The sequence below is a fragment of the Aliikangiella coralliicola genome, from assembly GCF_007004725.1.
GTDB lineage: Bacteria > Pseudomonadota > Gammaproteobacteria > Enterobacterales > Kangiellaceae > Aliikangiella > Aliikangiella coralliicola.
Genome location: NZ_ML660166.1, coordinates 403700 through 461370, shown reverse-complemented (window position 1 = coordinate 461370; position 57671 = coordinate 403700). Strand labels below are relative to the sequence as shown.

General features: G+C 42.0%; 40 protein-coding genes (2 of these 40 running past the window's edge). 37 read left to right on the top strand and 3 right to left on the bottom strand.

The features are described from left to right. The 13 genes from recO to FLL46_RS17360 all read left to right on the top strand — a co-directional run. On the top strand, positions 1 to 783 hold the 3' portion of the coding sequence (gene recO / locus FLL46_RS17420) for a DNA repair protein RecO (protein WP_142932598.1). 213 nt of this gene lie to the left of the window's left edge; 783 of the gene's 996 nt are visible here — the last part of the coding sequence; its start codon lies beyond the left edge, outside the window; the stop codon is at positions 781 to 783. Continuing rightward, complete coding sequence (gene pdxJ / locus FLL46_RS17415) at positions 783 to 1523, top strand: pyridoxine 5'-phosphate synthase (RefSeq protein WP_142932597.1); 741 nt, start codon at positions 783 to 785, stop codon at positions 1521 to 1523. The genes recO and pdxJ overlap by 1 nt, the downstream gene beginning before the upstream one ends. 15 nt (positions 1524 to 1538) lie before the next feature. Continuing rightward, positions 1539 to 1922 (top strand): holo-ACP synthase, encoded by a 384-nt coding sequence (gene acpS / locus FLL46_RS17410; RefSeq protein WP_142932596.1) that lies wholly within the window; start codon positions 1539 to 1541, stop codon positions 1920 to 1922. A gap of 303 nt (positions 1923 to 2225) precedes the next feature. Beyond that, entirely contained in the window at positions 2226 to 3062 is an 837-nt protein-coding gene (gene mreC, locus FLL46_RS17405; protein ID WP_142932595.1) for a rod shape-determining protein MreC, read from the top strand. After that, positions 3062 to 3547 carry a rod shape-determining protein MreD gene (mreD, locus tag FLL46_RS17400; RefSeq protein WP_142932594.1) on the top strand — a complete coding sequence of 162 codons (486 nt, stop codon included), beginning with the start codon at positions 3062 to 3064 and terminating at the stop codon, positions 3545 to 3547. Before mreC ends, mreD begins: the two co-directional genes overlap by 1 nt. Before the next feature lie 182 nt (positions 3548 to 3729). Further along, positions 3730 to 4335, top strand: a complete 606-nt coding sequence (locus tag FLL46_RS17395) for a Maf family protein (RefSeq protein WP_142932593.1) — start codon at positions 3730 to 3732, stop codon at positions 4333 to 4335. A 10-nt stretch (positions 4336 to 4345) separates the two neighbouring features. Beyond that, entirely contained in the window at positions 4346 to 5944 is a 1599-nt protein-coding gene (locus FLL46_RS17390; protein ID WP_142932592.1) for an Rne/Rng family ribonuclease, read from the top strand. A gap of 17 nt (positions 5945 to 5961) precedes the next feature. After that, positions 5962 to 10284, top strand: a complete 4323-nt coding sequence (locus FLL46_RS17385; protein WP_142932591.1) for a YhdP family phospholipid transporter — start codon at positions 5962 to 5964, stop codon at positions 10282 to 10284. A 106-nt stretch (positions 10285 to 10390) separates the two neighbouring features. Beyond that, complete coding sequence (locus FLL46_RS17380) at positions 10391 to 11209, top strand: carbon-nitrogen hydrolase family protein (RefSeq protein WP_142932590.1); 819 nt, start codon at positions 10391 to 10393, stop codon at positions 11207 to 11209. Between the two features lie 184 nt (positions 11210 to 11393). Beyond that, on the top strand, positions 11394 to 12830 hold the full coding sequence (gene tldD, locus FLL46_RS17375; protein ID WP_142932589.1) for a metalloprotease TldD: 1437 nt from the start codon (positions 11394 to 11396) through the stop codon (positions 12828 to 12830). A 50-nt stretch (positions 12831 to 12880) separates the two neighbouring features. Beyond that, the gene (yjgA, locus tag FLL46_RS17370) at positions 12881 to 13411 is read left to right on the top strand and encodes a ribosome biogenesis factor YjgA (RefSeq protein WP_142932588.1); all 531 of its coding nucleotides are present in this window, start codon (positions 12881 to 12883) and stop codon (positions 13409 to 13411) included. A gap of 172 nt (positions 13412 to 13583) precedes the next feature. After that, complete coding sequence (gene pmbA / locus FLL46_RS17365; protein ID WP_142932587.1) at positions 13584 to 14975, top strand: metalloprotease PmbA; 1392 nt, start codon at positions 13584 to 13586, stop codon at positions 14973 to 14975. A gap of 742 nt (positions 14976 to 15717) precedes the next feature. Further along, the gene (locus tag FLL46_RS17360) at positions 15718 to 18588 is read left to right on the top strand and encodes a TonB-dependent receptor plug domain-containing protein (protein WP_142932586.1); all 2871 of its coding nucleotides are present in this window, start codon (positions 15718 to 15720) and stop codon (positions 18586 to 18588) included. A 304-nt stretch (positions 18589 to 18892) separates the two neighbouring features. On the opposite strand, the gene FLL46_RS17355 is transcribed toward FLL46_RS17360, so the two are convergent. Continuing rightward, complete coding sequence (locus FLL46_RS17355; protein WP_142932585.1) at positions 18893 to 20962, bottom strand: bifunctional diguanylate cyclase/phosphodiesterase; 2070 nt, start codon at positions 20960 to 20962, stop codon at positions 18893 to 18895. Between the two features lie 262 nt (positions 20963 to 21224). Beyond that, the gene (locus tag FLL46_RS17350) at positions 21225 to 23405 is read right to left on the bottom strand and encodes a winged helix-turn-helix domain-containing protein (protein ID WP_142932584.1); all 2181 of its coding nucleotides are present in this window, start codon (positions 23403 to 23405) and stop codon (positions 21225 to 21227) included. A gap of 258 nt (positions 23406 to 23663) precedes the next feature. On the opposite strand from FLL46_RS17350, the gene FLL46_RS17345 reads away from it, so the two are divergent. From FLL46_RS17345 to FLL46_RS17305, 9 genes are all read left to right on the top strand, one after another. Continuing rightward, positions 23664 to 25211, top strand: coding sequence for a peptide MFS transporter (locus FLL46_RS17345; protein ID WP_142932583.1), 1548 nt, complete (start codon positions 23664 to 23666; stop codon positions 25209 to 25211). Between the two features lie 222 nt (positions 25212 to 25433). Then, a complete protein-coding gene (locus FLL46_RS17340) occupies positions 25434 to 25901 on the top strand; it encodes a GNAT family N-acetyltransferase (RefSeq protein WP_142932582.1) in 468 nt (155 codons plus the stop codon). A 109-nt stretch (positions 25902 to 26010) separates the two neighbouring features. Beyond that, positions 26011 to 27090, top strand: coding sequence for a DNA alkylation repair protein (locus FLL46_RS17335; RefSeq protein ID WP_142932581.1), 1080 nt, complete (start codon positions 26011 to 26013; stop codon positions 27088 to 27090). A gap of 45 nt (positions 27091 to 27135) precedes the next feature. Further along, the gene (gene speB / locus FLL46_RS17330) at positions 27136 to 27975 is read left to right on the top strand and encodes an agmatinase (protein WP_142932580.1); all 840 of its coding nucleotides are present in this window, start codon (positions 27136 to 27138) and stop codon (positions 27973 to 27975) included. A 472-nt stretch (positions 27976 to 28447) separates the two neighbouring features. Further along, complete coding sequence (locus FLL46_RS17325) at positions 28448 to 36172, top strand: FG-GAP-like repeat-containing protein (RefSeq protein WP_142932579.1); 7725 nt, start codon at positions 28448 to 28450, stop codon at positions 36170 to 36172. A 1-nt stretch (position 36173) separates the two neighbouring features. Beyond that, positions 36174 to 36530, top strand: coding sequence for a hypothetical protein (locus FLL46_RS17320; protein ID WP_142932578.1), 357 nt, complete (start codon positions 36174 to 36176; stop codon positions 36528 to 36530). A 315-nt stretch (positions 36531 to 36845) separates the two neighbouring features. Beyond that, positions 36846 to 37547 (top strand): transposase, encoded by a 702-nt coding sequence (locus FLL46_RS17315; protein ID WP_142932577.1) that lies wholly within the window; start codon positions 36846 to 36848, stop codon positions 37545 to 37547. Between the two features lie 836 nt (positions 37548 to 38383). Then, a complete protein-coding gene (locus FLL46_RS17310) occupies positions 38384 to 38725 on the top strand; it encodes a response regulator receiver protein (RefSeq protein WP_142932576.1) in 342 nt (113 codons plus the stop codon). 70 nt (positions 38726 to 38795) lie between these two features. Then, entirely contained in the window at positions 38796 to 39116 is a 321-nt protein-coding gene (locus FLL46_RS17305; RefSeq protein ID WP_142932575.1) for a hypothetical protein, read from the top strand. 1127 nt (positions 39117 to 40243) lie between these two features. Here FLL46_RS17305 and FLL46_RS17295 read toward each other — a convergent pair. Continuing rightward, entirely contained in the window at positions 40244 to 41002 is a 759-nt protein-coding gene (locus FLL46_RS17295) for a class I SAM-dependent methyltransferase (RefSeq protein WP_142932573.1), read from the bottom strand. 327 nt (positions 41003 to 41329) lie between these two features. Here FLL46_RS17295 and FLL46_RS17290 point away from each other — a divergent pair, with 327 nt between their 5' ends. The 15 genes from FLL46_RS17290 to fabZ form a co-directional block, all read left to right on the top strand. Then, a complete protein-coding gene (locus FLL46_RS17290) occupies positions 41330 to 42346 on the top strand; it encodes a Fe(3+) ABC transporter substrate-binding protein (protein ID WP_210418735.1) in 1017 nt (338 codons plus the stop codon). 74 nt (positions 42347 to 42420) lie between these two features. Beyond that, positions 42421 to 44112, top strand: a complete 1692-nt coding sequence (locus FLL46_RS17285; protein WP_142932571.1) for an ABC transporter permease — start codon at positions 42421 to 42423, stop codon at positions 44110 to 44112. Next, entirely contained in the window at positions 44099 to 45142 is a 1044-nt protein-coding gene (locus FLL46_RS17280) for an ABC transporter ATP-binding protein (protein ID WP_142932570.1), read from the top strand. Before FLL46_RS17285 ends, FLL46_RS17280 begins: the two co-directional genes overlap by 14 nt. 328 nt (positions 45143 to 45470) lie before the next feature. After that, positions 45471 to 46223, top strand: coding sequence for a 30S ribosomal protein S2 (rpsB, locus tag FLL46_RS17275; RefSeq protein WP_142932569.1), 753 nt, complete (start codon positions 45471 to 45473; stop codon positions 46221 to 46223). Between the two features lie 145 nt (positions 46224 to 46368). Further along, positions 46369 to 47250 carry a translation elongation factor Ts gene (tsf, locus tag FLL46_RS17270; protein ID WP_142932568.1) on the top strand — a complete coding sequence of 294 codons (882 nt, stop codon included), beginning with the start codon at positions 46369 to 46371 and terminating at the stop codon, positions 47248 to 47250. A gap of 5 nt (positions 47251 to 47255) precedes the next feature. Further along, positions 47256 to 47984, top strand: coding sequence for a UMP kinase (gene pyrH, locus FLL46_RS17265; RefSeq protein WP_142932567.1), 729 nt, complete (start codon positions 47256 to 47258; stop codon positions 47982 to 47984). 32 nt (positions 47985 to 48016) lie between these two features. After that, positions 48017 to 48574, top strand: a complete 558-nt coding sequence (gene frr, locus FLL46_RS17260) for a ribosome recycling factor (RefSeq protein WP_142932566.1) — start codon at positions 48017 to 48019, stop codon at positions 48572 to 48574. A 349-nt stretch (positions 48575 to 48923) separates the two neighbouring features. Continuing rightward, a complete protein-coding gene (uppS, locus tag FLL46_RS17255) occupies positions 48924 to 49706 on the top strand; it encodes a polyprenyl diphosphate synthase (RefSeq protein ID WP_142932565.1) in 783 nt (260 codons plus the stop codon). Positions 49707 to 49749: 43 nt separating this feature from the next. Continuing rightward, a complete protein-coding gene (locus FLL46_RS17250; protein WP_142932564.1) occupies positions 49750 to 50628 on the top strand; it encodes a phosphatidate cytidylyltransferase in 879 nt (292 codons plus the stop codon). After that, positions 50628 to 51818, top strand: a complete 1191-nt coding sequence (gene ispC / locus FLL46_RS17245) for a 1-deoxy-D-xylulose-5-phosphate reductoisomerase (RefSeq protein WP_142932563.1) — start codon at positions 50628 to 50630, stop codon at positions 51816 to 51818. The genes FLL46_RS17250 and ispC overlap by 1 nt, the downstream gene beginning before the upstream one ends. Then, complete coding sequence (gene rseP / locus FLL46_RS17240; RefSeq protein WP_142932562.1) at positions 51818 to 53170, top strand: RIP metalloprotease RseP; 1353 nt, start codon at positions 51818 to 51820, stop codon at positions 53168 to 53170. The genes ispC and rseP overlap by 1 nt, the downstream gene beginning before the upstream one ends. 28 nt (positions 53171 to 53198) lie before the next feature. Beyond that, positions 53199 to 55712 (top strand): outer membrane protein assembly factor BamA, encoded by a 2514-nt coding sequence (bamA, locus tag FLL46_RS17235; protein ID WP_142932561.1) that lies wholly within the window; start codon positions 53199 to 53201, stop codon positions 55710 to 55712. A gap of 36 nt (positions 55713 to 55748) precedes the next feature. After that, positions 55749 to 56255 carry an OmpH/Skp family outer membrane protein gene (locus FLL46_RS17230; protein ID WP_142932560.1) on the top strand — a complete coding sequence of 169 codons (507 nt, stop codon included), beginning with the start codon at positions 55749 to 55751 and terminating at the stop codon, positions 56253 to 56255. Between the two features lie 5 nt (positions 56256 to 56260). Continuing rightward, the gene (lpxD, locus tag FLL46_RS17225; RefSeq protein ID WP_142932559.1) at positions 56261 to 57301 is read left to right on the top strand and encodes a UDP-3-O-(3-hydroxymyristoyl)glucosamine N-acyltransferase; all 1041 of its coding nucleotides are present in this window, start codon (positions 56261 to 56263) and stop codon (positions 57299 to 57301) included. A gap of 2 nt (positions 57302 to 57303) precedes the next feature. Then, positions 57304 to 57671, top strand: partial view of a 3-hydroxyacyl-ACP dehydratase FabZ gene (fabZ, locus tag FLL46_RS17220; RefSeq protein WP_142932558.1) — the 5' portion only. Its footprint extends 97 nt past the window's final position; only the first 368 of its 465 coding nucleotides appear in the window; the start codon lies at positions 57304 to 57306; its stop codon lies off the right edge, out of view.

Genomic DNA, 57671 nt, shown 5'->3' with positions numbered 1-57671 from the left:
ATTACCCATTGTGAACTCGCAGATGATATTTCAGGCGGTTTTCCCGATGCTTTTCGGGCTGCAGGTGTTCAACTCCAAGGACAACAGTTGGCCTGTGGCTTTTACGCCAACGAACTTATCATTCGCGTTTTGCCGGAGGATCAGGATGTTCCTGAGCTTTATCAATCCTATGCAGCGTTTCTCAATCAATTAAAAAAAACGACACAGGCCTATGATGCCGCGTCAGACTCCGGCTTTGCGCCATTGCTCAGAAATTTTGAAGTCGGCTTGTTGACTGTGATGGGGATCGCTCCTGATTGGTCCTGTGATATTAACCACAATCCCATCGACAAAAATAGGTATTATTCCTATCAGACTCAGTCGGGTTTCTACCCTGTTGAGTTACGAGAAGAAACTAATTCCACCGCGACTTCTGGTTATCAGACAAATCGCGCCGATGTATTTGATAAACGACTTAGCGGAATATTTAGCGGACAGTCAATTTTATCTTTGGCCGCTGGCAAATATTGCTCATCTCACCTCAAGGCTTGTCAGCAAATTACGCGTTTGTTGCTACGAGAAGTTATCGGTGACAAACCTTTACAGAGTCGAAAATTGTGGCAACATAGAGGTCTTCAGAATACTGCAGTTTCAGGCGATGGTAATTGTTCTGATGAAACGAAAATTTCGGGGCAACCAACGTCGGCCAAATCGACTATCGCAAGTGATGAAAAGAGCGATGAGGAAATGACATTCAATAAATCTGATGAGAATTCAGAAGAGAAACATAAAGGTACTGATTGATGAACGAAGCGCAATCCATATTGCTCGGGGTTAATGTTGACCATGTGGCCACCATACGTCAGGCTCGGGGAGTGAATTACCCACAGGTCGTCCAAGCCGCGTTAGTGGCTGAACAAGCCGGTGCGGATGGTATCACTATTCATTTACGTGAAGATAGAAGACACATTCAAGATAGAGATGTAGAGTTGGTTCGGGAGTGTATTAACTCGCGCCTGAATCTGGAAATGGCGGTAACTGATGAAATGGTGGCTATCGCCAAAAAAACACAACCTGAATATGTTTGTCTGGTACCGGAAAAACGTGAGGAAGTCACTACAGAGGGCGGTCTCGATGTTTGTGGAAATTTTGAAAAGGTGAAACAGGCTTGCCAAGAGTTAGGTGAACAGGGAATCAAAGTTTCTTTGTTTATCGATGCTGAAGAGCGTCAGATCGAAGCGGCACAGAAAGTTGGGGCGCCTTTTATAGAAATTCACACCGGGCATTATGCTGATGCGCTTAATGAAAGCACTCGAAAAGAACAATATCGATTAATTTGTGATGGCGTTAAATTCGCGAAAAATTGTGGTTTAATGGTCAATGCCGGTCACGGATTACATTACCATAATGTGGCGCCAATTGCGGCGATCCCTGATATTTATGAACTGAATATCGGTCACGCTATTATCGCTCAGTCGGTATTTAGTGGGTTGGCTACGGCAGTTGCTGACATGAAAAAAATCATGTTAGAAGCCAGACGGTAGGTTGGGCTTTTCTGAATGAGTATCTGGGGCAACGGTATCGACCTCTGCGAAATCAGCAGAGTAGAAAAGTCGTTAGAAAAACACGGCGATGTATTTGCCAATAAAATTCTTCATCCTAACGAGAAGTTGGTTTTTGATACTCACCGCTTTAAAGCTAAATACCTGGCTAAACGATTTGCAGCGAAAGAAGCTTTCGCTAAGGCTCTGGGAACCGGTATTGCTGAAGGCGTGATTTTGCCTGATATTGAAGTAATCAACCAGAAATCCGGCAAGCCAGAACTACGATTACACGGTATCGCCCATACTAAGGTTGCCGAAATTGGAGATGCTCGGTTGCATCTGAGTATCAGTGATGAACGTCGTTATGCTGTAGCGCAAGTTATTATTGAGCTGGTTTAGCGAGGATTAATCATAATTGATTGTCTGTTTCTGTCGTATTCGATAAATCAAGAGATTATCAGGGTTTGAGGCCCGTTTTTAGCGGTTGTCGATGGATCTTGGTTAGCGACTAGGCTAGAATAGCAAAACTTTCATAGTTTCAAATAGTTATAAATAGTTATCCTGATTTTCAGGGTGGTTTGTTAGTATAGTTTTATTTAGCAGAGTCGTTTTTATCTGGTTGGGGTGTCTTAATGACTAAAGCGCTTAATTTCAGCGTTAATACCGGGCCTGGTTACCTAGCTAAATAATAAGGTTGAAACAATTAAGACCCTCTTTTCACAAGGCGCTTCACACACCACTCGGTTATTTATTGCCGCGGTAATGTCGTGCGTATTGATGTTTATTGATAACCATCAGCATCACCTGGAAGGTTTACGTAAAGCAATCGGCGCGTTTATTACGCCTATTGTTTATGTTGCGGACATTCCCGGTGATTTTTTCGCCTGGAGCGGCGAAAAGTTGATGACCAGAAGCCAGTTACGCCAGGAAAACTCTCGTTTAAAAAGCGAAAGCCTTATTCTCAAAGCCCAGTTACAAAAGTTTGTGGCACTACAAGCCGAGAATGCACGGCTTAGAAACTTACTCGGGAATGAAAACAAATCGATTGAACGTCGGCTCGTTGCCGAGATCATTCAAATCGACAGCGATCCTTTCAGTCTCAGGTTCTTGATTAATAAAGGTAGCATGCACGATATTTTTGTCGGGCAGACTGTGATTGACGCTAAAGGAATTGTCGGGCAAGTCGTTGAAGTTTCGCCCGCAACTGCAAGAGTGCTGATGATTTCGGATGTCACTCACGCCATTCCCGTTCGAGTAAACCGAAATGGTGTTCGGTCGACAGTGGTTGGAACTGGTCAGCTTAATTTGCTTGCGCTGCAATTTGTACCAGAAACAACCGATATCAAGGTCGGCGATCTGTTATTGAGTTCGGGGCTAGGCCAACGCTTTCCAGACGGTTATCCCGTTGGGACTGTGACTTCCGTGCAGCGAGATCCTGGTCAAGATTATGTCAGAATTTTTGCCTCTCCTGCGGCCAGGCTGGAACGAAATGCTTTAGTTTTACTGGTTTGGCCGGAAAAGAAAGTGGAGTCGAATTGATGCAAGCTAAAGCTGAATCAAAGGGCGGCATGGTTATCATCGTCTCGCTTTTAGTGGCGATGCTGATGAATGTCATGCCACTGCCTGACTTAATTTCAATGTTTAAGCCTGATTGGGTTGCCCTGGTTTTGATTTACTGGGTGATGGCGTTGCCAAACCGGGTGGGTGTTTTTAGCGGCTGGATTTTGGGGCTTTTTGTTGATGTTCTTTACGGTACTTTATTTGGTATTCACGCCTTATCTTTAGCGGTTGTCGCATTTCTTGTACAAATGATTTATCACCGCTTACGCTTGTTCCCACGCTGGAAACAAGCGATAAATGTGGCTGTCGTTGTCGGTATTCATCGGCTGATAGTGGTGACCTTGACTGGATTGGTTGAGCCGGTGAAGGCCGATTATACCTATTGGCTGCCCTTAGTTGGTGTCGCTATTTTTTGGCCGTGGGTTTTTATCTTATTGCGGGATATCAGACGTAAGTTTTGTTAATTGATTTTGCTAATCTGGTTCGGTTGACTTTTCGTTTATCGTTATTGGAATTGCAGCCGAAATTGGAATTGCAGCCGAATAAACAGTGTTAGCGGGATAAGTTAATATTACTTCAAGCTAATATCGTTCTAAGTTAAGCGTTATACCCTAAAGTTCAATATAAAAATGCAGGTAGGAGTACCGTGACAAATTCTTTATTTCCTCAGTCGATTTTCTTAGCTTCTCGATCGCCGCGGAGAAGGGAATTATTGAGTCAGATTGGAGTTCAATATGAACTCATTGATATTGAAATTGATGAGTCGGTCAGAGAAAGTGAGAAGCCAATCGACTATGTTAACCGAATGGCATGGGAAAAGGCGCAAAAAGGCTGGCAAAAATTAACCGCCGAAATGCCGAATAAGGTCATAAATAAGGCGTTGTTGGCGGCAGATACCAGCGTGGTGCTGAATGATAAGATTCTCGGCAAGCCACTAAATTTGAATCAAGCTATCGAAATGTTGTCACAGTTAGCCGGAAACTCCCATCAAGTGATGACTAGCGTTGCTATTATTAACAAGGATTGGATTAAACAGGCTGCTTCGGTGACGAAAGTTCATTTTGGCGCTATGACAGAGAAGGAGATTTTAGCCTACTGTCAATCCGGTGAGGGAGCTGATAAAGCTGGCGGTTATGCCATACAGGGAATAGCTGCACAACATATTAAAGCGATTGAAGGGAGTTACTCCGGTGTTGTTGGATTACCTCTATTTGAAACTGGTGAATTACTAAAGCTGCATTTTGGAGCGTAGGCGCAAAATAATGAAAGAAGAAATTCTCATCAATGTGACCCCACAGGAATGTCGTGCCGCCGTTATCGAAAACGGTATGCTGCAGGAAATGTACGTTGAAAGAACATCGAGCCGAGGTTTAGTCGGTAATATCTACCGTGGTAAAGTGATTCGTGTACTGCCCGGAATGCAGGCGGCTTTCATCAATATTGGTCGCGAAAGATCGGCTTTTTTACACGCCGCCGAAATTTTGCCAATTTCTGAAACCGAACTCATCGAAAACGATAATATCACCACGCCGGATATCAATGAATTGTTGCACGTGGGCCAGGTTATCACCGTGCAGGTAATTAAAGATGAAATCGGCACAAAAGGTGCTCGACTGACAACCCATTTAACCATTCCGTCACGTTATCTGGTGATGATGCCGGATAACCCCCATATCGGCGTATCGCAGCGTATCGAAGATGAAGTTGAGCGGCAGCGTTTGAGGGACATTCTTAGCCATTCAAAGGAAGCGCAAACTGCGGGAGAATTGAGTAAAAAGGGCGAGGTTGAGGAAAAGCTAAGCGAATCAGACGAGAGTCCGTCGAAAGAAAAGCAGACTAAAAAGCGTAAAAAGAAAAAGCTCAAAGATAGTGTCAGTGATGAGCAGCCGGGTTATATCGTTAGAACGGCTGCCGAAGGTGCCGGCGACGATGAGTTGCACCGAGATGCTGATTTTCTGGGAAAGTTATGGCAATCGATTAAAGAAAGGATCAGAGGATCGAAAGCGCCGTGTCTGGTGTACGATGATTTGGATTTAGCACTACGGCTTATCCGAGATTCGGTTCCTTCAGACGTAGAAACCATTAAGGTTGATTCAGACGAGGTTCATACGAAATTGTTATCCTTTGTAGATGATTTTGTGCCTGCGCTTAAGTCTTGTGTCGATCTTTATAGTGGAGAGCGGCCATTATTTGATGTTTACAATGTTGAAGATGAAATAGAAAAAGCACTCCACCGGAAAGTTCAGCTTAAGTCAGGCGGTTATTTGATTATTGAGCAGACAGAGGCCATGGTGACTATTGACGTTAATACTGGCGCATTTGTTGGTTATCGCAATCTTGAAGATACGATTTTCAAAACCAACCTGGAGGCGTCGTCGGCGCTAGCCCGACAGTTGAGATTAAGAAATCTTGGTGGCATGGTCATTATTGATTTCATCGATATGAAAGAAGATGAGCACAAACGCCAGGTTTTAAGAACGCTTGAGAGAGCGTTGGAACGAGATCACGCGAAAACGCATATTTCAGAAGTGTCATCCCTTGGGCTGGTTCAAATGACCAGAAAACGTAACCGCGAAAGTTTAGAGCATCTTTTATGTGAATCTTGTCCGACTTGTGATAACCGAGGCAGCATTAAAACGGCTCAGACGATTTGCTACGAAATTTTTAGAGAATTATACCGTTCTGCAAGGGCTTATGAAGCCCAGAAATATCTGGTTCTAGCGACGCAAGAAGTTGTAGACCGAATGCTGGATGAAGAAGCTTCTTACCTGGCTGAATTAGAATCCTCTATTGGCAAGCCGATTCGCTTTCAAGCTGAGAGATTATACACACAAGAGCAGTTTGATGTTGTACTGCTTTAGATTAAGACGGTTTTTTAGTGAATAATCAAACTTATAATCCGGTTGCCAGATTTTTTGTTTATCTGGTTAATAAAATGTGGCTGCTGTTAGCAACGCTGATCATTTTGACCGCGGTTATTTTCACGCTTTTAAGAGTATTTCTCCCACAAATAAACTATTTCAAACAAGACATTGAGAGCTGGCTTGAAAATGAGTTTCAGGTCGAAATTGATATCGAAAGTATCGATGCCGAGTGGGGCGCTTCCGGGCCTGTTTTTTCTGCCAAAAACTTCCAACTTAAGTCGAGTGATGGCCAACTCAGCGTGATTTCAGTTGAGGCACTTTCAATTTACCTTGATGGTTTTGGTTCTCTGCTTTCCAATCAATTTGTTTCGGAAAATATCGCCATTTCGGGAGCATCCCTTAATTTTGTTATTGATAGAAAATTGGGGGTGAGATTCGACGCGCTGGAGGAAATGGAAAGCGAACAGCTCCCCACCGAATTTCAATCAACCAGCAAAGTGCTTTTATCGACATTATTCGGGCAAAAACACTTGATCGTATCCGACTCCAAAATCACTTTGGAAACGCTGACCGGAAAACAGTTCAATTACAATATTGAACAGTTGAACATTCAAAACTATGAGCATATACATCAATTAACCGGCTTTTTTGATGATGAAAAAAGTGGCAAATTAAAACTGGCCGCAGAGATTTATGGCGATCCTTCATCTGACGATAGTTATACTCATTTTTACCTTGAAGGTCGCGGTATCGACTTGTCTAAACTACCTGTTTCAGAAAGCCACCAACACTTAAAACCAGACAGTGGTGTATTGAATTGGCGTTTGTGGAGTGACTGGAAGGATAATCGTTGGCAAACGGCTGTTGGTGACATTCAAATAGAACAAATGGAGTGGAATGAAAATGAGCAACTTGCCAAAGACAACAACGCCGGCATTAAGACTTCATTAGCGAATATTGAAAACTTTACTGCAAAATTTTCGTGGAACTTTAACGACGAGAATAGCGGGCTGTTTTCTTTAAGTAACATTGACCTTACTCAAAAGAAAGTCCCACTTGATAATAATCAGGATGACCACGAACTTGATAACACTAACAAGCTTGAAGGTTTACCCAATATCTATCTGGTTTATCAAAACGGCGAACAAAACATCATTAGCTGGGATGTCATTATTCATAACTTTGAAGTCTCGCCTTTGAATAGTTATTTCGACTTGTTATTGGGAGAAGCGCCGAAGTCGACATTTTCCAGTTCTGATTTTAAGTTAAACCTTGATGTTCTTGGAGTTCGTCTCACCAAAGAAAACCGTCACTGGTTAAAGCCTGTTTTTCACACTCAGTTTAGCAAACTTCATTATCAATCACTACTCGACTTGCCGCAGGCTAATGGTCTTTCCGGTGAAATTAATATCGTTGATGGGCTCGGTCGGGCCAAACTCGCCGGTAGTGATATCAAGCTTTATTTCAATGGCTTGTTTCGTGCACCTCTCGCACTCGATACTTTGGATGTCAACCTCAATTGGTTGATTGATTCAGAAGATAATCTTGATTTGTATATCGACTCTGCTGCCGCAAAGAATGAGGATTTGGGTATCAACGCGAAAGCACGATTTTTCTTTCAGGACGATAAACCGGTTTTATCTTTGTTTGCCGAACTCAATGACGTTAATGCAGAAAACAAGTCGCTTTACCTACCTGTGGCAATTATGGACGATGCGCTCGTCGAGTATCTTGATAACGGTGTTAAGTCGGGCAGACTACCTTTAGTTAAGGCCGTTGTACATGGACCGCTGGACGCGTTTCCTTTTGACAATCAAGAAGGGCTATTTTCAATTCTGGGCTTTCTGGAAAATTCGACCTTTGCTTATCAACCTGACTGGCCCCAGGTAGAAGGTTTAAAGGCGAAGCTTTTGTTTGAGGGTAATGGCATGGATTTGCGGGCGACAGCCGGAGCCACGGGAAAAAATCAGGTTAATCGAGCAAGAGCTGTGATTAAAGATTATTCCGCTCTGAATACTCCTTTCGAACTCTACTTAGATGTCGCTAGTCAGGACAATGCAGGAAGTCAGTTTTTACAACAAACACCCTTGAAAGAGCTTGGTGAAAATCTTGAAGTTTTTGAAATTACAGGTCCGTTGAGAACTAAAGTTGATTTGTCTTTTGGGCTGGATGATAGTTCGAATCTAACCATGCAAGGTCAGGTTTTTCCTGATAAAAAGAAAACCAAAATAAAAGTAAAAGAAATCAAACTGGAAGATGTTGAAGGTGTCGTCAATTTTAACCATCTCGGAGGCACTGCTAGCCAGCTAAAGGCCAAATATCATGGCTCACCAATTGATATTCAAATTGCCGGGCCAGATAAAACCGAAAAGTCAGAATTGACTGTGTCGGTACAAGGTAAAATTAAGTCGGAAGCATTGAGTGATTTTGCCGGTAAGACCTGGGCTCAATTTATTGCCGGTGAAGCTAATTTTAGCAGTGAGATTAAAATTGCTGCTGACGATTCGGATAGCGACACTCAAATTAGTTTTAACACGGATTTAAAAGGGATTGAAATTAATTTGCCGGACGAATTTGCGAAAAGCAAAGCGCAGGTCACGCCATTAACACTCAATATTAATGCCGCTGAAATTTCGACGGCAACCATTCAATGGGAAAAGTTTCTTGGGAAGTGGCAATGGCAAGAAAAATCCAAGAACACAGTTGAACAGCTCGGTGGTATATTTTTGTTTAACTCAGAAAAAACAATGCCGCAAACGGTGCAACCTGAGTTTACTGTTGATGGTCGCCTGGCGCGGTTTGACTTGAAAGAATGGCAACCGGTAATTGAGAAAATTAAGCGAGACTATCAATCTTTATCAGAGAAGGAACAGGCTTCTCCAGAGAAAGTCTTATCACCGAAAAATAATACTTCGAAGCAACAAAGCAGGATTGGCATTAAGCTGCATGTCGATGAAATTATTAATCCTGCCGTTGCACTAAATAATGTTGATATTGCAGCTCATCAATCGGCTAACGGAAGTTGGGTTTTTGGTGTGCATAGTGAGCTCGGAAATTTATTGTTAAGAGATAAAGGTAAAGCGCCCTGGGAGCTTGAGATTAATGATCTTAACCTGCATTTAAAAACCGAATTTCTAGCAGAGGACGCAGATGAGAGTGAAAAGAGTGGGGAGGTTACCGATGGAAAAAGTCATTCAAAAAATGACTCTGCTTCTGCCATTGAAAGTTTAGCTAGCTGGCATGATATTGACATCAAATGTTTTAATTGCACTGTGGTTGAAAAAGTATTGGGTAGTGTCGATGCTAATTTGCGTGTTAAAGACAATAAGCTAACGCTGGCAGGTAAAATCATTGACGGGAAACGTCATAATCTATCTTTTAAACTTCATTGGTCTCAAACGGAAGAGCAACTATCTGAACTAGAAAATGAATTACTGGAAGAGGCTGGAGAAAGAGAGACAAAAGTTGCTAAAAACACTAAGGGTGAAAGTCAGTCCAATAAAGCAGTCAGTCAATTAGTCAATCATACGTTGGTGGAGTATGAGTTGTTTAGTGATAATGTTGGTGCGATGATGAAGCGGTTTGATTATCCGGTGGGGGTTGAGGATAGCAGCGGCAGATTTATTGGCCGCTTGTGGTGGAACGATCTCCCATGGTCTATTGAGCCAGTTGAAATTGAGGGAGATTCAAGAGTTGAATTGGGCAAGGGATATTTAAGTGACATCAGTGATGCTAAGGCTCGATTGTTTTCATTATTTAACTTGCAATCCCTGTCGCGTAAATTACAGTTGGATTTCAAAGATGTTTACAAAAAGGGATTTTTTTACGATAAGTTATACGGTGATGTCTCTCTTAGAGAAGGCGTCGTTTTTACCGACAATATTTATGTCGATGGAAATGCGGCGAAAGTTGATTTAAAAGGTAGTGTTGATCTTAACGAGGATACCATTGAGCAATATGCTTTGGTCACACCACAATTAACTTCGAGCTTACCTGTTTTAGTTGGCTGGGCTGTTGAGCCCACTACTGGATTATTAGTTTATTTAATCAATAAAATAATGGAGCCGGCAATTGAAGTAGTCACTCAGATTGAGTATCGAATACACGGACCGTTAGAGCAAATAAAGGTCGATGAGATCAAAAAGCAAAAGTCGAAAGTAAAATATGATGTGCCTGAACCCGAGCCGGAGTCTGAGCCAAAGTCTCAGCTCAGTGGAAATGAAGGAACAGAAAAGGACGTTACTTCCGATAACGATTTGAAAAGCGAAGTTGAAGCTAGTACAGAAATTAAACCAGAAGAAAAAAACGAAGTTAATAATGATGAGTCGGGTAACTAATACTCTGAAAATACTAGTATAAAACATTGGCTTACTTAAACGATATTTCAACCAATTCGCAATTGAAATCGTAGTGTATAGTAAGTTCCCTCACAGAGCATTCAAAATGAAAAACAATGTTAAAGTTTCTGCTGTACAGATGGTATCAGCAACAGATTTACCAACGAATCTTGAAACTGCAGCAAGATTGATTGGCGAAGCTGTTCGGCAAGGGGCTGACATCATTGTCTTACCCGAGTATTTCGCGATCATGGCGGAAAATGAAGCTGCCCGAGTCAATTGCACAGAAATTCATGGAGCCGGCCCGGTACAAGATTTTTTGTCGGAACAGGCCCTACGTTGGAAAGTGTGGATTATTGGTGGTACTCATCCGGTTGTCTCACAAATAAATGGCAGGCCCTTTGGAAGGTGCTATGTGATTAATCCGAAAGGTGAGAAAGTTGCCTGGTATGACAAAATTCATTTATTTGATGTCAGCGTTGATGATCAGCAGAAAAATTATGCGGAATCGGAGTATTGCTTTCCGGGGGATTCGGTTTGTGTATTTGAGACTCCCTGGGGAAAAGCTGGATTAGCGGTTTGTTACGATTTACGTTTTCCAGAGTTATTCAGGCAGTTATCTGAGCTGGGCGCTGATTTAATTTTTATTCCGGCGGCATTTACCTATGTCACGGGAAAGGCCCATTGGCTGACCTTGTTAAAAGCACGAGCCATTGAAAACCTGAGTGTCGTTGTCGCCTCTGCCCAGGGAGGAAAGCACCAGAATGGCCGGGAAACCTGGGGACACTCTTGTATTATCTCATCTTGGGGTGAAGTGCTGACACAATTAAATGATGGGGACGGGGTTGTAGTAGCCGATATTGATTTAATACAGCATCAAAAAATTCGCAATGAATTTCCAGTCTTAAGCCATAGAAGGTTATAATTAACCTGAGGTTTGGATAAGGGAATTCAACGGACTTCTTAATAAACAACCCGCCGATTGCGGTGATCACTCGATTCTCTATGTCTGTATTACAAGAGATATTGTTTGGATTGAAAAGCGATTTTGGCTGGGTTAAAAGCAATTGGGTTAAGAGAAAAACTGACTGGACTAAAATGAGATTAGTATGAGCAGTGCTTTAGCAGCTACACAGAATGAATTTTTAGGGCCCGCGGGGGCTGACCTCAATGATTTAACGCGAATTATTGATTCGATGTTGAGCCATAAAATCGACTTCGCCGAATTGTATTTTCAAAGTAGTCGCCATGAGTCCTGGGTATTAGAATCTGGTATCGTTAAAGATGCGAGTTTTAGTGCCGACAAAGGTGTTGGTGTGAGAGCGCTCGTCGGTGAAAAAACCGGGTTCGCTTACTCTGAGGAAATTTTACTACCGGCATTAGAAAGAGCCGCGGAAGCTTCGCGAAGTATTGCAACAAGAGGTAATAGCGGCAAAGTTAAATTGCTATCGACTCCTCAGCAACAGCCGCTTTACACTGACGATGATCCGATTATGAGTTTGTCAGAAAAAGAAAAGCTCGCCATATTGAAAAAACTTGATCAGTTGGCCAGGCAGCTTGATCCACGTGTCACCGAGGTTATTGCATCTTTATCCGGTGTTTTTGATAAAATTTTAATCTGTGCCAGTGACGGTACTTTAGCCAGTGACATTCGGCCACTTATCAGGGCCAATGTGACGGTGATAATGCAAGATAAAGGTAAGACAGAAAGAGGCGGTTCGGGAATCGGCGGCAGAGAAAATTACCACATGCTAAGCGATGAATTGTTGGCCGAACTGGCGAAAGAAGCCGTGCATCAGGCGAGCATTAATTTGGAAGCAATAGATGCCCCTGCGGGTAATATGCCGGTTGTACTTGGACCGGGTTGGCCGGGCGTACTGCTACATGAAGCGATTGGTCATGGACTTGAAGGTGATTTTAATCGTAAAGGATCTTCTGCTTTTTCCGGGCGTATCGGTCAACGGGTTGCTTCACCTTTATGTACGATTGTTGATGATGGCACCATTGCATCACGCAGAGGTTCATTAACGATTGACGATGAAGGCACGCAATCTCAGTCAACCACATTAATTGAAAATGGCGTGTTGGTGGGATATATGCAAGATAAAAAAAATGCGCGTCTCATGAATACTCAGTCTACTGGCAATGGTCGACGTGAATCTTACTCTAGTTTGCCGCTCCCAAGAATGACCAACACCTATATGTTAAGTGGAGAAAGCGAACCGGAAGATATTATTCGTTCAGTTAAAAAAGGAATATACGCCCCTAATTTTGGCGGCGGACAAGTTGATATCACATCAGGTAAATTTGTTTTTACAACAAGCGAAGCTTATTTGATCGAAGACGGTAAAGTGACAGCACCGGTTAAAGGTGCGACTCTGATTGGCAATGGCCCTGACGTTCTAACTAAAGTGAGCATGGTTGGTAACGATCTCGAACTTGATAAAGGTGTTGGGATATGCGGCAAAGAAGGGCAAAGTGTACCAGTTGGTGTCGGGCAACCAACGATGAAAGTTGATGAATTAACTGTTGGTGGTACGAATTAGAACTGTTGATGGTACAAGTTAGAACCGTTGGTAGTACGAGTTAGAAAACTATGATGAATAATCAAGATAAAAATCAGACAGACACAACAGACGAAGCGTTTGTCAGTAAAACACAACTTAAAAAAGAATCGAAAGCATTACAGGCATTTGGAAAAGAGTTGATCGCGATGCCTGAAACTAAACTTATGCAGTTACCCTTGAATGAAACGACGCTTCGTGCTGTGAGAGATTATCATCGTCAGAGTGGAAATATCGCGCGTAAACGACACTTGTCATATATTGGTAAGTGTTTGAGAAATGAAGATGCCGAAGCAGTTAAAGAATTTCTAAGAGAAGACAAGTTTTCTCAATTGCGTAGCCAGGTAGCAGAAACGAAAGCTGATCCTCTCGATAAAATGGTTAGAGATTTGCAGGAGAAGGGCGATCAACAGGTGCAGATTCTGGTTGAGCAAAATGCTGCGATTGACCGACAAGCACTTCGACAGTTGGTTCGCAACACAAATTCTGCAAAAGACGATGTGAAACGAAAAGCAGCTGAAAGTAAGTTGCGTAGTTTTTTAGAAAATTACCTGGTTGATTGAGAGCCGAGTTTTTATTCCTCTGCTCGAATATTTTTCAACGACGATTAACTGCTTTCAAAAAGCTAATTTATTTTAGAATAGTTAATTTATTTCAGAACAGTTGACTTATTTCAGAACCGTTAATTTATTTCGGAACAGTTAATTTATTTCAGAACATAATGGACAAAATTAAATGACCAATTTGCAAGTTTCAGTTTCAGAACATCCTGCAGATGAACTTGATGTAAAAGCTGAAGTGGAAAAACTACAAAGTGTTGGAGAGGATTTACTTCGCATGGCAAAAGCCAAAGGTGCTAGCCAGGTTGAAGTGGGTGTTAGTAAAGATATCGGCCTGTCAGTTCAGGTTCGAAATCAGCAAGTTGATACGCTCGAATATAATCGAGATAACAGTTTTGGTCTGACCGTTTATTTTGGCCATAAGAAAGGCATTGCGACAACAAGCGATTTAACCATCGAGGCATTATCAGAAACAGTCGATGCAGCTTGTAATATTGCCCGCCATACACAAGAAGATCCTTGTTCTGGTTTGGCAGATGCTGAATTAATGGCAACCCAACCAGTCGAGCTCGAATTAGACTGTCCGATGGGCGTTACCGCCGAGATCGCTAAGGAATATGCTTTGGCCTGTGAAGCTGAGGGATTGAATGCCGACGCGAGAGTTGAACAAAGCGAAGGGGCGACTTTTAGTAGCCATCGAAATATTCGATTTTATGCAAATTCTCACGGATTTTCTGCAGCGGTACCCTCCAGTAGGCATAGCTTGAGTTGTGTTCTAATCGCCCAGGATGAGCAGGGCATGCAAAGAGATTTCTGGTATTCGATTACCAGAGATGCCGAACAGTTGGAGACAGCAAAGAGCATTGGCGAAAAAGCGGCGAAAAGAGCGGTGTCTAGATTAGGCGGCCGAAAAATAGCGACTCAAAAACTCCCGGTCGTTGTCACACCTGAAATTGCCCGAGGATTAGTCGGTAACTTTTGTGCTGCAATTCGAGGTGCTAGCCTATATCGTCGCTCCAGCTTTCTACTCGACCAGCTCAATCAACCGGTGTTTCCTGAGTTTGTTGATATGCAAGAAAAACCTTTCTTGAAAAAAGGTCTTGCGAGCTCCTGGTTTGATAATGAAGGTATTGCAACGCGAGAACAAGCCATTATTAAGCAGGGCGTGTTGCAGACTTATTTGTTAAATAGCTATAGTGCAAGGCGATTGGAGATGAGTCCTACGGGACATGCCGGTGGTCTCCATAATCTTCACATAGAGCCCGGCAATGCTAATAATCAGAACCTGAGTTTTGATGAATTGGTTAAACAGATGCATAAGGGACTCATCGTGACTGAAGTTATGGGCCATGGTGTGAACTTGGTTAACGGTGATTATTCCCGTGGCGCGTCAGGTTTTTGGGTGGAGAATGGCGAAATTCAGCATTTTGTCGAAGAAATCACCATTGCTGGTAATCTAAAGCAAATGTTCGCCGGACTGCAGGCGATCGGCACCGATCTGGATTATCGCAGTAGCACCGTTACTGGCTCATGGTTGCTATCTGACATGATGATTGCCGGAAATTAACTGCGATTTGCGGCGGTGAAAGTGAGTATTAACTCAAATAGCCTAAGATAAGCATTCACCAATAGTCTAACGAAGTTCGATTTTAGTACGAAATCTTTCAATGTTACTGATATTCGCTAAATCTCAGTAATCGAACATCTTCGGATAAGAGTTGCTGTCCTGCACAAAAATCTTGTGCCAATAATAGAGATGATTGATGTTGGTGATTGTCTCTTAAGCCTGGTTGAGTTAGTATCACTACGTCCAATTTCAGCTGTCAGGCGGGTTTGCTTCATTGTTAATACCAAATGAGCAAAAACAGGCAATATTGCTAGAGTGGAAACGAGAATTCCGCTTGCTCCAGCAAAACAAGACTTAGTGCCTGAAATAGAAGCTAAAAGTGCGATTTGCCTATCTGATTTAAAAATTTAGAACAAGTTAACTTATTGTTTATTTTTCATACGTTTAGTAGTGCTTCAACCATCAAGTACAAGCGCCTTGGCGCTATCTACCTCCCCTAATTTTATTTCACTTAATGCCAATTTGAACTTATTTTGATACAAAATATCGGTAAAAGTTACGATTAAGTGTGTCAAATTACCCAAAATTAACGATTGAACCCTGGCTAATTTTTAGTAACAATGACTAGGTGCCTAAAGATTCAATGTTTTTTCAATCCTTTTTTGTTGCACAGGATTGGTTTTTTTGAGCACAGGAATAATAAATAGTGAAACATAACAATCAATAACCGGGGATTAATCTAATGATTGATATAAACAGGAAAACTGCGTTCAGGCGTAGTGCCTTGGCAGCTTTTATCGCCTCAAATTTACTGACCGCTGGCAGTATTTATGCGGCGGAGGACGAAACTGATGGAGCGAAATCCAAAGACGACAATAAAATTACCGTTACTGGATCTCGAATTAAGCGAAGTGAAGCCGAGGGGGCTGCACCGATTATCCGAATTACTAGCCAGGATATGACTGATCGCGGATATGTCACTGTATTCGACGCGCTTAAGAACCTTTCACAAAACACTGGTTTTCAATTTGAAGGCCCAGAGTCTCAGTTATTTACGCCAGATGTACAAACGGTTAATTTACGATCTACCGGTGTTGGTAATACCTTAGTGCTCATCAATGGCCGACGTATCGCCAATTACCCAGCGGCTTATCAAGCAAGTACATCGGTTGTTAACTTTGGCGCTATTCCAGCCGCGGCAGTTGAAGAAGTTCAGGTTCTTGCGACAGGTGCTTCGGCCATTTATGGTTCTGATGCGGTTGCAGGTGTAATTAACATCATTTTAAAAACTGAGATTGATGGAACCTCTCTCAACCTACTTGTTGGTGGCCCCACAGAAACTAAAACGGATAGAAATACCACTAGATTCCAACTGGTTACAGGGCATTCTTTTGAAAGCGGCAACATTACCGCAACCTTCGAATATCAAAAGCGCGATCCTATTTTAGCTGGTGATTATGACGAGTTTGACTCTGATCTTGATTATCCTTATGGCGATGGTGTTTTACTAAGAAACAACCTTGACTTAGATTACTGGGCACTTAATGGATGGGCTTTAGATTCAACTGGCCAAGGTTATCGTGATCCAGGCGTTGGCGCATGTGCTGCCTTAGGAAATGGTACTGAGCGTTCTTTCCGTAACAACCGTGGTTATTTTTGTGGTAAAGACTCTGCTGCAGAAACCAACTTCAGAAATGAAAGAGAACATTATTCTGTTTTCGCCAGCGGTAACTATTACCTGGAAAATGACGTAGAACTATTCGGTGACCTGGTTTATTACACAAGTGATTCGGTTAGTAATAATAACGGATTGTGGATTTCTGAAGACATTTACGACACTTCTACACCACGCTCAACGGTATTTGGTACTTTCGGTGACTGGTACTTAGGCCAACGTCGCTTTACCGAAGAGGAACTAGGCCGTAGTTTAGATCAAACCTTTGACGACACTGCAATCAGTCTTTCTGTAGGTGCAAGAGGATCCTGGGGATTACACGATTGGGAAGTCTCATTAACTCAAAGCGATTACGAGTTAAATTACCAACAGCCTTGGTGGAAAGCTGAAAGTGTGGTTGAAGTCTTTTTAGGTGACTACAACGGAGTTGGCTTCTTTGGAGATAACTGGTGGGCCGGTAACGGAACATTTGGTCTGCAAACTGGCGCAACCGGCGGAATCTTTACGCCTATTGACCAAGCACTTGTTAACAGTGCTATCGACATGCAAAGATACAGTAATGAAACCTCTTCAACGAGTGCTCAATTTGTATTAAACGGTGATTTAGTTGAGATGGCTGACGGACCATTGAGTTATGCATTGGTTGTAGAATGGGAAGAACAAGATTTCGCATTCGTTCCTGATGCTCGACTACAACAGGATCCAATTGAGTCTTACCTGTCTGGTTCAGGCTGGTGGAACTTAACCGGATTTAGCGGCGCTGGTGATCGAAGTCGTGCTGCTGTTGGTCTTGAAACTCGAATTCCTGTTTCAAGTGATTTAACTCTTAGTGTTGCAGCACGAACCGATAACTATGACAGCACGTCATCTTCTATCGGAACAAGAACTACGCCTTCGTTGTCATTTGAGTATCGACCATTAGATAACTTATTAATTCGTGGTGGATACACAGGTAGTTTCCGTGCACCTGACTTGAACATGGTTTACACAAGAACAGGTTTCTTTACTACCGCTACTGATTTTGTTCAATGTTATCAGTCGTTCATTGCAACTGGTGGAACACCTGCAAACTTTGATCGTTCAACCTGTACTGGTTCTAGCACTTTTGTTAGACGTACTCCGGGTACTGAACTGTCAGGCGACGAAGCGCTAAAAGATGAAACTGGCCACAGTAACTGGTTAGGTTTTGCTTGGGACGTAAGCGATGATCTTTTGATAACTGTTGATTACAGTAAAGTTCGCATTGAAGACCAGGTTCGAAACGAAAGTATTACAACATTACTACGTGACGAATTTGAGTGTTTCCTGGGTAACTTAACCGGTGACCGTTGTGATTACATCGCGCCACGTATTCAACGTGAAGTCGATCCTACAACTGGTGTTTCATTCATTGAAGAGTTCAACGCTTCTCCAATCAATGCTGCTGTTGAACAAGTGAGAAATATTGATGTAAAAATGTTCTCCAAGTTTGACACATCAGTTGGACAATTCGGTCTTAATCTAGATTACACTCATGTGCTTTCACACGAGTTTAAGAACGATATTACCGATGAAGAATATGTTGATTTACGTGATGATCCAATTCAAGGCGGTTGGGGATTCCGTTCTATTTTAACGGCGGCGTTTAGCTACAAAAATGGCGATTTTAGCACTGTGTTAACAGGTATTCGTCGCGGTAGTACTACACGACGTAACCCAACTTCAATTGGTCCAAACGATGATATGCGCGTTGACCCTTATATAACATTCAACTGGACTGCCGGATATGAATTCACCGATAGTCTGCGTGGATCTGTTCGTGTTGTTAATATACTAGATGAAGGCGCTCCGAGAGATGATTCGCATTTCTTCTTTCAACCACCTTGGTTCAATGTTTTCGTCTATTCAGGCGCGCAAATTGGTCGCGAACTTTACATGGAGTTAGATTATAAGTTCTAGTCATCAATTAGATGTCACAAGTTTGATAAACTCAAACCTGTAAAATCCAGTCGGCAATTGTCGACTGGATTTTTTTTGCGAATAACCCCTTTATTAATTTCAATTGTGTTTATCGCAATATTATCTTCATAATTAGTACCGATAATCAAAATAGCATCTTGCTATTAATATAAGATCATAAACTCGAATATTGGAACCAGGCTAAATATAAGGCAGCTTAAATATTTAGTATATTTGTTGTTGGAAAAGCTAAAATAATAAACTGAGAGTAAAGTCTATTATCTACAGCTAGTGTTTTTGTTGACTACCAATTCAAACTTCCTGTGCTAAGTTTTTGTGTTATCTCTTCTCCACTCAACGGCTTTGAAATCAAATAACCTTGCGAATATTCGATGTTGAGTTGCTTAAGTTTTGAGAATTGTTCTTCTGTTTCAAGCCCTTCTGCAATAACTTCCATATCGAGCCCGGAGGCGAGTATTTTTACTGATTTTATCACTGCTAAATCGGTCGCTTCTTGAAACATGTTATTAACAAAGGAGCCGTCAATTTTGACCAAAGCGATCGGGAAATGATGTAGATAGCTGAGGGAAGAAAAGCCAGTACCAAAGTCGTCGAGCATAATTTCAATTCCAGCGTTATTGAACTCGTTGAGAACTTTTTTGGCAACGTCGAAGTTGTCGATTAAAATGCTCTCAGTAATTTCAAGTTTAAGGCAGTACGCCGGGAGTTTTGTCTCTGACAAGAGTGAGAAAATGTCATTTGTTAGCTCGGGATTTTCTAACTGTTTTGGGGATAGGTTGACGCTCACATAAAGCTGCGAGAACTTTTCGTTTTGTTGGCGCCATCGACTAATTTCATGGATGGCACGAGTTAACACCTGTTTTCCTAACTCGATGATCAGGCCTGTTTCCTCGGCTATTTCGATAAAGTCTAACGGGTTAATAAAGCCTTGCTCGTGATGATTCCATCTGACTAGTGATTCAAATCCGACAATTGTTCGATCAGTGAGATCGATGACTGGTTGAAAGTGGACATCTAGTTCGCCTTCTTTCAAAGCCACCCTTAAATCTGTTTCTAGTTGAAGTCTTTTGACGGCGTTGAAATGCATATCAATATCAAAAAATTCGTAGCAAGCTTTTCCTTTTGATTTTGCTTGATACATTGCCGCGTCAGCGTCTCTTAATACTTCCTCGGGGTTTTTATAATGCGGTTGGTTTTGGGTAATACCGACGCTTGGTGAGGTGAAAACTTCAGTACCCTGAATAACGTAAGGTTTCGAAACCAGCTCAACAATTCTTTGCGAAATACTAACGGTTTCTTTTTTATTGATATCGCCTTCGAGTAAAATGCAAAACTCGTCGCCGCCAAATCGCGCGATAGAATCACAGGGGCGAATTGCTTTTTCCAGGCGGGTAGCTACTTCTTTGAGCAATAGATCGCCGGTAAGATGTCCCAAGCTATCGTTAATGACTTTAAATCGATCAAGGTCGATGAATAATACGGCGTATTTTAGTGCTTCGCGGCTATCACTCCGATTCATCGCTTTGAGCAACCTGTCGATGAAAAGCGTCCTGTTCGGCAGACCGGTTAAGGTGTCATGAAGTGCATCGTGGTAAAGTTTTGCCTGGGTTTTTTCTCTTTCTCGTAATAGCTTATGGAGTTCGTAATTTGAAGTGACTAGTTCCCGGGTTCGTTGTTGAACTTTTTCTTCGAGTTGTGCATGAGAATGTTGTAACTCTTTATTCATATTGACAATCACATCGGTCATTTTTTTGCGATTAATTGCTGTGGAAATGTGGCCTGCGACGAAACTAAGCAACTCAAGATCGGACTGCTCGTACTTTATCGAGGCATCGTAACTTTGCAATGCAAGCACGCCGAAATTTTTTCCATCATTGACTAGCGGAACCCCCATCCAGCATTGACAATTTTGTCCGACCAGGCAGACTTCACCTTTTTCCATTAGCTGGCGCATTTTATTTTGATCCGCTAATAAAGGAAGCCCTGTTCTCAACACGTAACCAGTAAAAGTATATTTTATTCTGGCTGATGGCAAAGAGCAGATTTCTTCAGGCGCCATAGTGTCAACGCTGTCTTTAAAATATTCAAATGTGAGACTTTCTTCCTCCTCATCAAGGGTCGCAATGATGATGTTTTTCGCGTAAATGATTTTGTTTAATGCCTTATGGATTGATTCAAATAGTTTGTCCAGGTTGCCGTTGTGTATTGGCGTGTTGGCGATTTGAAAGAGAGTTTGCTGTACCTTGACGGCTTGCTGATAGTGTTCCACTAGTTGTGCCAGCTGAGGCTGAGACATTCCTTGAATATCTTTCGGTTCGGGAAACGATTTGGCGTACAGCTGATATTCCGACACGGATGGCTCCTATCAGGTTATTTTGTTGTTTGGGTAGCATTTGGGCGTTTAGCTGTACTTAAGCGGATATAGTAAGCACCAGCTAATCTTGTCGGTTTATTCTGTTAAATCGAGCAACTGTTATTTTGGTTTTTTGTTTCACTCTTTTTATCTCAGACCCAGTTTAATTAAGCCTAGCCAGAGAATAGTGAAACCTCAAGAAAACTCTGTTGATTGTTTGCTAATCAATTGAACAAGATAAGATGTTGTTCTCTATTTGAGATTAAGGCTTGATGGTTTGTTTTTGCTCATGAATTCGATTTTGCAAATTCTTAAGAGCGGTCTTGAGCTCTGGTAACTGTCTAATTTCTCGAAATAAGGGAAGGTGGTTGATTAATCTTAGATTTGTCCAGCCGCGATTAATCGCTTCTATCAGGGCTTCAGCGCTTGATTGAGGTTTGTTGATGGCGCTCAGGGCGATTGCCAATAGAAAATAGTCTCTAGGGTTTTCGCTGGCTCGATTGACTATTTGGGGAGAGGCTGAAATACCAGTTTCGCTAGTCTTCATTCTCTCATCATGTTGTATACCTTCAAACGAAGAGTTCTTTGCTTTTAATTCGCTTATCGTAATATTTTTAATGCGAAGGTTATGCCAGGCATCAATCACCTGCATCAGTTTGGCTTGTTTTATGTCATCGTTATTTTGGTCGAGAATTTTTTGACTCACGGCTAAAAGTAGCTGTAGCTCGAGGTTTTCCTCAGTGTGTGGCAGTAAGCTTGCTTGTTGAAAAAATGAGAATGCTTCTAGAAATTGACCTTGATACAGCTCGATTTCTCCCGCCGTTAACAGGTAGGAAAATTCTTGTGGGAAAGTTTTGATGGCGTCGCTAATGAGCGCTTTTGCTTTGGAATGGTGATCATGAATAGCAAGATAATCCGCGTAGAGTCTGGTGGCTAGTACATAGTCCGGCTGTAGCTGTAAGGCTCTTAGATAACTCTCTTCTGCCTTATCGTAAACTTGTAAACTCTCCAGAGTTTGCCCTAAATGAGCATAAACTGTCGCGTAATTAGGGTTGAGTTCGGCGGCTCTTAAATTCCATTTCATTGCGTTGGCAAGTTGCCCGGTTTGGCGGTAGAGGTACGCAAGATTAGTTGCAGCCTGTGCGTGCCTGGGAGATAGTTTAATCGCTCGCAAATTTGATTGAATAGCTTGTTTGAGTTGACCGTTCAGGTAGTAAGCTAATCCTAGCGCTTTGTGAGACTCTGCTCTTTCTTCGCCCAACGTGACCGACTGGCGAGCTGACTCAAGTGCCAGTTTTCGCCACGATTCGCCCGCGCCAAACTGGTAAACCCCTTGACTGTAGGCATCAGCTAAACCCGCGTAAGCGAGCGCGAATGTCGGATCAAGTTTGAGTGATTGTTGGTACAGATTAATCGCGGTTTGATTATCGGTTTGTCGATATCGACTATAGTAATCTCGTCCCCTCAAATACAAATCGTAAGCTTTGACAACCTGGGTAGGTTGCGTTAGTGAAAGTGAATCCAATACCTGGGATTTATTGAGTTTAGCTTTCAGACGACTGGTTATTTGAGAAATCACTTTTCGCTGTATTGCTAAAATATCGTCGGACTCAAAATCGTACTCTGCCTGCCACAATAGATCTGAAGTATTCGTATTGATTAGCTTGAATTTCAAATGCAATAAATTATTTTGCCGATATAAAGAGCCGTCTAAGATAGAGCCAACGTCCAGCTGAGTAGCAATTTTGCTGATTGAACGCTCAGTTCGGGCATAGGGTTGTACTGCCTGTTGTGATGACACTTTGAGCGTTTCGATTTCAGACATCACTTGAATAAGTTCAGTTGTCATACCGCTGGCCAGATAGTTATCCTCCGGGTTTTGCGTAATATTAACGAAGGGGAGGATTGCCAGGTGTTGCAGCGAATGACTCTTTGACTTTTGACTGAGTTGATTACTTAGAATAAATAGAGAAATCAATAAAAGTGCGATAAAAGCAGATAAAGCCAGCGAAATGTTTTGCCAGAGTTTTTGCGTATTGGAAGTAAAAAGATTCGGTACGCGGTCACTGCTGGCCAGATCATACTCAATTGGTGTGGTCTGGTTAATTAACAGGATCTTAACTTCCGGAAGTAGTCGATAACCGCGCCCTCTGACAACTCCGATGTATTTGGGGGACTGAGCGTTGTCACCTAGCGCTTTTCTCAGTAATCTGACCCGTTGTTTGAGGGTTTCGTCGCCGACAACCATGTCGGGCCATACTTCTCCAATCAATTCTTCCTGTTCAAGGACATTTGGCGAATTTTCGACCAGCACTCTGAGCAATTGAAAAGAAAGTTTCGGTAGTGATATTTCTTCAGTGCCACGCCATACCTGACCGGTTTCTGGGTCAAGTTTGATATCTTCAATCTGAAATTGGCGTTTTGTTGCTGAAGTTTTAAACAACCTGCGATATTCCCGTTTTTTGTTTTAGTGAAAGTCCAGATTATCGAAACCCCTTTAAATTTCAAGCATTTTCAAAAAGCTTCACCGTATCTTCACCAAATGTTTCAGTAAGCTTCACCTGCATTTCATGGGGCATTTCTGGTTTTTGTTAATAATGGTTGGCGTCAGTTTGACCAAAAAAGAAAACTTGTCCGGGGTAGAACCAAAAATAAATTTCCCGTTCATTTGATGCAGCGCTAACAATTCTCAGGAGGCAAAATGGATATCACAATCGAACAAGAACAATCAGAACAAGAGCAGGCAAAATCGTCATCAAAGGTCACTCATCCACCGGGGCTCGCAGTTTGTTTTTTTATGGAGATGTGGGAGCGGTTCAGTTTTTATGGGTTAAAAGCACTACTTATTTTTTACTTAACCCAGCACTTTTTATTCAGCGATGCCGACGCCGCTGATATTTTTGGGAGCTATTTTTCGTTGGTTTATGCGCTGCCTATTTTCGGTGGATTGTTGGCTGACCGATACCTCGGAGGGCGTAAAGCGGTTTTTTTCGGGGGAATACTCTTATGCCTGGGACACTTCGGGATGGCTTTCGAAGGCGAACAAGCTTTTACTGACAACGAGGGAAAACTCATTGTCGATCAGGTTGCTTTGCAAACTTTTTTCTTTTCGCTGGCGCTGATTATTGTAGGCGTGGGCATGCTCAAGCCGAACATTTCGACCATTGTTGGTAAGCTATATCACAAAAATGATCCACGCCGTGACGCAGGGTTTACCATCTTCTATATGGGGATCAATATTGGTTCGGCGCTTGCTTCAATTGGTTGCGGTTACCTCGGGCAAACTTACGGCTGGAACTATGGTTTTGGTTTGGCTGGTGTGGGAATGTTGATTGGTCTGGTTGGATTTGCTTTTGGACAGCCAAAACTTAATGGCGTGGCAGAGTCTCCGCAGCCACAAAAGCTCAAACAATCGTTGTTTGGAAGACTTTGCCTTGAGCATGCAATTTACCTGGGGCTATTTGCCTCGGTATTTGTTGTCTGGCAATTGGTTCAAAATCATGCTGCGGTAGGGGCTCTGCTTGGCAGTACCGCTATTTTAGCGTTGATTGTCGTTATCTGGTTCTGTTTACAAAAATCAGGCAAAGTCGAGCGCGAGCAAATGTTTGCTGCACTGGGGCTAACCTTAGCCTCTGTTGTATTTTTTCTGAGCTTTGAGCAAACCGGAAGTTCAATGAATCTTTTTGCAGAACGAGTGGTTGACCGCGTGGTTTGGGGATTTGAAATTCCTTCCTCAACATTGCAAGCATTGAATGCGATTTTTATTGTGCTGTTGGCACCTTTGTTCGCCAAGCTATGGGTTTATCTTGCCAGTAAAAATCGAGAACCGAGTACGCCAATGAAGTTTGTATTAGGGATTTTTCAGGTTGGGTTAGGCTTCGCTTCAATGGCTGTAGGGATCTTGATTGCTGGCGATGGCAATTCTGTCAATCTCTTCTGGTTGGTATTGGCGCATTTGTTGTTAACTACTGGTGAGTTATGCCTTTCGCCGATAGGTCTTTCTATGATAACTAAATTATCCATTCCTCGACTGGCTGGTTTAATGATGGGGATCTGGTTTTTAGGAACTGCAGGAGCACAATATATAGCAGGTATAATTGCTAAATTTGCGAGCACCGATGGCGGGCTCAGCCCCAGCCAGGTTTATTACGATACCTTTTCAGGGATTGCCTGGATGGGAATTATCAGCGCTTTGGTGTTTGTTTTGTTTGTACCGCTATTAAAGCGAATGATGCACAACGTGCATTAATGATTCTGACTGAGAGTTGACCAGGAAGCCAGAAACGAATTTGGTTGTTAGGTGGCTGAATTAACCGAGAGGCCTCTGAAATGAGGCCAAAACTCGTGAGATCATTACCAACAATTATATCTGCACAAAGGTTAAAGAATTGAGTTAAAGAGACGGGCCTGTTACTTTCTAAAGATGTGCCAATCCTGCCATTTGTCGTTGATTTCAGAAGGTCGTTTTAACATGGAAATAGTAGCAGCCCAAATCGAAAATGCTGATCTTATTTTTGAATATATTAAAGCGTTAGCTGTGGAAGAAGCGCTTCCTTATCAAGTATCGGTTACCCTTGAGGATTTAAAAATCAATTTATTGTCCGAAGACGCCAGAGCGGAAGCCGTGCTTTTAAAAAGTGGCAATCGTTTCTTTGGTTTTGCAACCTTTTATGAAACATTTTCTACAACTACCGGAAAAAAAGGAATTCACCTCGACGATTTATATATAGAGCCTGAGTTTCGCAGCAAAGGGTATGGTAAAGAATTAATGAATTACTTAACTCGCCTTGCTAAAAGCCGCGGTTATGCTCGATTTGAATGGTGGTGCATGAAAAGCAATCATAATGCGATTCGATTTTACGAATCTTTGGGTGCTAATAATTTGGAAGACCTGTGCATCTTCAGAATGGATAAAAGCACAATTGACCGAGCAGAATGAGAATCGATGTTCGTTAATATTTCGGCGATCTTGGGTATACTGACACAAGGCTGTCAGTAGCGCTCTAATAAAGTAGGAATTAAATTAATTACTATGTAGATAACTTTCAATGCCAGAGCCGCTAAAAAATCATTATTCAGAAAAATTAGTCAAATCATTATCGAGGGAAGTCAAAAAAGAGCATCCTGCTTTTAACAGTCGCGCGTTTAACCGGAAAGTATTATCCGATGAATGGGAATCATTGGAACTCAAAGCGCGTATGCGTCGTATTGTCTTCTTGCTCGGCGAGTTTTTACCCAAGAGCTACACCGAAGCGATTAACATTCTGACGCCTGTTTCTGAAAAGTTCTCAGGTCTCGGACATATGCTGTTTCCTGATTTTGTCGAACAGTATGGGCTGAATGACTACCGGCTATCGATGAAAGCTCTAGCACATTTCACTTCCGCATCGAGTGCCGAGTTTGCTATTCGACCCTTTATTATGCAGGATACCGAGAAAACGATGAAACAAATGAAGCGGTGGTCTAGATCTCAAAACGAGCATTTGAGACGGCTGGCTTCGGAGGGATGTCGCCCTCGATTACCCTGGGCAATGGCGCTACCAGAATTTAAGAAAAATCCCCAACCGGTTCTGGATATCATTCTTAATCTGATGGATGACGAAAGCCTGTACGTGAGGCGTAGTGTCGCTAATAACCTGAATGATATTTCTAAAGATAATCCTGATGTGGTTGTCGAAATCGCAACAGAGCATTTGGGCAGGTCAAAAGAAATTGACTGGGTCATTAAACACGCATGCCGGGGATTGCTTAAGCAGGGTGATAAAAAAGTCTTACCTTTATTTGGTTATTCGAACGCTGAACATGTTGTGGTCAATCAATTGTCGGTTGACAAAAAGGTGTCTATGGGAAGTGAGCTTAATTTCAATTTTGATATCAAATCGAAAAACAAACGACTCGGCAAGTTACGTTTAGAATTTGTTATCGACTTTATGAAATCAAATGGTAAAACATCGCCAAAAATATTTAAGATTGGGGAAGGAGAGTATGCTGAAAACAGCCGAAGCATCAGTAAGTATTTTTCTTTTAAGCCGATTACTACGCGTCGCTATTACCCCGGTGAGCATAAGCTTTTTATTGTGATCAATGGCGAAAAAGTTGCGAGCAAGCCATTTGAACTGACCGAATAAATTGCTTAAACTGAATTTTACCTTTTGCACTTGAGTGAATTTGGCATGGCGGTTGATCAATCTAAACATTCCTATCAAGATCTTGAAAGTGGCGATGTAGCGCTTATCGGTGTTTGTAGCGATGCTAACTCTTCTTATTTGCGAGGCCCAGCCAAGGCGCCGAAGAAAATTCGAGAAGCGCTTTATTGTGGTTCCGCTAATTTAAGTTCGGAATTAGGAGTCACCCTGGGAAATAACGCGCAATTTAAAGATTTGGGTGATCAAACAATCGAAGAATCCGTCGACGATTTTTTGAACATCACTCAGTTGCTCAGCCCGGTATTGTCAAAAGGCGCCAAGCCGCTAACATTAGGCGGCGATCACGCGGTCACTTACCCGGTGTTAAAAGCGGTGGCGGAGAAGCATGGGCCAGTAAACTTGCTTCATTTTGATGCTCACCCCGATCTCTATCACGAATTTGAAGGCAATCAATATTCCCACGCTTGTCCCTTTGCGAGAATTATGGAACAAGGGCTCGCTAAGCGTTTGGTTCAGGTTGGTATTCGCACGTTGAATGAGCATCAGAAAACACAGGCTGAAAAGTATTCCGTTGAAATTCACGAGATGAGCCGTTTTGATGTAAGTCATTTTAAACCTGATTTTGATGGCCCTGTTTATATTTCATTTGATATGGATGCGCTTGACCCTGCTTATGCGCCAGGTGTTTCTCATCACGAGCCGGGAGGCTTGTCGGTAAGAGATGTGTTGACTGTTATCCAGGCTGTCGATGTTCCTGTCATTGGTGCTGATATTGTTGAATATAATCCTACACGGGATGTCAATGATATGACCGCGATGGTAGCAGCTAAGTTATTGAAAGAATTGGCGGGGAAAATGTTGTCGTGAGCTGCTAATCGAATTAGCGCGATAATCATCTTCTTAGTATTGGAACTTTTCAGCACTGAGCTTTTCTATCCAGGAAATGTGTCGAATATGATAAATGCTCAAACTAATATCGGGCAGTGGACTTGCTGGACGAATTTTGATCAGTTGTATTGCTTTTTTGAGATATTTTGTATATTATCTCGCCCAAATAAATAGATTGAAGCTGTTATTTATTTTCAGGAAAATTTGGTACTAGTAGTCAGGAAATGGAACTTCGCATTAGCGAGTTTTCGCCGGGATACATCAAACTCCCTCCTTTCTTACCGTTGTTTTCGCTACACGGTGCTCCGCTTTTTTTAGCGGTTTAATCCGGTTATTCGTTTTATTAATTTCAGCTTTTCTTTATTGACTTAGCTCTTTGAATTTTTAGAGACTTTTGGCTTTACCGCTGATTGGACTCGAGAAATTCGATCTGTATTAACAACAGAGTCGATTGACGCACACTTGCGGACAATATTTCGTTCTTAAGTTGCGTTATTGCGTTGTTTTACAAGAAATTCACAAACTGGAAGAAATCACAGTGGGGTATACTGGGTTGAATTATTTAAAAAGTATTATCGCTTCATCCGTTGCATTAATTTTTGGCTTTTCAGGTGTGGTTAATGCCACCAATGAAATCCTCGGAGATTTTAACGGCGATGGTAATCAGGATGCTTTCGTACAGGCAATTAATCCCGGCGAAGCTTCAAAAATTGAAGCAAAGCAGGGCGTCCCTGATCTTCTTTACCATCGAACATGGACTACAACCCACCCCGATATTCCAGCCATTCCAGATTGGAGTGCAGACAGTTACACCGCGCTCAGTGAAAATCTGAATTCCAGCCCAGGAGACGAGTTGCTCCTTTTGGGCCACAATAAAATCATTCTGTTACACGACGATATTATTACGCCAATCCTAATTCCTAAAAGCATTCGAAATGCCATCATTTCCTGGACTGCTTCTGGTACCGCTTCTTTTGCCTCATTTGACCTCGACGTAGACCCAAATAATTTCAACCCACAGTTTGCGGATTTCGATGGGGATGGCGATAAAGAGATTTTCATTCAGAATAAATCGACTCGTGGCACTTCATACATAGTTACCGGTGAGGGTTTGGTTTCTCAAACCTTAGTCAATGGCTACCTGGGAACTGACTGGTCAATGGGTAGCACAATTGTTTTAGTTGACGAAAATGGTGATGGGCGTGTGGATATGCGCATTACTGATGCTAGTGGTAATGTGACGGTGGTTTATGCTTCGGGTAGTGGGACTTTTGTGACTAATCCTGTCCCGCTAGAGCCGGGTTATGCGAAGAAATTTAGTGGAACCGTTGATGATGCCGATTTGTCAACGCCGACAGTCCCTGCTAATCAAGCTGTTGGTGCCGTTGAAGGTCAGGCCGGTGTGTCTGGTGGTGCGGCATCCTATCAAATTCCAATCGCGTTACCGCCTGGACGAAATAAAATGCAACCTTCTGTTGCCATTGGCTATTCCTCTCGAGGTGGCAATGGTGTTGTTGGTGTTGGCTTTTCCTTGTCCGCCGGCTCTGCAATCAGCCGATGTTCTTCGACTGCCGCGCAAGACGAAGCAAACCTTGGTGTGCAGTATCACGCGACTAATGACCGATTGTGTTTGAATGGCTCTCGATTAATCAAGGTTAGCGGTAATTACGGTGAATCGGGGACTGAGTATCGAACGGAAATTGATAGCTTTGTCACCGTGACTCAAAAAGGTGGCGGCATTAATGATGCGACCACTTATTTTGAGGCCCAATCGCGCACTGGCAATATCACAACTTTCGGTAAAAATTCTCGCGGAAATAATTCTAAAGTTATCCCTGCTGGTGCACCTGCGACACTATCCTGGTTAATCGATAGTGAAAGAGATTTAAGCAACAATGCGGTTCACTATGATTATCAAGTTCAGACTAATCCAGGCGAAGTTCTATTAACTCAAATAAGCTATACAGGAACCAGTGATGGAGTCACAGAAGCACTCGGTAACCGTTACGTATCATTTGAATATGGACCTAGAACAGACGTTTCAAGTAGTTACCTGGCGGGCGGTTTGTCTCGACGTACCAAGCGACTTGAGAAAATTATCACTAAGTACAACACCACGCCTATTCGCGAGTACAACCTGGTCTACAAATACTCTGGTGCAACTAATAAATCGCTGTTATCGACAATTCAAGAATGTGGTTATCGCGCGGCCTCAACTAAAGAATGTTTGCCAAAAACTGAATTTAGCTGGATGGATGATGCGGTTACTTATGAACTTGAAGCATTTACGTTAACGAAGACAGATGGTTCACAGGTTTCGCCATTTAAACCAGATAGCAAAGGTGTCGCGGTTGATTTCCAGAGAATCTTACCACGTGGTGATTTGAATGGAGATGGTGTTAAAGACTGGCTATCAGGAGGCTCCAGAACTTACGGTGATGGAACAACCGCGAGTTTCCCAGGATATTTTTATAATGCGGAAGGAAATAGTGCTGTTTCGCACGACTTTGAGTCTGGCCGATGTGGTGAAGATTTACCAGTGAATAACCAATCCGGTAGCTGTAGTTTCGCTGATTTCAATTTAGATGGGCGTACTGATACTTGGTCAGGTAGTGCGAGTAATTCGAGTATCACGCTTTACTACACCCAACTAGATTCGAACAATTCGCCAGTGAAAGGTGCAGCGATCGATACGGGTATTGTCGCTCAGAGAGATTACTCTATGACTACATCATCTGTTTATGGGTATACTCAACCATCGCTGATCCCTGATATCTCTGACTACAACGGCGATGGTCTTCCAGACCTGTTGGTTTACAATCAACGGCAGCTAAAAATTTACCTGCACAATGGTAATGTCAATGGAACAAACCCTTATACCGATGCAGGGATCTTATTTCATACTCACACAACCAAAAATTTCGATGTCTTATTTGGCAATATTGCTCGCAACGTTGATGTTGTGCAGTCGGTTGGTGATATTGATGGGAATGGTTTACCGGATTTTCTAATCCTTGACCAATATAACGATGAAGATGATTATTTTTATCCGACACCGCAACCACAAACTTTAAAACTGATCCATCACGGTAGCAATGGGATCTATTTTACCACTGTTGATATCTCTGGTTACGCCTCAAATGTTGGGTACTCACAATTTTTTGATGTCAATGGAGACGGGCTAGCGGATTATTTATATTGGGACACTTCAAACGGACAATACTTCAGAATCAATAAAGGTAACGGATCATTTGGAGAGGCTGTTTTCTTCGATAGTTCATTCGGAGATATCCGACTTTACCAGGTAAAAAATGGATATGAAGATGGTGGTGGCCAAGCAACGAAAAAGACTCCGCTGCATGTCAAAACTTTAAAATATTCCGCTGGTATCCGTGGAATGGATGTTAATGGTGACGGTCGCCAAGATTTGTTAATACCAACAACGCGTGTTATTGAAAGTTGTGTCTTCCATGAGGACTTTCCCGTGGGGGCTCCAGACAGAATTGAACGATGGTTCTGTGGTGATGAACTATATGGAAAATACTGGGATCGCATACAACAAAGCGGCAATACCTGGTTCAACGTTCGCCGAGAAATGCCGGGCTCTGCGGTAGATGAAGGTATCTATCAGTTTGACGTTATTTATTTTAATGAACAAGCCGATGGCACTATTACCACGAGCAAAGCTGATTCAGGTTTTGTTGGTCCGCTGACCCAGGCTGCATCGGTTGATGCTTTTGGTAATGGTCTAACTGATCTGGTATTTACCTATGGACCGCGACGTGAATCCGTGCGACGAAAAATTGAAGCGTCTCAAGAGAGTAACCACGCTGTGCTTGGCCGAAACTTTGATACTTATGTTTATCGTAATCGGGGAAGTGCGTCAGGCGAAAATTATGCGCCTGTGGATATGCTTCAGTCGGTGACTAATGGCACTACGGCAAATAACGGAATGCAACTGCAAAGTTCCTGGGTGTATCGTCCGTTAAGTACAGGTGAGTTTAAAGCGGGCACAGATAATTTTTATGACCCTGACTTTGCAGCAACTGATACTGACCCAGATTACTTTAACTTTACCTCCAGCATGTACACGGTTGCTCAATTTAATCAAAGCAACGGCGTTGGTGGCACAAGTTCAACCAAGTATCGATACAATGGCGCTATGTACAACAATAAAGGCCGCGGTTTCCAAGGCTTTAACTCGATTATTGTTGATAGTCCGAGTGATACAAGAAGTGTTTCTGAATTCCACCAGAAGTTCCCGCTATCGGGTCAAATCGAAGCAATTCGAACGTGTCTGATTGCCGATTCGAAACCCGAGTGTGCCGATGGGTTCTTGAGTAAAACTACCAAAACCTATCACCAAACAAATACAGCGAATAGTTCCGTTCACTGGATAGTGCCGCACGTTAGTACACAAACTCAATATGCGCTGAATAATCGAGCGACCGAGTTGTCAACCTCAACGACAACGATTGAAGCGGCAGAACTGGATACTTATGGCAACATCAAGAAAACGGTTTCCACGGTTAATAATGGGTTTAGCACCGTTAAAACAACGGTCGTTAACGATTTTGATACCAGTGCAGCAGGCTGGCGAAATAAGCTGAACTGGACCAGTGTTCAGACAGAAACGATGTCAGGCTCAGCGATTTATGACGCGGCATTAGACCCTGTTAAAAAGGTGAAAACCAGTTACACCTGGACCAGTGCCAGGTTGCCTGACGTGGTGACAGTCACGCCAGAACTCGGCGGCGGTAAAACTACCGAAGTTGATACTGATTACAATGCCTATGGTTTACCGACAAAAGTGTCGACCTACGAGTCTGGTAGTACCGACAAGCGAGCGGTTGAAACCAAGTACTCAGCCGATGGTGAAAATCTAAGTACAGACGGTAAAGGGTATTTTGTTTACCAGGTTATCAATGACAAAGACCATGTGGTTACCACCAAGACTTACCCGACTCATGGTCAGGTGAAGTCGGTCACCAGCAATAGCCTGACGACGACCACTGAATATGATGCCTTTGGGCGGGTTGAGAAGATTACTCCGCCGGCAGATTCGGGACAACCCAGTTACCTGCGTTATGCCACCTGTAATAATGGTTGTGATGGCTTATCGGATACCAATATTCGATATAAGGTGACGACCTATTCAGCCGGCGCACCAGAGTCTGTTGAATATAAAGACCAGTTGAATCGCGTCATTTATAGCAAAACTGAAGGGTTTGACGGCACCGCTATTTTTGTCAAAGCCCAATACGATAATCTGGGTCGAATGACGTTTGAATCCATTCCTTCCGGAAGTGCTTCTGAAACCTTGGGTACAACCTATGACAGTTATGATGCACTGGGTAGATTAACCAAGAAAAGTGTCAGCCAGCCGTACAATAATAAAATGGAAGTGATTTACGCTTATAGCGGCCATCTCACTTCGATTAGTGCGACGGATGTGATTAACGGTGTGACCAATTCAATGAGCCGAACCTATAGTGGTAACGGCCAATTGATGCAAACCAGTCAATATGATGGCGAACAAGATATTATCACCCAGTATGCTTACGATTCATCGGGTAATCCGATTGTCTTGCAGGATGGTAACGGCAATCCGATTAAAGCGGAATACAATGCACTAGGCCAGAAGAAATACGTCAACGACCCGAATATGGGGACTAAGACTTTTGCCTACACCGGGTTTGGTGAAGTCTATAGCGAGCTGGATGCCAATGGGGATACTTACTATTACGCATATGACGATTTAGGTCGTTTGCAGTATCGTTATCTGAATGTTGTTCCGACGCCGAGTAATACCAGCAGTGCTGAAGCTTCCTTTAGCTATGACTCGCAGTGTGAAGGATTACCGGATGGTGAAACCCGTCTTAACCTGCCGGCCGGTGAGAGCTTTTCCAAGAGTTATGGTTATGATGCCTGGTGTCGTCCCTTTGAGACCATTACCAATATTGACGGAACGGCCTACAAGGTATCGACCCAGTACGATGGCAACTATGGTCGCGTTAAAGCGGTCACTTATCCAACGGGATTAACGGTTGAGAACGTTTATAACGAGCGCGGTTACCTGACTCAAGCCAAAAATGCGGCGAGTGGTTATGTGTATCACCAAATCGATAAGATGGATGCACGGGGTCAATTGCTGGAAGCGAAGAAAGCCAATGGTGTGTTAACCGAAGGTTTTGAGTATTGGGACGAAACCGGCCAAATGAAGAAGGTCTACACCCAGACAACGAATGGTGCGTCTCAGCGACATCGAATTGAATATTCGTACGATGGCTTTGGTAACCTGAAAAACCAGACGGTTGAGAATAAGCGCAATGGTCAGACGATTATTTCGAAGGAAGATTATAAGTATGATGCGTTGCATCGATTGAAAATCTCTTCCCGTGACATTGGTGGTGTTGCTGAAACTGACATTACTTATGACTATGACAAGGTGGGGAATTTAAAGAAAAAGGACGATTACGCCACCAGTTATGTTTATGGCACCGTTGCTAAGTCAAATGGCAATGCCGGTCCTAACGCGGTTTACTCGGTTGCCAAGATTAATAATGGCGGCACCAAAACTTTCAATTACGACAATAACGGTAACCTGCTCTCTGGTGATGGTAAAACCATTGCTTACAATGCCTTTAATAAACCGGTGTCGATTAATCGTAATGGGGTGACCAGCTTATTCTCTTATGGCGCCGACCAGATGCGCTATAAGCAGGTTAAGAAAGGCATTTCTGGTGGTGATGAAGTGACTCGTTATGTTGACAAGGTGTATGAAGAAATCACACATAACGGTAAAACCGAGAAGAAACTTTACCTGGGTGATGCGATTGTGACTGAGACGGTGAATAGTAGCGACACAAGCTATAAAGTGGGGTTTGTGCACCGTGACCGGTTGGGCTCTGTGGTGACCATTACCGATGAGACTGGTGAGGTGGTTGATAATAAGAGTTATGACCCGTTTGGTAAGCCGCGGAAGGGAACTCTGGAGCTGGTTGACCCGGCGAATCCGGCGACATTGACGCAGATTGCTTCTTTAGATGGTTTTGAGTTACAGACTGACCGTGGGTTTACTGACCATGAGCATCTGGATGATGCTGAGCTAATTCATATGAATGGGCGGGTTTATGATTATAATTTGGGGCGGTTTTTGAGTGTGGACCCGTTTATTCAGGCACCGGGGAATTCACAGAGTATGAATCCCTATTCGTATATTATGAATAATCCGTTGGCGGGGGCTGATCCTAGTGGTTATCGGAGTATTTGTAAAACGAATACAAATTGCGAAACGATATGGGTTAACCCTCCCGAAGGTGAAGGCAAGGTAATTATTTCTGACGATAATGGAAAGCGTGTAAATCAAGCGCCAGCCGCGAAACCGGCCGAAACACCAAGTCCTGAAAATATAGAAAGCCAAGAGCAAGTTGCAAGCGAAACTCCCGAACAAAACGAGAGCGGTGGCAGCGATGCCCGAAATTCTAGTGGGGGAACAAATGAATCTAGTAGTGTTCCTGTAGATAGTGTTTTTAAAGGTAAAGGAAAGGCGACTCTTAAGTGTTTGTCTGCTTGTCAGGCTAGAGCTAGAGGAGATACGAATAGTCATGGAAGAGATGTTTTACCTTCTGTAGATACTACAGAGATGACTGCGTCTATAAGACAAAGTCAAGAGGCTGCTGTTAACTATTTGCATGTCCTTTCATATTTAACAATGGCGGGAGATGCATACGCTTTAGCTTCAGGAATTAGACTTGCAGCAGGGCGATTTATAGCTTCGAGAAGTGTATCTGCAAATGTTTCGTTGGTTGGGGCTGGAGATGATTTGGCAAAAGCAGCAAATTGGCTTAAACCTAAAGAAGGTTATTTTGATGTTCTTATTCATGGAAGTGAAAAAGCATTCCATGTTTTACATAATGGCAAGTGGGTTCAGTTGACGCATCGTTCATTAGCTGCTTTTATTAGAAAAAATGGTTTTACGGGTCAATCAATAAGGCTAATATCATGCAAAACAGGGGCTTGCAGTAGCGGTGCAGCTCAGAATTTAGCTAATAAACTTGGAGTAAGTGTTTTGGCTCCAACTAAAAATGTATGGATTCACCCTAGTGGTAGGATGACTATCGGCTCACCTTCTCGAAGCACAGGAGAGTGGGTCTCTTTTAGGCCGGGAGGTTAAAATGAAGAAACTTAAAAAAATTGGCTTTTTTTCGGAGCTAGAGCTCGGTGAAGATAGCATGTTAAGTTTGGAAAACAGTGTAGGAAAATTTACTTCTAATATAGAAGATACAGTCAGTTATTTAGAAGCTGGAGTCGCCATATTTGTAAGCCCAGGACTTTCGGTTGACGTGTTAAGTGAAGATAAAGAGATAATCGGAACGATGGAAATTAGAACCGATGGAGAGTGGGCATGGCCTAGCGATTTAACTCATTATCTAACTAAGTATAAGGTAGAATTACCCCAGAATTTCATAGACCACATTAAGAGGCAAAAATCTCCACCACAAAATATTGATGTGAGTAGGTTAGATTTGTAACAAATATTAAAGCAAATTAAAGGACACCCATAATTTAAAAAGATTAATATTTTGAATTTCTCTTGAATTGAGGACTATTTTCAGAGGATCAATTTCTACAGAGGCAAGTTTCAAGTCATTGAAACTAATTGATTAGCCAAAACGGAAATTTCGATCAGAAATTTCGATCAAGGGGGTCAGATCACTTGCGACTAACGATGGCTGTAAACTCACAAAGCTTAAAGATTATTTCTGGGTGTAAGAAACGTCTTTTGCCCTTGCTGGTTGATTAAATTTCATTGAAAATGAGCGCACCAAACTATTCAAGGATGAATAATGGCTCGCTTGCCTCGACTTAATCTCCCTGATATTCCTCAACACATTGTTCAGCGAGGTAATAATCGCCAAGCCTGTTTTGTTACCAAGCAAGATCGAATTGTTTACCTGGAAAAACTGAAGGAGTATTCAGGTAAATTTGAAGTTGCGGTCCATGCATTTGTCTTAATGACGAATCATGTTCACATACTGGCGACCCCACATCAAGGAGAAGGAGTCAGTTTAATGATGCAAGCTCTCGGTCGTTACTATGTTCGGTATTTTAACAAAATACATGCTCGAACCGGGACACTTTGGGAAGGACGATTTAAATCGGCATTGGTTGATACCGAGAACTATTTTTTAACAGTCAGTCGATATATTGAACTGAATCCTGTTAGAGCAAAAATGGTAGAGGCGCCTGCGGAATATAAATGGACAAGTTACCATCATAATGCCCGTGGTATTAGAGCTAAATTAATCACAGAGCATCCATGTTACTTGAGCTTGGGATGTAATGATTTAAATAGACAATCAGCTTATCGTGCTTTGTTTGATTCACAGCTTAGCCGATCTAAGTTAGATGAAATCAGAAGTGCGACGAACCGTGCGTGGGTGCTAGGTGGTGAAAAGTTTAAGCGTGATATTGAAATTAAATCGGGAGTTCAAATAATATTTAACTCGTGGGGTGGAAATCGATGGAATGTTGAAGAGTCATGTTGACTATCAAGTGATCTGACCCCCCTTGCTCTGAGTGAATGATCGACTTCACAGTCGATTAGCTGATTCGTATATTATCTTAGAGCGACGCTGATTTTCTGCATTCGAAAATGACCGCCATGGTTTTGATGGCTTGGTCAAAGATTAATATTTATCGTCGTTCGATGAAATAAGAATACATAGGTTAACCTAATTTTCGTGAAACTAATTATTGAGTTTTGAGATTCTTTTGTTTAAAATATGACCTTGAGTTTCGATATGTTTTGCTCTGTATTTAGCTTAATCAACCTTATAGCTTTGAAATATCGAGAATAGTTGAAAAATAGCGTTGAGTTTCCTCGTTAGTTTTCAAATTAGTAGTGTCAGGAGATCGGTTGTATTTTTTAGTTAGGAAAAGGAATTTAAGTCATCATCCTCGTTGAAGCATGAGTGGTTTTAGTGCTCATTTCTTATCTTTCTATTAGCTCTTAACGACTTATAAGTCGACAGTCGACCCCATGCAATAAATATTAAACAGTAAGAAGTTGACTATAGATTGAAAATCTAGTCGATTTTGTTTTTGATATACAAGAATTTTAGAGCACGATTGAAAAGATGATTGTTGTTTCTATCAGTATTCCATTTTAGTTGCACATTTGGGCACTTTATTTTTATGTTTGTGTATGCCATATCGTCATAAAAAAGAGTGAAATTTGGTTTCTTCCAATTGGCTGGAACCAGACAAAAGCAAAAAATAGCGCGAGTTTATCGATACAATTGACAGGCAATGCGCAGCATTCAAAAGTTTTGAAAAACAGTCAGGATTGTTATTTATTTAATCGAGAAAGAAGAGTATGTTTATGTTAAAAAAATTGTTTCTAGTAGCCTCTATTTGCTTAATGTCAAAGACAGCGTTTGCCGCAGGAGTTTGGCATACCAGTAAAATTAAAATGATATACCCGTTGGCTGATGGCAGTGTTATTCTTACATTTAAGAGCGATAGTGCTAGCTGCACTAATGCGGGGATTCCAAAACATTACCAACTCAAGGTCAATTCAAACGGAGTGACTGAGACGGCTCTAAATAATATTTATTCTATTGCGATGTTGGCATTTTCCACAGGAAAAAATCTCACAATTTATTTTGATGATAGCACCAGTAGTTGTTACATCAATAGAATGTTGATCGAAGATGAAGATTAATCAATGCTAGCTGGTTTATTGAGAGTTGAATCGATATTAATCAGATATAAGTGATCTTGGAAGAGGGTATATGATGAAAAATGTAATAGTTTTGATGTTAAGTGCATTAATTAGTTTACAGGTAGCTGCGACGAGTAAAACATGGATTGGTGGTGCGCAGGTAACAGATGTTAAGTTGGCTGGCTCGCCAATATTCATTCACCTAAATGGTGAGAGGTTGATCAATTTGACTTCCTCTGGTGGTCAATGTGAATTATGGACTGATGATGAAAATATTATTGCAGCGGCTGTGAAAGCAAAAGAATCGGGAATGGAAATGGACGTACGATACGTCGCTGATGGAGAGTTGCAATGTAAAGTTGACCTGATGATGATTAAGGAAAATCTTTAATGTTGAGTCCGTTTTTTGAACTAATCCAGCTAAAAAGATCCTATAAGTTATTTTGAGTAACTGACAATCTAAATGTGGTCAATAAGGCGGTCTTTAAATTTAATCATAAAACTATTTAGGGCCGCTTTCCAATTCCTGAACTAAATGAATATTATTTTTCTTTTCTTATTAGTTTCATAAAACGACCACTTACGTGGTGCATCAGTTCTGCTCTACCTCGTTTTACTGATGATACTGTAGAACATAGAAACACACGATGAGAACCTAGTTCGAACGAATTTTTAATTAATAACTCTTCAATTTGAGTTGACCATTCAGGTACTCTTAATTCATATTCTTTCGAATGTATGGCTTGAATACTTAACTCAGACCAATCAATACTTTTTTTCTTATGATGCTCTCCCAATTGATAAACTAGTTCTGATTGATGAATGGGAACACCAGCTATTGCTACCTGTTTTGATTTGAGCATAAGTTCAATAGAAGGGCTGGTTTGTCGTAAAGAAAGAGAATAAATTTCGTTGTTATCTTCACCTTTCAGAGAGCCGATTAAATCCATTGGGAACAGATTGTCATAACCATCATTACTTACTGACACCAAGACAACTGGCCTCGGTAGAGAATAAAATAGCGCGAATGCCCTTAGATCTTTATCATCCATAATAAAATTAAAAGGCTTTTTATTTAACTTTCTCCGTAATAAAACTAACAAGTTATCAACTAGATCTAGATGTTTGGGAAGCGTATAGTCTGATACGCGTTTTATAGTCGCAGTTAAATAAATGGCATCGCCTATTTCAACTTTTTCGTGAACAGATAATTCTAACTGGCCGAATAAACGAGAGCCAAAATTCGGATATGTGCGAAGGTTTAAATAAATATTACTGTTTTTTAGTTGATTAAGAGATTTTTCCATATTATGACTTAGCGATATGGAAAAAATAAGTGGTCTTAACGACCATATAACGCAATTATTTGACACATCAAATTGTTGGTTTGCGAAAATAAGCTCCAGCTGAGAAAGTTTGGGGTCTGGGTAGAATCCTTTGCAATATGTTTGAGAAATAGGTTTTGGAATGATTTTATTGAGCAGTAGGTTACTATAATTTCTCAACCGCTTAGTCGCTCTAGGCATTTCTTTTCCAAACGTACATTTGAAAAGCAGAACCTGATGGTAATACAAACGGAAAGTATCGTAACAGCAACTTTGAAACTCTTCCAATAAGAGAATTTTGATAATTTTCAGATAACCTGCTGACACTTAAAGATCTCTCTTTAAGAACTAAGTTTGGCATTCTTGAAGATAAAAAATTTTTTCTGTAGTAGTTATAAGTTGTGGAGTGTAGTTGAGAACGAGCGATACCTGAGATAGCCAAATTGATTAATACATTAAAAATGCGAAGCATTTTAAAGTGTCCATAGAAAAAGGGATTTCCAATTGAAAAAATAAAATAGCCTCCTGGACTAACCATGTTTGAGATGTTTGTTAGTTCTTGTGAGGGGGTTTCCAAATGATTTAACGATGAAAAATTTGATATTACTGAAACCGGACAATCTGTCTGAGTTGTAATTTGATTAATTACCGATGAGTCGCCATGCAGTAGCTCTACTTTGTCAGTAAGGTTATTTTCTTTAACCTTTTTATGGGCTCTTTCGAACATTGATATAGAAGGTTCAATTATGCAAACTTTGTAGCCTTTTTTTGCCAGGATAATTGCGTCAGTTCCAGTGCCTCCACCGACATCGACTATTAAGTGGTTGGTCGGGATTTTATGCTCAACAATCTTAAGCAGTTTTCTACGATCTGATCTATTGAACGAATTTTTTGAAATCTCACCATCATACTGTTTGGCGAGTTCTTCGTCATATATGGAGTTATCAGTCATACAGAGGAGCTAGTGATTATGTTGATTAAATTATTATATAGCGAAATTGTGAAATATACCGTAACCCTGTCAAATTATAATTCGATAGTATTATGGTGAAAATAAACTCAATACTCTGGATAGATTTTTGTATCAGGTTTACTAATATCGCTTAAAAAATACCGCACGACTTTGCTAATAATATTGAACAACATAAGTCCTGTTCAAACCGAACGCCCACAAATTCACTGACTTTCCACATAATTCCATAAAATTTAACTATTTATTTATAACTGAGATCGGTTATCATTACTATTAACAATAACTTGAATATCAATGAGTTCCAACATGCGCAGATTATTTTGCACCATTCTCCTATTATCACCTTTGTTGTTAAGTTCAATCGCTAACAGTGCTGAGGTCAACGTCTACTCAGCTCGAAAAGAAGCGCTAATTAAGCCATTGTTGAAACGGTTTACAGAAGAAACCGGTATCAAGGTGAATTTGGTTACCGGTAAAGCAGATGCTTTGATTAAGCGATTGGAAGTCGAGGGAAAAAATAGCCCTGCTGATGTTTTGTTAACCGTTGACGCTGCACGATTGCATCGTGCGAAGCAGCAAAACCTGTTGCAAAAAGTTCACTCAGATTATCTATCCAAGCATGTCCCTCAAAATTACCGCGATGATGAAGGTTACTGGTATGGCTTATCGTTGCGGTCAAGAGTCATTGTTTACTCTCCAGAACGAGTTCCGGGCAAGCAGTTGTCCAGCTATGAAGATTTGGCGGACCCCAAGTGGCAAAAGAAACTGTGCGTTCGTTCATCTTCTAATGTTTATAACCAATCGCTAGTCGCCAGCTTAATTGCTCATAACGGGGCAGAGGCCACTGAAAAATGGGCTAAAGGGCTGGTAAACAATTTTGCTCGTTCTCCTAAGGGCGGTGATCGTGACCAAGTTAAAGCCGTGGCTGTTGGCCAATGTGATTTAGCGCTGGTTAACACTTACTACGTCGGTGGAATGCTTGAATCAAAAGTTGAAGCCGAGAAAAAAGCTGCAAGCAAAGTGAGCGTATTTTGGCCAAATCAATCCAGCCGTGGCGCTCATGTCAACCTGAGCGGTATCGGTATTACTCAATCGGCCCAGCATAAAAAAGAAGCAATCAAGCTGCTAGAATACTTAGTGAGCGATGCAGCTCAAACCTGGTACGCAAAAGCCAACTATGAATACCCTGTTGTTGCTGGTGTAGCGAACAGCGCTTTACTCAAACAGTGGGGAGAGTTCAAGCCAGACGCAATTAACATGGACCTACTTGGAAAGTACAATGCCGAAGCTGTTTTATTAATGGATAGAGCAGGTTGGAAATAGTCGAATCTGTTATTACTACCCGCTCAATTTGTTGATTCGGTTAAACTAGAACCATCGGCACGAATAACTAAATAATGCCGCGTAACGATGCGATAAGTCAGTCTTCAAACACGCCTTCATTTTCAGTAAACATCCAATACTGGAAAGTTGGCGCTATTGGGCTGGCTTTATTTTTTTCCATTCCGCTTTTAACAACCTTTTTCAGTATTTTTATTCCAAACGGCGAAGTCTGGCGGCATTTGTACGATACGGTGTTGATGGAATACTTGGGCAATTCGTTGCTATTGATGTTAGGTGTGGGCGTATTAAGCCTTTTAATGGGCGTTTCATCTGCCTGGCTGATCACTATGTGCCAGTTTCCCGGCAGCAGAGTGTTTAGTTGGTTGTTGTTATTACCGATGGCGATGCCTGCCTACATTATTGCCTACACTTACACCGGAATTCTTGACGTTTCCGGACCGCTACAGGAATGGATTCGAACGAGTTTTGAGGTTGGGTTTGGAGACTATTGGTTTCCTGATATTCGTTCCCTCGGCGGCGCGACTGTATTGCTTTCGCTGGTTTTGTATCCCTATATTTACTTGTTAACTCGCGCTGCCTTTATTGAACAATCTGTTTGCGTGCTGGAAGTTTCCAGAACCTTAGGCTGTAACGCGTATCGTATGTTTTTCAAGGTAGCCTTACCGCTAGCAAGGCCGGCGATTTTAGTCGGGCTGTCATTGGTTTTAATGGAAACATTAGCTGATTATGGAACCGTCCAATATTTTGGTGTCGCTACGTTTACCACGGGTATCTTTCGCACCTGGTTTGGTTTGGGGAACAACGTCGCTGCCGCACAACTATCTGCGTTTATGTTGTTATTTGTGATTTTATTGGTTTACCTGGAGCGCCGTTCGCGCAAGCAATCTCAGTATTATCATACAAGTTCAAAATATAGCCAGATTAACCCCATTAAGCTCAAAGGGGCCGGTGCTGCTTTAGCCTGTTCGTTATGTGGGACTCTAGTTTTATTGGGCTTTATTATTCCAGTATATTTTCTCATAAGTTGGGCGGTTGCCACATTTTCCAGCGTGATTGACGAAGAATTTTTGCTGTTGATATGGCATAGCTTTTCATTGGCTTTAACCACGGCAATTATTGCATTAATTCTCGCCATGTTTTTTATTTATGGTAAACGTCGTTACTCTGGGCCTCTGATGAATAACGCAACTCGCTTTGTCGCCATGGGTTATGCATTACCCGGTACCATTATCGCAGTGGGGGTCATGTTACCCTTTGCCTGGTTTGACAACACATTAGACGCTTGGTTACGTGAAGAGTTTGAGATTAGTAGTGGTTTGTTGTTAAGCGGCGGACTATTTATTTTAGTGATTGCCTATCTGGTAAGGTTTTTGGCCGTTTCTGTCAACGGTGTCGATGCTGCATTGGCGAAAGTTAAACCTAGCATGGATGAAGCTGGAAGAACCATGGGATTAAAAGACGCGGGAATAGTCAGGAAAATTCACATGCCGATGATAAAAGGGAGTCTATTGACTGCAGCGCTTCTGGTCTTTGTAGATGTGTTAAAAGAGTTACCTGCAACTCTGATTTTACGTCCGTTCAACTACAATACTTTGGCGATACGAACTTATGAGTTAGCCAACGAAGAACGTTTGGCTGATGCGGCAACCCCGGCATTAGCTATTGTGTTAGTCGGTATTATTCCTGTAATCTTGCTCAGTCTTTCAATTCGGAAATCACGCCCAGGTTATAATGCACGCTCTTGAACTGAAAAATATCAATGTCAGTTTTTCAGCTCGTCAGGTGCTGAATTCAATCTCTTTGCAAGTTAACGATGGCGAAATTATCTGCCTGCTTGGCCCCAGCGGCGGCGGCAAAACTACGCTACTAAGAACCATCGCTGGTTTTCAAACCATCGAAGATGGTGAAGTCTGGATTGCTGGAAATAAGTATTCGGACAATAAAGTCAATGTTGCTGTTGAAAAGCGTCGGCTGGGAATGGTATTCCAGGATTACGCATTGTTCCCCCATTTAACAGCCAGGGAAAATATTTGTTTTGGCATCTATCAACTAGCAAAGCCAGAACAAGACCAAAAGATCGAAACGCTTTCTGAATTATTGGATATGAAAAGTTTCATTGACCTTTATCCCCATCAACTTTCTGGTGGTCAGCAGCAAAGAGTGGCTATCGCCAGAGCTATGGCGCCTGAGCCCAAATTATTATTATTGGATGAACCATTTTCTAGCATGGATGTAGAATTGCGCGAACTCTTAGCAAGAGATTTACGCAGAGTTTTTAAGACCGCTGGAATAACAGTCATCATGGTTAGTCATAATCAACATGAAGCCTTTGCGATGGCAGACCGAATAGGGCTGATTAATGGCGGTAGTTTGCAGCAGCTGGATTCTGCTTTTGGCCTTTATCATCGACCCAATAATGAATTTGTCGCTGATTTTATTGGAGAAGGCGTCTTTTTAGATGCTGTTGTTATCGATGAGCATTGTGTTGATACGAAGCTTGGCCTGTTGAAAGGGAATACTCAACACGGCTATAAAGCCGGTGAGAGTGTTAGAGTATTTGTTCGTCCTGATGATATATTACACGATGATGAGAGCGAGAAAACCGCTGTCGTAATTGATAAGGTTTTTCGAGGTGCTGAGTTTCTTTATACCTTAGCGATCAATGGACAAGAACAGGTTTTGAGCCTTGTACCCAGCCACCACGACCACCCGGTTAACGAAGCGATCGGCATTCGGCTAGAGATCGAACACTTAGTTGTATTTCCTGCAAAATAAAATTGCTAAAGGTTAGGCTTACAGATTTCCTTCGGGAATACCGACCAAGCGATAGACTTCGGCTTCTGGTATGACACCAACTCAGCTATTTTACTCCTTTTGGCGAGATTTTCGTTGAAGTTGCAATTATTCCGCCAAAACCGCTATTTTTATTGCTCTGAATGCACCATCTATGATATAAAGCGCGCCGTGTCAGTTAATCTCGATTGACACCTAATTCACACGCTATTCGACACGGCTATCAGGGTGCTTCTTTGGTTAATGACTGAATGAGGTTGGTAGTTGGGAATAGCGGAGGCAAAACCCTTAATAATCAGGAGTTTATACAATGGCAAAAGTCACTATGCGTGATATGCTTCAGGCGGGCGTACATTTCGGTCACCGTACCCGTTTCTGGAATCCAAAAATGAAGCCGTACATCTTCGGCGCACGTAACAAAATTCATATTATCAACTTAGAGCACTCACTACCTCTATTCAATGACGCATTGAACTTCCTAAGTTCTGTTGCTGCGAGAAAAGGTAAAGTTTTATTCGTCGGCACCAAGCGTAGCGCGAGTAAAATTGTTCGTGAAGAAGCAACTCGTTGTGGTCAGTTCTTTGTTGATAAGCGTTGGTTGGGCGGAATGTTAACCAACTATAAAACGATTCGTCAGTCGATTAATCGTTTAAAAGAGTTAGAAAAGCAAAGCGAAGACGGTACTTTTGACCGTTTAACTAAGAAAGAAGCTTTATTGCTGACTCGTGAAATGACTAAGTTAGAAGCTAGTATTGGCGGTATTAAAAACATGGGCGGTCTTCCTGACGCGCTTTTTGTTATCGATGCTGATCACGAGCACATCGCAATTTCTGAAGCGCGAAAATTAGGAATTCCTGTTATTTCTGTTGTGGATAGTAACTCTAACCCTGATGGGGTTGATTATGTTATCCCTGGAAATGATGATGCGATTCGTGCGATTCAACTTTATCTTTCTGCGGCTGCAGACACCGTTCTTGATGGTCGTCAAAGCGTTGCAACAGCACCTGCTGAAGAAACCAGCGATGAATTTGTAGAAGAAGAGAAAGAAGCTTCTGCAGAGTAGTCCTCGCTCTCAAATAACTAAAATAGGGGGCTAAGCCCCCTATTTTGTAGCTTTTCAGACATGATTGGCTTGATAAAGTGTCAATTTGAGCACCGGAAGCGATCAGAAAAGCTTGAATGCTTATATTTAATTTTTGGAGATAAACATGGCAATTACCGCTGCATTAGTTAAAGAACTGCGCGAAAGAACTGGCGCAGGAATGATGGAATGTAAAAAAGCCTTGGTCGAAACCAATGGCGATATTGAAACTGCAATTGATAACATGCGTAAATCTGGTGCTGCAAAAGCTGAGAAAAAAGCAGGTCGAATTGCTGCTGAAGGAATTATCATCACCAAGTCATCAGATGACGGTAAGTTAGCTGCGATTGTTGAAGTGAATTCTGAAACTGACTTTGTTGCACGTGATGAGAACTTTAAAGCATTTGCTGACCAGGTTATCGACGCTGCACTAAGCAACAAAACTTCAGACATCGACACGCTAAACGCAACGACTTTGGCTTCTGGTGAAACAGTTGAAGCTGCACGTACTAACTTAGTCGCTAAAATCGGCGAAAACATCGGCGTGCGCCGTGTTCAAATCGTTGAAGCAAGTGAAGGTGTACTAGCTAGCTACATCCATGGCGGAAGAATTGGTGTTGTTGCTGCGCTTAAAGCTGGCGATCAAGATTTGGCAAAAGACATTGCAATGCATGCTGCTGCTACTAATCCTCAGTTCGTTCGTCCAGAAGATATTTCTGAAGACGTTTATAACCGTGAAAAAGAGATTTTTACAGCGCAAGCGAAAGAGAGTGGTAAGCCTGCTGAAATCATCGAAAAGATGATTGTTGGTCGTATGCGTAAATTTGCTGCTGAAGTTAGCCTGGTTGGGCAAGCTTTTGTTAAGGATCCATCAATGACTGTTGGCGAATTACTAAAGAAAGCTAACGCTGATGTGACTTCTCTGGTACGATTCGAAGTCGGTGAAGGTATTGAAAAGAAAGAAGAAGATTTTGCCGCTGAAGTAATGGCTCAAGTAAAAGGGGAATAATCGTCATGCCAAGTTCTGCGCCTGGAAAGAATCGTAAAAGAGTTCTGCTTAAGTTAAGCGGAGAAGCCTTAATGGGCGCGGAGCCGTTTGGTATTGATCCTTCAGTACTAGACAGAATCGCCACTGAAATTAAGCACTTAGTTGAACGCGGTGTGCAAGTTGGTATCGTGATTGGCGGTGGTAACTTATTTCGAGGTGAGAAATTGGCTAAGGCCGGTATGAACCGTGTGGCAGGTGACCACATGGGAATGTTGGCTACGGTGATGAATTCTTTAGCAATGCAAGACGCACTCGAGCGCCTCCGCGTAGGTACTCGAGTGATGTCCGCGGTTTCGCTAACAGGCGTATGTGAAGATTATGATCGTCGTTTTGCGCTACGTTTTATGAAAGCGGGACAGGTTGTCATATTTACAGCAGGAACAGGTAATCCATTCTTTACGACGGATACTGCAGCATGTTTGCGTGGTATTGAAATTGACGCTGATGTGATCTTGAAAGCAACCAAAGTCGATGGGGTCTATTCGGCAGATCCTAATAAAGATCCAGACGCGGTACGCTACGATCAATTGACTTATAATGAAGCGCTGCAAAAACAGTTGGGTATTATGGATTTAACTGCTTTCTGTCTAGCGCGTGATCATGAGAAAAATATCAGAGTATTTAACATGCAAAAGCCTGATGCTTTGATTAATGCTGTTTTAGAAGAGAGTGAAGGCACTCTCATTACTTGCTAGTAACTTTTTAGGATAAAAAACGGAGCGCCAAAGTGATTAATGAAATAAAGCAAGATGCCAATACGCGAATGGATAAAAGCATCGAATCATTCAAAGTCGCATTACAAAAAATCCGCACTGGTCGAGCACATCCTAGTTTGTTGGCTCATTTAACCGTTTCATATTACGGTGTTGATACACCGCTAAGTCAGGCTGCTAATGTCTCAGTACAAGACGCTCGAACATTGACTGTTCAACCATTCGAGAAATCGATGATCCAGCCGATAGAAAAAGCGATTATGGAATCTGACATTGGTATCACACCAAATACTGCTGGTAACCTGATTCGATTGCCACTGCCTGCCTTGACTGAAGAGCGTCGCAAGGACTTAATTAAAGTTGTCGGTAATGAAGCAGAATCAGCGAAAATTGCTATCCGAAATATTCGCCGAGATGCTAACTCAACTTTAAAAGAATTGGAAAAAGAAAAAGAAATTAGCGAAGATGAAGAGCGTCGCGCAGAAGATGAAATTCAAAAACTGACCGATAGCCATGTGAAAAAAGTGGACGAGTTGGTTGCTGAAAAAGAAAAAGAATTGATGGAAATATAGTTCCATTTGACAATTGTAATCATTGAGCGCCGTGTTATCGGTTGATGACACGGCGTCCTTGTATTTATTACAGACGTAAATTGAAGTGAATATTCAAGCGTGATGCGCGGAGTGACTTTTCTCATTCGAGGCTCAGATTAATTAAGAAGATGAATAAAAAACTGAGTTGAGATTGAGAGCAGGAATTAAGAGAAGGAATTAAAGAAGTACTAAAAGAACTACTAAAGAAGTAGGAAGATATTGAGAACAAACAATAAAAATATCAGCTGAGAACTAATTTACTGAAGTAGAAATAAGCTGAAACCATTCAAGCTAAAAATGACGAACTGGAAAGTATTAATCGAACACTATGACAGACAATAATTTGCCCGATAATATTGAACCCAATGCCACTAGTCATACCTTGGACGAGGCTAACAAGATTCCGAAGCACATCGCAATCATCATGGATGGTAATGGGCGATGGGCGCAAGCCCGCGGAAAAAAAAGAACTCGCGGACACAAAGCCGGCGTAGAACGCGCAAGGGAAATAGTCGAAACATCTGGAAAGTTGGGCGTAGAATCTTTAACCCTATTCGCGTTTAGTAGCGAAAACTGGCAACGACCTCAAGAAGAGGTCTCTTACCTGATGGAACTATTTGTTATCGCGTTAAATCGCGAAGTCAAAATGCTCAATAAACATTCAGTGAAATTAAATTTTCTTGGCGATACTTCCGCATTTAACAACAAGTTACAGGAAAGTATTGCTAAGGCGGAGCATTTAACAAAAGATAATGATAAATTAAGGCTAAATATAGCGGCTAATTATGGTGGTCGATGGGATATCGTTAATTCTGTCAATTCGTTGTTACAGGAAAATGCCGGTATTTCGAGTATTAGCGAAGAGCTTTTAGATTCCCGGTTAGCCACATCTCATTTGCCGCCACTGGATTTACTGATCCGCACCGGCGGTGAAGTCAGGATCAGTAATTTTTTGATTTGGCAGGCAGCTTATGCCGAACTTTATTTTTGCGATACGCTTTGGCCTGACTTTGACGCTAATGAATTGCAAAAAGCCGTTGATGCTTATGCAAAAAGACAACGTCGCTATGGTAAAACCGGTGAACAAGTCCAGGCTGATGGTGATGAGTGAACGCCTAGTGATAAATGATGATCAGAATAGCGAGCAATAAAGAATGTTAAAACAGAGAATATTAACCGCGCTATTTTTGCTACCACTGATAGTGGTATTATTTTTCTTAACGCAGTTAGAATATTTTGCAACTGCAGTTGCGATAATCGTATATCTTGTTGCGTTAGAGTGGGCGAAGCTGGCTGGAATTAAGTCTAGTGTACAAGGTTCTTTTTATGCACTAGCCATTTCAGTTGCCAATATTGGTTTATGGTTTATTGGTGACGACTTTTTGTTTTGGCCTTCTTTGAGTTGGCCTAATACCCTTGTTTGGGATTATCCAATGATTATTCTGATGTCAGGCATTGTTGCAGTGACTGTCAGCGTCGTAATCGCGATGACTTACTCCAGCTTACCGAAATGGTGGGCTAATTTACCTGTGAGAGGCTTGCTCGGGTTTGCGTTATTGCCAGCGCTATTCGTCGCATTGGTGAGTATTCGAAAAGTTGATTATTTATTTGACTTCTATCGCGGCGGTGCCCTGGTTCTATTTATGTTTTGTATGATTTGGGCTGCAGATACCGGCGCTTACATAACAGGTAAAATCTTTGGTAAAAACAAATTAGCGCCTGTTGTTAGTCCCAATAAAACCTGGGAAGGCGTTTTTGGCGGCCTTTTTCTGAGTGTAACCATTGCCTGGGTTGGCGCTTATTTGCTGAAGCTTGATATTAATGACCCGCTAGCCTATAGCCTGGTGGCATTTGGTTTAGCTGTTTTGTCTGTGCTCGGTGATTTGTTCGAAAGTGCGATGAAAAGGGTTGCGAATATTAAAGATTCTGGAAACCTGCTTCCAGGCCATGGCGGAGTCCTCGACAGGCTCGATAGCACCATTGCTGTTGCGCCATTCTTTTTCTTAAGTTATAGCTATTTCGGTTGGTTTTGATGAAAGACAAAATCTGCATATTAGGATCAACCGGTTCTATCGGTTGTAGTACGCTTGATGTGATCGAGCGTAATCCGGATCAATATGAAGTTGAAGTCTTAACCGCGAATACTAATGCTGAAAAACTAGCGGAACAGTGTAAAAAATTTAATCCAAAGCTGGCCGTACTAAAAGATGAGAATGCGGCAGAAGAATTATCAAAGCTACTCTCAAATCTAGGATGTGATACAAAAGTGGAGTGTGGCGAGCAAGCTTTAGTCAATGCTGCCAAGTTCCCCGGGGTCGCAACCGTTGTTGCAGCGATTGTTGGTGCTGCAGGCTTAATGCCCACATTAGCTGCGGTTGAGTCTGGACATAAAGTCTTGTTGGCCAATAAAGAAGCTTTGGTCATGAGCGGCGAACTTTTTATTAACGCCGTTGAAAAGCACCAGGCAGTATTGTTGCCTGTGGATAGTGAACATAATGCTATTTTTCAATGTCTTCCAGGAGCAAACCGGCAAGGTCGTCCTGAAATGAATGGCGTTAGAAAAATTTTACTGACGGGATCCGGGGGACCATTTCGAACCATACCTATCAGTCAGCTTAGCGAAGTGACTCCCGATCAAGCCTGTGCTCACCCTAATTGGGATATGGGCCGCAAAATTTCCGTTGATTCGGCAACAATGATGAACAAAGGACTGGAGTTAATTGAAGCCTGTTATTTCTTCGGAGTTGAGCTGGAGCAGATTGACATAGTGGTGCACCCACAAAGTATTGTTCATTCAATGGTTTCTTACATTGATGGCTCTGTACTTGCGCAAATGGGTAATCCTGATATGCGTACACCAATCGCTCACACACTAGCGTGGCCAGAGAGGGTCAATGCCGGCGTTGAGCCGCTAGATTTTTATACCATGTCAAATCTCACTTTTGAGCCTCCGGACTTTGAGCGTTTTCCTTGTTTAAAATTGGCCTCAGAGGCAATGCTAGCTGGCGGCACATCTCCATGTATTTTAAATGCTGCTAATGAGACAGCGGTTGCCGCTTTTCTGGACGGTAAAATTGCTTTTACTGATATTGCGAAAGTGATTGAAATGACCCTCTCAAATACGACTTTAGTAACTGCTGATTCACTGGAAAAAGTGTTGGCCGCTGACGGTGAAGCACGACGAGTCGCTATCGACATTATCGAAAAGGGAGTGATTGTTTAATGGACTATTTGTGGAATGCATTTTATTTCATTATCGCACTGGGTATTTTGGTGACCATTCATGAATATGGACATTTCTGGGTTGCTCGAAAACTGGGCGTGAAAGTGCTCACCTTCTCTGTTGGGTTTGGCAAAGCCATTTGGCAACGCCGTGGAAAAGACGGTGTAAATTATGTCATTGCGGCCATCCCTTTGGGTGGTTACGTTAAGATGCTTGATGAACGTGAAGGAGAAGTTTCTGAACAGGACAAGCAGTTTGAATTCAACCGAAAATCCCCCTGGGCTCGCGTTGCGATAGTATTGGCGGGACCAGTCGCTAATTTTCTATTGGCTATTGTGCTCTATTGGTGGATGTTCATCATGGGGATTGATGACTTTTCGACACAGCTTGGAAAAATAGAACCCAATTCAATTGCCGGCAAAGCAGGGTTGGTTGCTGGAGATGTCATCACAAAAGTCGACGGCGATGAAGTCGTCTTGTTGCAAGATGTGGTCAAGGCAGTAGCGCGACGTCTGGGAGAAAAGACCGAAATTGAATTGGAAGTGACTGACCGCTCTAACGTGCCCAAAAAGGTTATTTTGTCACTCGAAAATTGGCAAGTTGATTCCTCACAACCGAGAATTTTGAATTCTTTGGGTATTCGTCATGCACTACAAGATATCGTAGTCGCACCGATTCTCAATGTGGTCAATAAAAACTCGCCTGCAGATCAAGCTGGTCTCAAGCCTGGGGATGTGATCAAAGAATATGATGGGAGAGCTGTCGCGAGCTGGCAGGAGTTGGTGAGTAATATAGAGCCGGACGCTGGCAAAGCAGTCAAACTATTAATTGAGCGAAATGGTGAACTGAGCGAGATTTCTGTGGTCATAGGTTCTCACGAGCGTGATGGTAAACAAGTTGGCCTGTTGGGCGTAATGCCTAAGCCTGCGGATTACTCTGAGCATTACCGAATTAGGGAAGGCGGCGTTTGGGAGTCATTCGAATTGGCACTCGCCGAAACGGGAAAAATGATTTCACTCAGCGCTCAATTGTTTAAGAAATTAATAATCGGTGATATTTCGCCGAAAAGCCTCAGCGGTCCTTTTTCGATTGCTAAAGGAGCGGGTGGTAGTGCTGAGGCAGGACTGGTACACTTCATCAGCTTTGTGGCGATGATTAGCGTTAATTTAGGGTTTATTAATCTATTACCCATTCCAGTATTGGATGGCGGTCGTTTGCTCTTTTACTCGATAGAGATATTAAAGGGCAAGCCTTTGTCAGAAAAAGTACAAGAGATAGGTATGCAAATTGGCATGCTGATGGTGTTTGCCTTAATGGCAATTGCGATTTTCAACGATTTAAGGCTCTATTAGAGCGTAAAGGTTAAAGATTTCGGGAATTATGAAGTATAACTATAAATCCAAAACTGCAGGTCTCCTTTTCGGTATAGCATCACTGGGCGGTATCAACCCGCATTTTGCCAGTGCCGCTCAGACAAACGCCGTTATCAATAGTGCTAAAGATTCATTTGTGGTTGAAGACATAGATGTAGCTGGTCTACAACGTATGGAATTAGGTACGTTTTTTAACCTGTTACCACTACAGGTTGGCGAAACACTCGACCCATCAAGGATCCCTATTATTATCCGTGCAATATACTCTTCTAATAGTTTTGAAGACGTTAGATTGTTTAGAGATGGAAATAAATTATTTATTGATTTGAAAGAGCGCCCAACTATTTCCAGCATTTCAATTGAAGGTAACTCGGATATAGAGTCAGAGCAGATATTAGATGCTATGAGAAAATCGGGCTTTGCCAAAGGCGAAGTTTTTGATCCTTCAGCGATTAAGAGCATAAAAATTGGCATTGAAGAACAGTATTTTGCCCATGGTAAATACTCGGTAAAAATTGATGACAAGATTATCAAACAATCCCGAAATCGTGTTTATGTAAAATTTGAAATTAATGAAGGGGATCCTGCCAAAATTCAGCGAATTAACGTGGTCGGAAATCATCTGTTCAGCGATGAAGAATTACTGGATCAATTTGAGCTGTCGGTGGGCGGTTGGTTATCTTCATTTAGCGGCGATGATCAATATTCCAGAGAGAAATTGTCTGGTGACCTTGAAACCCTACGTTCCTATTATCTTGACCGTGGCTACCTAACCTACAATAACACTTCGACGCAAGTCTCTATTTCCCCTGACCGCAAAGGGATCTATGTGACAATTAATGTTGATGAAGGTGAAAAGTTCACGGTCGATGATATCGTTTTCTCCGGCGAACTTATTCTCACCAAAGAACAATTAAAAGCCATTATGCCGTTGACTAAAGGTGATACCTACTCAGCTGCGGCGGTGTCATTTGCCGAAGAGCAAATCAAAGAAAGTTTAGGTTATTATGGGTATGCATTCGCAAAAGTTGTGACTGTTCCTAATATCAATGAAGAAGAGAATAAAGTTGAGTTAACCCTTTACATTGATCCAGGCAAGAAAGTTTATGTCAGCCGAATCAACTTCCTTGGTAACGAAACCACCAACGATGAAGTGTTGCGTCGAGAAGTTCGTTTGATGGAAGGTGGAGCACTTTCCACCAGTTCTGTTGAGCGCTCTAAATTACGTTTGCAGCGACTTTCTTATTTAGAAGAAGTTGAAGTCGAGACACCAAAAGTTGAAGACAAAGATGATCGGGTTGATGTTAACTATCGGGTAAAAGAGCGGTCTGCGGGAACTATTTCCGGTGGTGTGGGGTATAGTGATACCTATAAACTCTCACTTAATGCCAATGTGAGCCACAACAACTTCCTTGGCTCAGGAAAGCGTATTCAATTTGGTATCAATAAAAGTAAATTTGTCGAAAGCTATAACCTCGATTACCTTGATCCTTACTTTACCATTAACGGCATCAGCGCCGGGGTTGGTGCTTACTTAAGAGAAACTGATTATGGTGAGATTAACCTTTACACTGGCTTATTAGACTCAGTTGGTATTGATTTTAATCTTGGTTACCCGATAAATGAAGTAACGCGGTTAAATTTTGGAATTGGCTATCAAGACAATGAATTAAAAGCCCGTGGTACTCAATCGCAACAAGTTATCGACTTTTTCGAAAGTAATGGTCAGGATGTTAGAGCCGATCCAAATTTCTCCTACAACCTTTATCGATTTAATATGGGATGGATACGCAATACCTTGAATCGCGGTATTTTTCCAGATAGGGGAACGAGCCAGAACCTTGTCTTAAATGCAACAGTGCCTGGCAGTGATTTGGAATATTACAAGCTGGATTATACTATCCGACACTATATTCCGATTGCGCCGAAATGGACTTTCCTGAGCTCATTTAGAGCTTCATGGGGCGATGGGTACGGCGATACTGAGAATTTACCTTATTTTGAGAATTTTAATGCCGGTGGGTCAGGAACTATGCGTGGTTTTGATACTAATACCATAGGCCCAAGGCTGCTTACGCGTATTACTCAGACTGGAAACGGCCCAATTGGTCCAGATCCAGCTTCTGGCTCCGGTACGTTCCCACTCCCTCCGGAATTTGACTTTTTACAACCAGAAAGGCGTTCAGCTGGCGGTAATGCGAGAGTTTTAGGGACCTTAGAGTTGATATTCCCAGTGCCTTTTGGAGAGGATAATAACTCACTACGTACTAGTTTCTTTGTTGATGCCGGTAATCTTTGGGATACTAAGTTTAATCGTGATAAATTTAGTGATTTAGCACCGGATCAATTTGCTAAAGTACCGGATTATTCAGAACCGGGATCTTATCGTGTTTCTGCTGGTTTTTCTTTACAATGGCTATCACCAATGGGACCATTAACGATAAGTTTGTCAAAACCGATTAAAAAAGAAGAAAATGACGAGACTGAAAACTTCTCGTTCAATGTTGGAAAGACATTTTAATAAATTCAATTTAACGTAGAAAAAGGGTAAATAAAGATGTTTAAGAAATTCCTGATAGCAGCGACACTCATATTAACCGCGGGTAGTTTGTCTGCTGCAGATTTAAAAATTGGTGTTGTTGATATACAAGCTGTGTTGCAACAGGCACCTCAATTGAAAACTGTAGGCGAAAGCATTCAAAAGAAATTCAAAGAGCAACAAGACGAATTAGCTGCTTTGAGAAAAAAAGGAACTGATTTACAGGAAAAAGCTAAGCGTGATGCTATGACGATGACTAATCCTGAGAAGTTAAAGATTCAAAGAGAACTTCAGTCTCTTGACGCAGAATTTGAACTTAAGCAAAAGTTTTTGGAAGAGGATGTTAGCTTCACTTCTAAGCAAGAAAGAGCAAAAATAATGCAGCGTATCATGCAAGCTGTAAAAAAGGTTTCTGAAGAAGAGAAATTTGACTTAGTTGTTAGATCAGATGTAGCTCTTCACGCAAGCTCTGCTATTAATATTACAAATAAAGTTATCGCATTGGTCAGTAATCCTGCAGGTTAACTAATTTGAGCGTAAAAGAGTACTCAGTTGCGGAGATTGCTCGACTGCTTGATGCAGAGTTTTATGGCGATGGGAAACACCTGATTGGTGCAATTGCATCGCTTGAGAATGCTAAAGCAAACGAAATGTCTTTCCTGAATAGTCAAAAATATACTTCAATACTAAACACAACCTTGGCAGGTTGTGTTTTGCTTTCGGAAGAATTTAAATCTTCCGTAAAAACTAATTGTATTGTTGTTAAAGATCCCTATCTCGCATTTGCGAAAGTCGCTCAACTTCTCGACAATACGCCAATACCAGAAACGGGCGTTCATGAGAGCGCTTGTGTTGCGAAAAGTACGCAGCTGGGAAGTAAAGTATCCATTGCTGCCGGATGTGTGATTGAGAACGATTGTGTGATTGAGGACGGCGTTATCCTCGGGCCTAATGTCGTTGTTGGCCGAGGTAGCAAAATTGGTCAGCAAACCCGAATTTTTGCCAATGTTAGTATTTATCATTATGTTGAAATTGGCAGAGGTTGTTTAATTCATGCTGGCGCAGTGATCGGCTCTGATGGTTTTGGCTTTGCTAATGAGAAAGGAAAGTGGGTAAAAATTCCACAAACGGGTAAAGTTGTTATTGGTGATGAAGTAGAAGTCGGTGCAAACGCTTGTATTGACCGTGGCGCATTAAATAATACGATAATAGGTAATGGCGTTAAATTGGATAATTTCTGTCATATTGCCCATAATGTTGAATTAGGAGCCAATGTGGCCATGGCTGCATATGCTGGCGTTGCGGGAAGCAGCAAAGTTGGTGACTATTGTACTTTTAGTGGCCGCTCTACCATATTAGGCCATCTCGAAATTGCGCCTGGCACTCATGTAACTGCTTGCAGCTTGATCAATAAGTCGAATAAAGAACCTGGCGTATTTTCATCTGGGACTGGAATGCAAGATAACAAAACCTGGCGCAAAAATGTCGCCAGATTTCGCCAACTGGATGATATGGCGAAACAGATTAAAGAGCTGAATAAACAGCTTAAGAAGTTACAAGGTGATTCTTAGTGATGGCTAATGAAAACGAAATATCGGCCTTAGATATCCATCAGGTGATGAAACATCTGCCTCACCGTTATCCATTTTTGTTGGTAGACAAAGTAACGGATTATAAAGTCGGTGAATATCTACACGCGATTAAGAATATAACCGTTAACGAGCCTTGTTTTGTTGGCCATTTTCCTCATCGCCCTGTGATGCCTGGAGTTTTGATTCTTGAAGCTTTAGCACAAGCAACAGGAATTTTGGCGTTTAAAACAATGGACGAGTTACCCGACGAAAACTCTCTCTACTATTTTGTCGGCATTGACAATGCGCGTTTTAAAAAGCCAGTTGAGCCCGGCGATCAAGTTATTTTGAAAGTTAATCTGTTAAAACG

What these genes read in the sequence shown, in the direction of transcription:
- pdxJ (WP_142932597.1), top strand. Translation starts at nt 783, where the DNA reads ATGAACGAAGCGCAATCCATATTGCTCGGGGTTAATGTTGACCATGTG.
- acpS (WP_142932596.1), top strand. Translation starts at nt 1,539, where the DNA reads ATGAGTATCTGGGGCAACGGTATCGACCTCTGCGAAATCAGCAGAGTA.
- mreD (WP_142932594.1), top strand. Translation starts at nt 3,062, where the DNA reads ATGCAAGCTAAAGCTGAATCAAAGGGCGGCATGGTTATCATCGTCTCG.
- FLL46_RS17390 (WP_142932592.1), top strand. Translation starts at nt 4,346, where the DNA reads ATGAAAGAAGAAATTCTCATCAATGTGACCCCACAGGAATGTCGTGCC.
- FLL46_RS17380 (WP_142932590.1), top strand. Translation starts at nt 10,391, where the DNA reads ATGAAAAACAATGTTAAAGTTTCTGCTGTACAGATGGTATCAGCAACA.
- tldD (WP_142932589.1), top strand. Translation starts at nt 11,394, where the DNA reads ATGAGCAGTGCTTTAGCAGCTACACAGAATGAATTTTTAGGGCCCGCG.
- yjgA (WP_142932588.1), top strand. Translation starts at nt 12,881, where the DNA reads ATGATGAATAATCAAGATAAAAATCAGACAGACACAACAGACGAAGCG.
- pmbA (WP_142932587.1), top strand. Translation starts at nt 13,584, where the DNA reads ATGACCAATTTGCAAGTTTCAGTTTCAGAACATCCTGCAGATGAACTT.
- FLL46_RS17360 (WP_142932586.1), top strand. Translation starts at nt 15,718, where the DNA reads ATGATTGATATAAACAGGAAAACTGCGTTCAGGCGTAGTGCCTTGGCA.
- FLL46_RS17345 (WP_142932583.1), top strand. Translation starts at nt 23,664, where the DNA reads ATGGATATCACAATCGAACAAGAACAATCAGAACAAGAGCAGGCAAAA.
- FLL46_RS17340 (WP_142932582.1), top strand. Translation starts at nt 25,434, where the DNA reads ATGGAAATAGTAGCAGCCCAAATCGAAAATGCTGATCTTATTTTTGAA.
- FLL46_RS17335 (WP_142932581.1), top strand. Translation starts at nt 26,011, where the DNA reads ATGCCAGAGCCGCTAAAAAATCATTATTCAGAAAAATTAGTCAAATCA.
- speB (WP_142932580.1), top strand. Translation starts at nt 27,136, where the DNA reads ATGGCGGTTGATCAATCTAAACATTCCTATCAAGATCTTGAAAGTGGC.
- FLL46_RS17320 (WP_142932578.1), top strand. Translation starts at nt 36,174, where the DNA reads ATGAAGAAACTTAAAAAAATTGGCTTTTTTTCGGAGCTAGAGCTCGGT.
- FLL46_RS17315 (WP_142932577.1), top strand. Translation starts at nt 36,846, where the DNA reads ATGGCTCGCTTGCCTCGACTTAATCTCCCTGATATTCCTCAACACATT.
- FLL46_RS17310 (WP_142932576.1), top strand. Translation starts at nt 38,384, where the DNA reads ATGTTAAAAAAATTGTTTCTAGTAGCCTCTATTTGCTTAATGTCAAAG.
- FLL46_RS17305 (WP_142932575.1), top strand. Translation starts at nt 38,796, where the DNA reads ATGATGAAAAATGTAATAGTTTTGATGTTAAGTGCATTAATTAGTTTA.
- FLL46_RS17295 (WP_142932573.1), bottom strand. Translation starts at nt 41,002, where the DNA reads ATGACTGATAACTCCATATATGACGAAGAACTCGCCAAACAGTATGAT.
- FLL46_RS17290 (WP_210418735.1), top strand. Translation starts at nt 41,330, where the DNA reads ATGCGCAGATTATTTTGCACCATTCTCCTATTATCACCTTTGTTGTTA.
- FLL46_RS17285 (WP_142932571.1), top strand. Translation starts at nt 42,421, where the DNA reads ATGCCGCGTAACGATGCGATAAGTCAGTCTTCAAACACGCCTTCATTT.
- FLL46_RS17280 (WP_142932570.1), top strand. Translation starts at nt 44,099, where the DNA reads ATGCACGCTCTTGAACTGAAAAATATCAATGTCAGTTTTTCAGCTCGT.
- rpsB (WP_142932569.1), top strand. Translation starts at nt 45,471, where the DNA reads ATGGCAAAAGTCACTATGCGTGATATGCTTCAGGCGGGCGTACATTTC.
- tsf (WP_142932568.1), top strand. Translation starts at nt 46,369, where the DNA reads ATGGCAATTACCGCTGCATTAGTTAAAGAACTGCGCGAAAGAACTGGC.
- pyrH (WP_142932567.1), top strand. Translation starts at nt 47,256, where the DNA reads ATGCCAAGTTCTGCGCCTGGAAAGAATCGTAAAAGAGTTCTGCTTAAG.
- uppS (WP_142932565.1), top strand. Translation starts at nt 48,924, where the DNA reads ATGACAGACAATAATTTGCCCGATAATATTGAACCCAATGCCACTAGT.
- FLL46_RS17250 (WP_142932564.1), top strand. Translation starts at nt 49,750, where the DNA reads ATGTTAAAACAGAGAATATTAACCGCGCTATTTTTGCTACCACTGATA.
- ispC (WP_142932563.1), top strand. Translation starts at nt 50,628, where the DNA reads ATGAAAGACAAAATCTGCATATTAGGATCAACCGGTTCTATCGGTTGT.
- rseP (WP_142932562.1), top strand. Translation starts at nt 51,818, where the DNA reads ATGGACTATTTGTGGAATGCATTTTATTTCATTATCGCACTGGGTATT.
- bamA (WP_142932561.1), top strand. Translation starts at nt 53,199, where the DNA reads ATGAAGTATAACTATAAATCCAAAACTGCAGGTCTCCTTTTCGGTATA.
- FLL46_RS17230 (WP_142932560.1), top strand. Translation starts at nt 55,749, where the DNA reads ATGTTTAAGAAATTCCTGATAGCAGCGACACTCATATTAACCGCGGGT.